This is a genomic window from Streptomyces sp. NPDC006283 (assembly GCF_040613325.1).
In the GTDB taxonomy this organism is placed as follows: domain Bacteria; phylum Actinomycetota; class Actinomycetes; order Streptomycetales; family Streptomycetaceae; genus Streptomyces.
The window spans coordinates 1-47,724 of sequence record NZ_JBEXRZ010000028.1 but is presented as its reverse complement, the minus strand read 5'-3'; the positions used below and the strand labels follow the sequence as shown (position 1 = coordinate 47,724).

Annotated in this window: 41 protein-coding genes and 1 riboswitch; of the genes, 32 read left to right on the top strand and 9 right to left on the bottom strand. The window is 71.7% G+C overall.

Annotated features, from left to right (window positions below; genetic code table 11):
- Window positions 1-661: 661 nt before the first annotated feature.
- A complete protein-coding gene (locus ABZ070_RS08980) occupies window positions 662-2,833 on the top strand; it encodes a primosomal protein N' (protein ID WP_356631524.1) in 2,172 nt (723 codons plus the stop codon).
- A 215-nt stretch (window positions 2,834-3,048) separates the two neighbouring features.
- On the opposite strand, the gene ABZ070_RS08975 is transcribed toward ABZ070_RS08980, so the two are convergent.
- Window positions 3,049-3,561 (bottom strand): hypothetical protein, encoded by a 513-nt coding sequence (locus ABZ070_RS08975; protein ID WP_356631522.1) that lies wholly within the window; start codon window positions 3,559-3,561, stop codon window positions 3,049-3,051.
- 231 nt (window positions 3,562-3,792) lie between these two features.
- On the opposite strand from ABZ070_RS08975, the gene fmt reads away from it, so the two are divergent.
- From fmt to ABZ070_RS08945, 6 genes are all read left to right on the top strand, one after another.
- Window positions 3,793-4,737: a methionyl-tRNA formyltransferase gene (fmt, locus tag ABZ070_RS08970; RefSeq protein WP_356631520.1), complete on the top strand. Its 945-nt coding sequence runs from the start codon at window positions 3,793-3,795 to the stop codon at window positions 4,735-4,737.
- Between the two features lie 34 nt (window positions 4,738-4,771).
- On the top strand, window positions 4,772-6,205 hold the full coding sequence (locus tag ABZ070_RS08965; RefSeq protein WP_356631518.1) for a transcription antitermination factor NusB: 1,434 nt from the start codon (window positions 4,772-4,774) through the stop codon (window positions 6,203-6,205).
- 440 nt (window positions 6,206-6,645) lie between these two features.
- Window positions 6,646-7,332: a ribulose-phosphate 3-epimerase gene (rpe, locus tag ABZ070_RS08960; RefSeq protein ID WP_356631516.1), complete on the top strand. Its 687-nt coding sequence runs from the start codon at window positions 6,646-6,648 to the stop codon at window positions 7,330-7,332.
- A 110-nt stretch (window positions 7,333-7,442) separates the two neighbouring features.
- A complete protein-coding gene (locus ABZ070_RS08955; RefSeq protein WP_356631514.1) occupies window positions 7,443-8,486 on the top strand; it encodes a sugar-binding domain-containing protein in 1,044 nt (347 codons plus the stop codon).
- 199 nt (window positions 8,487-8,685) lie between these two features.
- Complete coding sequence (locus ABZ070_RS08950; protein ID WP_356631512.1) at window positions 8,686-10,128, top strand: GuaB1 family IMP dehydrogenase-related protein; 1,443 nt, start codon at window positions 8,686-8,688, stop codon at window positions 10,126-10,128.
- 186 nt (window positions 10,129-10,314) lie between these two features.
- Window positions 10,315-11,145 carry an RNA polymerase sigma factor SigF gene (locus ABZ070_RS08945; RefSeq protein ID WP_356631510.1) on the top strand — a complete coding sequence of 277 codons (831 nt, stop codon included), beginning with the start codon at window positions 10,315-10,317 and terminating at the stop codon, window positions 11,143-11,145.
- Between the two features lie 157 nt (window positions 11,146-11,302).
- On the opposite strand, the gene ABZ070_RS08940 is transcribed toward ABZ070_RS08945, so the two are convergent.
- The gene (locus ABZ070_RS08940) at window positions 11,303-11,704 is read right to left on the bottom strand and encodes an ATP-binding protein (RefSeq protein WP_356631508.1); all 402 of its coding nucleotides are present in this window, start codon (window positions 11,702-11,704) and stop codon (window positions 11,303-11,305) included.
- A gap of 183 nt (window positions 11,705-11,887) precedes the next feature.
- Between ABZ070_RS08940 and ABZ070_RS08935 the strand changes: the two genes are divergently transcribed.
- The 6 genes from ABZ070_RS08935 to ABZ070_RS08910 all read left to right on the top strand — a co-directional run bounded on the left by ABZ070_RS08935 (window position 11,888) and on the right by ABZ070_RS08910 (window position 19,549).
- The gene (locus ABZ070_RS08935) at window positions 11,888-13,999 is read left to right on the top strand and encodes a nitrate- and nitrite sensing domain-containing protein (RefSeq protein WP_356631506.1); all 2,112 of its coding nucleotides are present in this window, start codon (window positions 11,888-11,890) and stop codon (window positions 13,997-13,999) included.
- Between the two features lie 3 nt (window positions 14,000-14,002).
- The gene (locus ABZ070_RS08930; RefSeq protein WP_356631504.1) at window positions 14,003-14,371 is read left to right on the top strand and encodes a DUF742 domain-containing protein; all 369 of its coding nucleotides are present in this window, start codon (window positions 14,003-14,005) and stop codon (window positions 14,369-14,371) included.
- Between the two features lie 247 nt (window positions 14,372-14,618).
- A complete protein-coding gene (locus ABZ070_RS08925) occupies window positions 14,619-16,073 on the top strand; it encodes an amino acid permease (protein WP_356631502.1) in 1,455 nt (484 codons plus the stop codon).
- 98 nt (window positions 16,074-16,171) lie between these two features.
- Window positions 16,172-16,624, top strand: a complete 453-nt coding sequence (locus tag ABZ070_RS08920; RefSeq protein ID WP_356631500.1) for an Lrp/AsnC family transcriptional regulator — start codon at window positions 16,172-16,174, stop codon at window positions 16,622-16,624.
- Window positions 16,625-17,002: 378 nt separating this feature from the next.
- On the top strand, window positions 17,003-17,797 hold the full coding sequence (locus tag ABZ070_RS08915; protein ID WP_356631498.1) for a carbon-nitrogen hydrolase family protein: 795 nt from the start codon (window positions 17,003-17,005) through the stop codon (window positions 17,795-17,797).
- 57 nt (window positions 17,798-17,854) lie between these two features.
- Window positions 17,855-19,549, top strand: a complete 1,695-nt coding sequence (locus ABZ070_RS08910) for an NAD(P)/FAD-dependent oxidoreductase (protein ID WP_356631496.1) — start codon at window positions 17,855-17,857, stop codon at window positions 19,547-19,549.
- Window positions 19,550-19,643: 94 nt separating this feature from the next.
- On the opposite strand, the gene ABZ070_RS08905 is transcribed toward ABZ070_RS08910, so the two are convergent.
- The 3 genes from ABZ070_RS08905 to ABZ070_RS08895 form a co-directional block, all read right to left on the bottom strand.
- Window positions 19,644-20,348, bottom strand: a complete 705-nt coding sequence (locus ABZ070_RS08905) for a DUF5995 family protein (RefSeq protein WP_356631494.1) — start codon at window positions 20,346-20,348, stop codon at window positions 19,644-19,646.
- Window positions 20,349-20,503: 155 nt separating this feature from the next.
- The gene (locus tag ABZ070_RS08900; protein ID WP_356631492.1) at window positions 20,504-21,958 is read right to left on the bottom strand and encodes a solute carrier family 23 protein; all 1,455 of its coding nucleotides are present in this window, start codon (window positions 21,956-21,958) and stop codon (window positions 20,504-20,506) included.
- A gap of 488 nt (window positions 21,959-22,446) precedes the next feature.
- Window positions 22,447-23,661, bottom strand: coding sequence for an MFS transporter (locus ABZ070_RS08895; RefSeq protein ID WP_356631490.1), 1,215 nt, complete (start codon window positions 23,659-23,661; stop codon window positions 22,447-22,449).
- Between the two features lie 107 nt (window positions 23,662-23,768).
- On the opposite strand from ABZ070_RS08895, the gene ABZ070_RS08890 reads away from it, so the two are divergent.
- From ABZ070_RS08890 to ABZ070_RS08840, 11 genes are all read left to right on the top strand, one after another.
- Window positions 23,769-24,941 carry an ROK family transcriptional regulator gene (locus tag ABZ070_RS08890; RefSeq protein ID WP_356631488.1) on the top strand — a complete coding sequence of 391 codons (1,173 nt, stop codon included), beginning with the start codon at window positions 23,769-23,771 and terminating at the stop codon, window positions 24,939-24,941.
- Window positions 24,942-25,189: 248 nt separating this feature from the next.
- Window positions 25,190-25,320, top strand: a riboswitch (FMN riboswitch).
- A 158-nt stretch (window positions 25,321-25,478) separates the two neighbouring features.
- A complete protein-coding gene (ribD, locus tag ABZ070_RS08885; protein ID WP_356631486.1) occupies window positions 25,479-26,573 on the top strand; it encodes a bifunctional diaminohydroxyphosphoribosylaminopyrimidine deaminase/5-amino-6-(5-phosphoribosylamino)uracil reductase RibD in 1,095 nt (364 codons plus the stop codon).
- The gene (locus tag ABZ070_RS08880; RefSeq protein WP_356631484.1) at window positions 26,574-27,182 is read left to right on the top strand and encodes a riboflavin synthase; all 609 of its coding nucleotides are present in this window, start codon (window positions 26,574-26,576) and stop codon (window positions 27,180-27,182) included.
- A complete protein-coding gene (locus ABZ070_RS08875; protein ID WP_356631482.1) occupies window positions 27,179-27,832 on the top strand; it encodes a nicotinamide mononucleotide transporter family protein in 654 nt (217 codons plus the stop codon). The genes ABZ070_RS08880 and ABZ070_RS08875 overlap by 4 nt, the downstream gene beginning before the upstream one ends.
- Complete coding sequence (locus ABZ070_RS08870; RefSeq protein WP_356631480.1) at window positions 27,829-29,166, top strand: bifunctional 3,4-dihydroxy-2-butanone-4-phosphate synthase/GTP cyclohydrolase II; 1,338 nt, start codon at window positions 27,829-27,831, stop codon at window positions 29,164-29,166. Before ABZ070_RS08875 ends, ABZ070_RS08870 begins: the two co-directional genes overlap by 4 nt.
- Window positions 29,167-29,255: 89 nt before the next feature.
- Window positions 29,256-29,741, top strand: coding sequence for a 6,7-dimethyl-8-ribityllumazine synthase (gene ribH, locus ABZ070_RS08865; protein WP_005319993.1), 486 nt, complete (start codon window positions 29,256-29,258; stop codon window positions 29,739-29,741).
- A 33-nt stretch (window positions 29,742-29,774) separates the two neighbouring features.
- Complete coding sequence (locus ABZ070_RS08860; RefSeq protein ID WP_356631478.1) at window positions 29,775-30,047, top strand: phosphoribosyl-ATP diphosphatase; 273 nt, start codon at window positions 29,775-29,777, stop codon at window positions 30,045-30,047.
- 52 nt (window positions 30,048-30,099) lie between these two features.
- A complete protein-coding gene (gene hisG, locus ABZ070_RS08855) occupies window positions 30,100-30,948 on the top strand; it encodes an ATP phosphoribosyltransferase (RefSeq protein ID WP_356631476.1) in 849 nt (282 codons plus the stop codon).
- A 12-nt stretch (window positions 30,949-30,960) separates the two neighbouring features.
- On the top strand, window positions 30,961-31,419 hold the full coding sequence (locus ABZ070_RS08850; RefSeq protein WP_356631474.1) for a PH domain-containing protein: 459 nt from the start codon (window positions 30,961-30,963) through the stop codon (window positions 31,417-31,419).
- Window positions 31,420-31,608: 189 nt separating this feature from the next.
- Window positions 31,609-32,961: a hemolysin family protein gene (locus tag ABZ070_RS08845; RefSeq protein ID WP_356631472.1), complete on the top strand. Its 1,353-nt coding sequence runs from the start codon at window positions 31,609-31,611 to the stop codon at window positions 32,959-32,961.
- Entirely contained in the window at window positions 32,958-34,076 is a 1,119-nt protein-coding gene (locus tag ABZ070_RS08840) for a hemolysin family protein (RefSeq protein ID WP_356631470.1), read from the top strand. The genes ABZ070_RS08845 and ABZ070_RS08840 overlap by 4 nt, the downstream gene beginning before the upstream one ends.
- Window positions 34,077-34,089: 13 nt before the next feature.
- Here the strand turns inward: ABZ070_RS08840 and ABZ070_RS08835 are convergent, their stop codons facing one another.
- Both ABZ070_RS08835 and ABZ070_RS08830 read right to left on the bottom strand, forming a co-directional pair.
- The gene (locus ABZ070_RS08835) at window positions 34,090-35,985 is read right to left on the bottom strand and encodes an AAA family ATPase (RefSeq protein WP_356631468.1); all 1,896 of its coding nucleotides are present in this window, start codon (window positions 35,983-35,985) and stop codon (window positions 34,090-34,092) included.
- A gap of 401 nt (window positions 35,986-36,386) precedes the next feature.
- Entirely contained in the window at window positions 36,387-37,019 is a 633-nt protein-coding gene (locus ABZ070_RS08830) for a hypothetical protein (RefSeq protein WP_356631466.1), read from the bottom strand.
- A 187-nt stretch (window positions 37,020-37,206) separates the two neighbouring features.
- Here ABZ070_RS08830 and ABZ070_RS08825 point away from each other — a divergent pair, with 187 nt between their 5' ends.
- The 3 genes from ABZ070_RS08825 (at window position 37,207) to ABZ070_RS08815 (ending at window position 39,625) form a co-directional block, all read left to right on the top strand.
- The gene (locus ABZ070_RS08825; RefSeq protein WP_356631464.1) at window positions 37,207-38,589 is read left to right on the top strand and encodes a peptidase C39 family protein; all 1,383 of its coding nucleotides are present in this window, start codon (window positions 37,207-37,209) and stop codon (window positions 38,587-38,589) included.
- Window positions 38,590-38,705: 116 nt separating this feature from the next.
- Window positions 38,706-38,855: an SCO1431 family membrane protein gene (locus ABZ070_RS08820; RefSeq protein WP_356631462.1), complete on the top strand. Its 150-nt coding sequence runs from the start codon at window positions 38,706-38,708 to the stop codon at window positions 38,853-38,855.
- A gap of 113 nt (window positions 38,856-38,968) precedes the next feature.
- Complete coding sequence (locus ABZ070_RS08815) at window positions 38,969-39,625, top strand: TetR/AcrR family transcriptional regulator (RefSeq protein ID WP_356631460.1); 657 nt, start codon at window positions 38,969-38,971, stop codon at window positions 39,623-39,625.
- 53 nt (window positions 39,626-39,678) lie between these two features.
- Here ABZ070_RS08815 and ABZ070_RS08810 read toward each other — a convergent pair whose 3' ends face one another.
- Window positions 39,679-40,932, bottom strand: coding sequence for a glycoside hydrolase family 18 protein (locus ABZ070_RS08810; RefSeq protein WP_356631458.1), 1,254 nt, complete (start codon window positions 40,930-40,932; stop codon window positions 39,679-39,681).
- 347 nt (window positions 40,933-41,279) lie between these two features.
- On the opposite strand from ABZ070_RS08810, the gene ABZ070_RS08805 reads away from it, so the two are divergent.
- On the top strand, window positions 41,280-42,452 hold the full coding sequence (locus ABZ070_RS08805) for an acyl-CoA dehydrogenase family protein (RefSeq protein WP_356631526.1): 1,173 nt from the start codon (window positions 41,280-41,282) through the stop codon (window positions 42,450-42,452).
- 400 nt (window positions 42,453-42,852) lie between these two features.
- Here ABZ070_RS08805 and ABZ070_RS08800 read toward each other — a convergent pair whose 3' ends face one another.
- Window positions 42,853-43,272 carry a hypothetical protein gene (locus ABZ070_RS08800; RefSeq protein ID WP_356631456.1) on the bottom strand — a complete coding sequence of 140 codons (420 nt, stop codon included), beginning with the start codon at window positions 43,270-43,272 and terminating at the stop codon, window positions 42,853-42,855.
- 204 nt (window positions 43,273-43,476) lie between these two features.
- Between ABZ070_RS08800 and ABZ070_RS08795 the strand changes: the two genes are divergently transcribed.
- The 4 genes from ABZ070_RS08795 (at window position 43,477) to fxsA (ending at window position 47,530) form a co-directional block, all read left to right on the top strand.
- On the top strand, window positions 43,477-43,917 hold the full coding sequence (locus ABZ070_RS08795) for an Lrp/AsnC family transcriptional regulator (protein WP_356631454.1): 441 nt from the start codon (window positions 43,477-43,479) through the stop codon (window positions 43,915-43,917).
- Between the two features lie 10 nt (window positions 43,918-43,927).
- Window positions 43,928-45,571, top strand: coding sequence for an amidohydrolase (locus ABZ070_RS08790; protein ID WP_356631452.1), 1,644 nt, complete (start codon window positions 43,928-43,930; stop codon window positions 45,569-45,571).
- Between the two features lie 506 nt (window positions 45,572-46,077).
- Window positions 46,078-46,896, top strand: coding sequence for a polyprenol monophosphomannose synthase (locus ABZ070_RS08785; RefSeq protein ID WP_356631451.1), 819 nt, complete (start codon window positions 46,078-46,080; stop codon window positions 46,894-46,896).
- 46 nt (window positions 46,897-46,942) lie between these two features.
- On the top strand, window positions 46,943-47,530 hold the full coding sequence (gene fxsA, locus ABZ070_RS08780; RefSeq protein WP_356631449.1) for an FxsA family membrane protein: 588 nt from the start codon (window positions 46,943-46,945) through the stop codon (window positions 47,528-47,530).
- The last annotated feature ends 194 nt before the right edge of the window (window positions 47,531-47,724 follow it).

Below are 47,724 nucleotides of genomic sequence, written 5' to 3'. Positions count from 1 at the left end.
TTGCGCCGGGGGTGGGGCTGGGCCCCGACCGGTCCAGGGCCCTCGCCGTTGCCGTGCTCCGGCTCGTGGTGGTTGCCGGGGCGGCGTGTTGTGGCCGAGCGGCGCGCCCGCCCGGGCGCCGGTGGCCGTCGGGGCCTGTCTCGGCTTCTCAGGTGGGCGGGCTGGGGGTGCTGTAGGACCTGATCGGGGTCGAGTGGCCTGGGCTCGGGGCCCGGGCCGGGTGGGGCGGGCTGGGGGCCGTCTCGGCTTCCTCAGGTGGATTGGCTGGGGGCAGTCGGGCCCGGGTCGGGGGCTCCGTCGGGCGGGACGTTGGGGCCTGGCTTGAGCACGGGGTCCTCACGCCGGGTGGGTGGGGCTGGTTGGCTGCCTTCGGATTCGGGTCGGGGTCGAGTGGGCTTGGGGCTGGCCTGTGCTCGGGGCAGCCGGGTCGGGCGGGGGTGGTGGGGCCCGTCTCGGCTTCTCAGGCGGGCGGGGCTGGGGGCTGCCTTCGGATTCGGTCGGGTCGGAGGCTCCGGCAGGGCGGGGCGTTGGGGCCTGCCCCGGCCCGGGCCCCCGAGGTGGGAGGGGCTGCCGGAGACGACTTCGCGGCGACCCACGTCCCCGGCCCGGCCCGCGAGGCCGGGCAGGCCGGGCTGTCAGTGGTCTCTGGCAGGATTTGGCTGTGAGCAGCGAAGACAGGCAGCCCTCAGAGCCCGCCACCGACGGGCCCGAGCAGCTTGCGCTCATCCGGGAGACCGTCCGCAGCGCCAAAGTGCCGAAGGCCAAGCCGCGCACCTGGCGCGGGGCGGCGCTCGCCAAGGAGCTGCCCGTCGCACGCGTCGTGGTCAACAAGGGCGTGCTCCACCTCGACCAGTTCTTCGACTACGCCGTGCCCGAGGAGCTCGACGCCGACGCCCAGCCGGGCGTGCGCGTGCGCGTGCGCTTCGGGGCCGGCGCGCACCGGGTGCGCGACGGACGCCGCGAAGGCGGCGGCCTCATCGACGGGTTCCTCATAGAGCGGCGTGCCGAGTCCGACTACAACGGCGCCCTCGCCGCCCTCGCCTACGTCGTCTCGCCCGAACCGGTGCTCAGCCCCGAGATCCTCTCCCTCGCCCGCGCGGTCGCCGACCGGTACGCGGGCAGCCTCGCCGACGTGCTCCAGCTCGCCGTGCCGCCGAGGAACGGTCGCGCGGAGGCCAATCCCTCACCGGACCCCCTGCCGCCGCCGGTCGCGCCCGCAGCAGGCACCTGGGAGCGGTACGGGCGGGGACCGGCCTTCATCGAGTCGCTCGCGGCCGGCGGAGCGCCGCGTGCCGTCTGGACCGCGCTCCCCGGTGCGCACTGGCCCGAGGAGCTGGCACGCGCCGTGGCGGCGACCCTCGCGTCGGGGCGGGGCGCCCTCGTCGTCGTGCCCGACGGCCGGCGCGCCTCGCGCGTCGACGCCGCGCTCACCGCGCTGCTCGGCGAAGGACATCACACCCTGCTGACCGCCGAATCCGGGCCCGAGAAGCGGTACCGGCAGTGGCTCGCCGTCCGGCGGGGCTCCGTCCGCGCGGTGGTGGGGACCCGGGCCGCGATGTTCGCACCCGTACGGGACCTGGGGCTGGTCGTCATCTGGGACGACGGGGACTCCAGCCACAGCGACGACAACGCCCCGTTTCCCCATGTGCGCGAGGTCCTCGAACTGCGCGCCGGGCACGACAAGTGCGCCTTCCTGCTCGGCAGCACGGCCTGCACCGTCGAGGCGGCCCAGCTCGTGGAGAGCGGCTGGGCCGCACCACTGGTCGCCGACCGGTCGCAGGTACGGGCCGTCGCGCCCCTGGTGCGCACCGTCGGGGACCAGGACCTGGCGCGCGACGAGGCCGCCCGCGCCGCCCGGCTGCCGAGCATCGCATGGCAGACCGTCAGGGACGGGCTCGCGAACGGCCCCGTCCTCGTCCAAGTGCCCCGGCGCGGCTACGTCCCGAGGCTTGCGTGCGAACGGTGCCGTACGCCGGCCCGCTGCCGGCACTGCGCCGGCCCCCTCGAGGCGCCCGCCGAGCACGACCTGCGGTGCGGCTGGTGCGGGCGCGGCGAGCCGGAATGGCACTGCACCGAATGCGGGGCGTTCCGCCTGCGGGCGCAGATTGTCGGGGCGCGGCGCACGGCGGAGGAGCTCGGTCGTGCGTTTCCGGCGGTGCCGGTGCGGACCTCCGGCCGCGACCACATCCTCGACACGGTCCCGGCCCGGCCCGCGCTCGTCGTCTCCACGCCCGGTGCGGAGCCGGTGCCCGAAGGCGACGGTTACGCGGCCGCGTTGCTCCTCGACGGCTGGGCCATGCTCGGCCGCCCCGACCTCCGCGCCGGCGAGGAGGCGCTGCGCCGCTGGATCGGCGCGGCTTCGCTGGTGCGGCCGCAGTCGGAGGGCGGCACCGTCGTCGTGGTCGCCGAACCGACACTGCGTCCGGTCCAGGCGCTGGTGCGCTGGGACCCGGTGGGGCACGCGCTGCGGGAGCTTGCGGAGCGGGCCGAGCTCGGGTTCCCTCCGGTGTCCCGGATGGCGGAGGTCGTCGGGAGCGCGTCCGCCGTGTCGGCGTTCGTGGCCGGGGCGGAACTGCCCGCCGAGGCGGAGGTGCTCGGGCCGGTGCCGCTGCCGGAGGCCCCCGGGCGGGCGCGGAGGCCGGGGGATGCTCCGCCACCCTCCGGCAGGGGGCAGGGCCCGGCGGGGGAGCGGTTGGAGCGGGCATTGCTGCGGGTGCCGCCGGGGAAGGGGGCGGCGCTGGCAGCGGCGCTCAAGTCGGCACAGGTGTCACGCTTGGCGCGATCGACTCCGGCGCAGATCCGGATCAGGGTGGACCCTCCGTCGATCGGGTGAGAGATCGCCACCGGGCGAGCCCTGACAGTCGGGTGAAGAGCGAGCGGGAGTTTCTCCGCATTCCGGAACACGCTTGCCCCACGAGGGCGGGAAGCCGCCACCGCACTCCGATGACGGAGGGCGGCGTGGACGACATCCGCGGCAAGCTCTGCAAGATCGCTTGACACCCTGCCCGCTCGGAGCGGCCTCGGCATCTCCGGGCGGGCAGGGTCGTGTCAGCCGTTGCGGGGGCCGGGGAAGGCATTCGGGCGGGAGTCCGTCGGCTGGGGCGGCATCGAGCGGGCCGCCGGGACCGCAGGGACGGCGGACAGCCCCGAAGGCGCCGGCAGTGTGCGCGTCGCGGCTGCCCCCTCCGCCTCCGTGGCGGACGCCGCGGTCGCCTGGCGCCGGGCGCCGTAACGGCGGTGGACGGCCTGCTTGGTGACACCGAGGGCCGAGCCGACCGCGTCCCAGGAGAAGCCGAGGGAGCGGTCGAAGTCCACGGCCGCGGTCACGAGCGTCTCGACGCTGTCCCGCAGCTCCTGTGCGAGGCGGACGGTCGGCGCCGGGGCCCGGCCGTAGACGACGAAGCCCGTGGAGGGGCCGGAGCGGCGCGGGCGGTAGACATTCCCCAGCTGGGCGGTGAGCGTGCGCAATGCGTCCACCTGCCGGCGGACCCGCTCGATGTCCCGCACCAACAGGTGCAGACTGGCCCGGGCTTGGGCGTCGTGGGTTGCGTGGTCGGCCATTGACAAGCCTCTCGAACCGGCGATGAAGAAGGGTTCGGGCCGCATCCGGGGCGGCCCGCTTGGGTCAATCTCTCTTGACCAACGCGTCGGCGGGCGATCTGGTCACGCTTCGGGGCGTATGTGCATATGCGCGGGGCGCACGCTCCTCCGTACGCCCCCTGCCGAGAGGGCTCATAGACTGGTGTGCTGCTCGTCACCGCGTACACCAGCCTGAGAGGCAGTCAGCCACCGATGAAGCTCGTCTTCGCAGGTACCCCCGAGGTCGCCGTCCCCGCACTGGACGCTCTCATCGCCTCCGACCGCCACGAGGTCGCCGCCGTGGTGACCCGGCCGGACGCCCCCGCGGGCCGGGGCCGGCGGCTGGTCGCCAGCCCCGTCGCCGAGCGCGCCGCCGACGCCGGGATCGAGGTGCTCAAGCCGGTGCGGCCGCGCGACGAGGAATTCCTGGCGCGGCTGCGGGAGATCGCACCGGACTGCTGCCCGGTCGTCGCCTACGGTGCGCTGCTGCCCAAGGTGGCCCTCGACGTGCCGGCCCGCGGCTGGGTGAACCTGCACTTCTCGCTGCTGCCCGCCTGGCGGGGCGCCGCCCCCGTGCAGCACGCGATCCTGGCCGGGGACGAGATGACCGGCGCCTCGACGTTCCAGATCGAGGAAGGGCTCGACTCCGGCCCGGTCTACGGGGTGATCACCGAGCCCGTGCGCCAGACCGACACCAGCGGCGACCTGCTGACCCGGCTGGCCTTCGCCGGTGCGGGGCTGCTCGCGGCGACCATGGACGGCATCGAGGACGGCACCCTGCAGGCCGTGCCGCAGCCCGCGGAGGGAGTCACCCTCGCACCGAAGATCAGCGTCGAGAACGCCCACATCGACTGGAGGGCCCCGGCGCTGCGTGTCGACCGGGTCGTGCGGGGGTGCACGCCGGCGCCGGGCGCGTGGACGGTCTTCCGGGGCGAACGCCTCAAGCTGATCCAGGTGGGGCTTCTGGCGGACCGCAAGGATCTCGGCGCGGGCGAGCTGGACGCGGGCAAGAACCACGTGCACGTCGGCACCGGGTCCCATGCGGTCGAGCTCCTGTGGGTGCAGCCGCAGGGCAAGAAGCCGATGCGGGCCGCCGACTGGGCGCGCGGCGTGCGGATCGCCCCGGGGGAGCGGGTCGGCGCGGCGGACGTAGGCTGAGAGGGATCAGCCCTCTTCGAACGCGGAGCACCTTTTGAGCGAGCAGTCCCGTCGCCGTCCCCCCAGGCCCCACCGCCGCCCCAAGAAGGATCCCGTGCGGATTCTGGCCTTCGAGGCGCTGCGGGCGGTCGACGAGAGGGACGCGTACGCCAACCTCGTCCTGCCGCCGCTGCTGAAGAAGGCGCGCGAGAAGGACGACTTCGACGGGCGTGACGCGGCGCTGGCGACGGAGCTGGTGTACGGAACGCTGCGCCACCAGGGCACGTACGACGCGATCATCGCGGCCTGCATCGACCGGCCGCTGCGTGAGGTCGACCCGCCCGTGCTGGACGTGCTCGCGCTCGGTGCGCACCAGTTGCTGGGCACCCGTATCCCGACGCACGCGGCGGTGTCGGCGAGTGTGGAGCTGGCGCGAGTGGTGCTCGGCGACGGGCGCGCGAAGTTCGTGAACGCCGTGCTGCGCAAGATCTCGCAGGACGATCTGAACGCCTGGCTGGAGCGGGTCGCGCCGCCCTACGACGAAGACGCGGAGGACCACCTCGCGGTCGTCCATTCCCACCCCCGGTGGGTCGTCTCTGCGCTGTGGGACTCGCTCGGCGGCGGGCGCGCCGGCATCGAGGACCTGCTGGAAGCCGACAACGAGCGGCCCGAGGTGACACTGGTCGCCCGGCCGGGCCGTTCGACCACGGCCGAGCTGCTGGACGTGCTGGGCGAGGACTCCGCGCTGCCCGGGCGGTGGTCGCCCTACGCCGTCCGTCTCGCCGAGGGCGGCGAGCCCGGCGCGATCGGCGCCGTACGCGAGGGACGGGCCGGCGTCCAGGACGAGGGCAGCCAGCTCGTGGCGATCGCCCTGGCGAACGCACCCCTGGAGGGCGCCGACCGGCGCTGGCTCGACGGCTGCGCCGGGCCCGGCGGCAAAGCGGCGCTGCTCGGCGCCCTCGCCGCCGAGCGGGGCGCGTCGCTGCTGGCTTCGGAGAAGCAGCCGCACCGCGCCCGGCTGGTCGAGCGGGCGCTGACCGGCAACCCCGGTGCGTACCAGGTGATCACGGCCGACGGCACGCGCCCGCCCTGGCGGGAGGGCGTCTTCGACCGGGTGCTCGTCGACGTGCCGTGCTCGGGCCTCGGCGCGCTGAGGCGGCGCCCGGAGGCGCGCTGGCGCCGGCGCCCGGAGGACCTCGAGGGGTTCGCGCCGCTGCAACGGAGCCTGTTGCGGGAGGCGTTGAAAGCTGTTCGTGTCGGCGGCGTGGTGGGGTACGCGACCTGCTCGCCGCATCTCGCGGAGACACGGGTCGTCGTGGACGACGTCCTGCGCGGGCGGGGCGGCCCGGCCGCGCAGGCGGAATGGGTGGACGCCCGCCCGCTGATGCCGGGCGTGCCCGGGCTGGGCGACGGACCCGACGTACAGCTGTGGCCGCATCTGCACGGCACGGACGCGATGTATCTGGCGCTGCTGCGGCGGACTGCTTAAGGCCCTGTCCGGGCGATCTTTGTGGATCGGCCCGCGGCGTCGGATGCATGGGCCTCCCCCGGCCCGCCACGGCCGAGGGGGCGCATCGCAAGGCGGAGGATCGACCTCGTACGCCTGGGGCCCCTCCCAGCCGCCAGGCCGGGGGAGTGCGTGGGCGACGGGCGACAACACAGCGAGGTGCCGGCGTCGCGGGCCCGAGAAGACCGCCCGGACATGGCCTGGCCGGCGGGCCGGTAGCGAGCCGCGCCGGCGCGTGCCGTGCCGTCGAGGTGATCACGACGGCGGTCGCCTCGACGTATCGCTCCTGGTCCCGTCCGGTGCAGATCGCAGACCGAATCATCCGGGATTGCGGTGGACTGGCCCGGTCCGGCGCGTCCTTGGTCCGTACCGAGTGCGGTCCCGGGGAGGGGAACTGCCCGAGGACGTGGCAGGCTTGGCCCATGGCCGTTCAGATCAATCCCAGCATCCTCTCCGCGGACTTCTCCCGCCTGGCTGAAGAGGCGAAGGCCGTCGAGGGCGCCGACTGGCTCCACGTCGACGTGATGGACAACCACTTCGTGCCCAACCTCACCCTGGGCGTGCCGATCGTGGAGTCGCTGGCGAAGGCGACGGACACCCCGCTGGACTGTCATCTCATGATCGAGAACCCCGACCGCTGGGCTCCCCAGTACGTCGAGGCCGGCGCCGGTTCCGTCACGTTCCACGTCGAGGCCGCAGCGGCTCCCGTGCGTCTGGCGCGTGAGATCCGGGCCAAGGGTGCGCGGGCGTCGATGGCGCTCAAGCCGGCCACGCCCATCGAGCCGTACGAGGATCTGCTCTCCGAGCTCGACATGCTCCTGATCATGACGGTGGAGCCGGGCTTCGGCGGGCAGGCCTTCCTCGACATCATGCTGCCGAAGATCCGCCGTACCCGTGAGCTCATCTCCAAGCACGGCCTCCAGCTGTGGCTGCAGATCGACGGCGGAGTGTCGGCGTCCACCATCGAGCAGTGCGCCGAAGCCGGCGCCGATGTCTTCGTGGCGGGCTCCGCGGTCTACAACGCGGACGATCCGGCCGCGGCGGTCCGGATGCTCCGGGAGCAGGCGACGACGGCGACGGCCTCCGCGGCCTGGGCGTGCGGCCACTGAACCACGGCCGCGCTTGTTCAACCGATGTTGTCCCAGCGGGGCTGATCAAGGACCGACGGATCTGACAGGATGGCGGATCCGGAGTGTGTACAGCATTGCGTGTGTACGGCATGAACAGCAGTGAGGAGATCGCGGTGTCTGCTAGGTCGGCGGGACGGTCTGCCCTGCGGATGGGACCCGCCGAGCTTGTGCAGGCGGCGGCCATGGCCCGCCGCTTCTACCTCGAGGGCAAGTCCAAGATCCAGATCGCTGAGGAGTTCGGCGTCAGTCGCTTCAAGGTCGCGAGGGTCCTCGAGACGGCGCTCGAGCGTGATCTCGTACGCATCGAGATCCGTGTCCCCGCGGAGCTGGACGCCGAGCGCTCCGACGCGTTGCGCGCCCGTTTCGGACTGCGGCACGCGGTTGTCGTCGAGTCCCCGGCCGAGGCCGCGGACGAGTCGCCCGACCCGGAGAACCTGGGCGAGGTCGCGGCCGACCTGCTGGGCGAGCTGGTGGCGGAGGGGGATGTGCTGGGTCTGGCCTGGGGCCGGTCCACCATCCACATGGCTGCCGCCCTCGACCGGCTGCCGCCCTGCACGGTCGTCCAGCTCACCGGTGTGTACGACGCGGGCACCGCGGAGCGGGGCTCCGTCGAGGCCGTACGAAGAGCGGCGCAGGTCTCCGGCGGCGAGGCGCACCCCATCTACGCCCCGATGCTGCTGCCCGACCCCGCGACCGCCGCGGCGCTGCGTCATCAGACGGGCATCGCGCGGGCCTTCGAGTACTTCGACAAGGTCACCGTCGCCTGCGTGTCGATCGGCTCCTGGGAGCCCGGCATCTCGACCGTCCACGACATGCTCTCCGACGAGGAGCGTGCCCACTACGCATCGCTGGGTGTGGCCGCCGAGATGTCGGCCCACCTGTTCGACACCCAGGGCCGCCGGGTCGGCCGTGACCTCGGGGAGCGCTGCATCACCGTCGAGGCCGACCGGCTGCGCCGTATCCCGGAGGTCGTGGCCATCGCGGGCGGCGCCCGCAAGGCGGAGGCGATCGGGGCGGTGCTCCGTTCCGGTCTGGTCACCAGCCTGGTGACGGACACGGCCGCGGCCGACCTGCTGCTCAGCGAGGCCCCCGGGCCCCGTCCGGCTCTGGAGCGCGCGGACCCGGACGACTGACGGGCCCTGGAGCGCGGGGACCCGGACACGAGACCGGCCCTCCGTGTCCTGTTCGGATGATCGCACCAGGCCACCCCCTCTGACCTGGACGATTGTCCCGGGCCGGTCCGGGGTATCGGCATGGGAGAATGAAGTACGTGCGTTTTCCTCCGGCTGTATCGCCGGGGGGCCAACTCCGATCGACTGGGATGTTCAGCACGTGCGTTTCCTCAATGACATCAAGCCGCCGTACGACCTGACGTACGACGATGTGTTCATGGTCCCGAGCCGCTCGGCCGTCGGTTCGCGGCAGGGCGTGGACCTTTCCTCCCCGGACGGGACCGGCACGACCGTGCCGCTGGTCGTCGCCAACATGACCGCCATCGCCGGCCGCCGGATGGCCGAGACCGTCGCGCGACGCGGTGGGCTCGTCGTCATCCCGCAGGACATCCCGATCGAGGTCGTCACCGACGTCATCTCCTGGGTCAAGACCCGGCACCACGTGCTGGACACCCCGATCATCCTGGAGCCCCACCAGACCGTCGCCGACGCGCTGTCCCTGCTGCCCAAGCGGGCGCACGGCGCCGGTGTCGTCGTGGACGAGGACCGCAGGCCGGTCGGCATCGTCACCGACCACGACCTGGCCGGCGTCGACCGCTTCACCCAGCTGTCCGAGGTCATGTCCAAGGACCTCCTGCTGCTCGACGCGGACATCGACCCGCGCGAGGCGTTCAACACCCTCGATGCCGCCAACCGGCGCTACGCCCCCGCCGTGGACGGCGACGGCAGGCTGGCCGGTGTGCTGACCCGCAAGGGCGCGCTGCGCGCGACCCTGTACACGCCCGCCGTCGACGCCCACGGCAAGCTGCGCATCGCCGCGGCGGTCGGCATCAACGGCGATGTGGCGGGCAAGGCGAAGCAGCTGCTCGCCGCGGGCGTCGACACGCTCGTCGTCGACACCGCGCACGGCCACCAGGAGTCGATGATCAGTGCGGTCAAGGCCGTTCGGGCGCTCGACCCGCAGGTCCCGATCGTCGCGGGCAACGTCGTCGCCGCCGAGGGCGTCCGTGACCTGATCGAGGCCGGCGCCGACGTCGTCAAGGTCGGCGTGGGCCCCGGCGCCATGTGCACCACGCGCATGATGACCGGCGTCGGCCGGCCGCAGTTCTCGGCCGTCCTCGAATGTGCCGCGGAGGCCAAGAAGTTCGGCAAGCACGTCTGGGCCGACGGCGGTGTCCGCCACCCGCGTGATGTGGCGATGGCCCTGGCCGCGGGCGCGTCCAACGTCATGATCGGCTCGTGGTTCGCCGGGACGTACGAGTCCCCGGGCGACCTCCAGCAGGCCCCCGACGGCCGGTTCTACAAGGAGTCCTTCGGCATGGCGTCCGCGCGCGCCGTGCGGAACCGCACCAGCGAGGAGTCCGCGTACGACCGGGCGCGCAAGGGCGTGTTCGAGGAGGGGATCTCGCACTCGCGGATGTACCTCGACCCGAGCCGGCCGGGCGTCGAGGACCTGATCGACTCGATCATCGCGGGCGTCCGCTCCTCGTGCACGTACGCCGGCGCGGGCTCGCTCGAGGAGTTCGCGGAGAAGGCGATCGTCGGCATCCAGAGCGCCGCCGGTTACGCGGAGGGCAAGCCGCTGCACGCCAGTTGGAGCTGACACTCGGTCAAGTTGCGTCCGGTCCCCGCGCACAGCGGGGGCCGGACGAACTGTTTCAAGCCAACTCGATTTGGAGGGAGTGCGTCCCGGCAACGGGGGTAGGCGCGTTTCCGTACTGACATCGGAGCAGGGGAGGACGAAGTGTCCGCGGCGAGCACGGTCCCAACCGAATTCACGAAGCCTGGAGTGCAGAGCCCTGATGTGGCGCAGCTGGACCTTCCGGTCGTGGAGAACCCGGGAGAGGTCGCGCCGAAGGATGCCCGCGAGATTTCCAAGGTCTTTTTCGTCCGGCTCGCCGAGCTGGAGGAAGGCACGCACGAGTACCAGTACGTGCGCAACACCCTCATCGAGCTCAACCTGGCGCTGGTGAAGTACGCCGCCGGCCGCTTCCGTAACCGGGCCGAGCAGATGGAGGACATCGTCCAGGTCGGCACCATCGGCCTGATCAAGGCGATCGACCGGTTCGAGCTGAGCCGCGAGGTGGAGTTCGCGACCTTCGCCGTCCCGTACATCGTCGGCGAGATCAAGCGGTTCTTCCGCGACACCAGCTGGGCCGTGCACGTTCCGCGCCGCCTCCAGGAACTGCGGATCGATCTCGCCAAGGCGGTCGACGAGCTCTCGCAGAAGCTGGACCACGCTCCGACCACCGCGGAACTCGCCGAGCACCTCGGGATGGACGAGGAGGAGATCATCGAGGGCGTTGTCGCGAGCAACGGCTACACGGCCGGCTCGATCGACATGCCCATGGACGACGCCTCCGACCACGCCTCGGTGCCGCTGTCCGACCGCCTGGGCGCGCCGGACGCCGACCTGGAGACGGCGGAGAACGTCCAGGCGCTCAAGCCGCTGATCGAGGAACTCGACGCGCGCGACCGGCGGATCCTGCAGATGCGGTTCGGCGAGGAGATGACTCAGTCGGAGATCGGCGCGGAGCTCGGCGTCTCCCAGATGCACGTCTCGAGGCTGCTGGCCCGTATCACCGGCCGGCTGCGTGAGGGGCTGCTCGCCGTCGAGTGAGCGCGGCGGCGCAACGGGTGGCCGGCGTGGTCGGCCACCCGTCCTGATACCGATTCCCCCCACGGCAGAAGCGGCGTTCCGGGCAACCGGGACGCCGCTTCTGGGTGCACGGTCATGTCTGCCATGTCTGCGCGCCGGGTCGGTCCGGGCTGCCGGTTCAGCAGGCGGTGGTCGCCGGGCGCGTCCACGTCGCCTCGACCCGTTTGCCGTAGGGGAGTTGACGGACCTCGACCCGCCCCGCGAGCTGCTGCACCATGTGCCACCCGAACCCTCCGCCACCGGTGAAGTCCGGCTTCCTGGCGACCGGCGGCTGTGGGCTCGAGTCGTCCATCCGGACCACCAGAGCGTCGTGCCCGGCCGTCAGGTGCAGCCGCCACCAGCCGGCGGTGTGCCGGACCGCGTTGGCGACGAGCTCGGTCACGACGAGCAGCACCGCGTCGGCGTCGACCCACGGGCAGTGCTGCAGCAGGAACTCCGCGGTGGCCGTACGGGCGCCCGCGCTGTGCCTGCTCTCCTGCTGCGGCGATTCCTCGATCACCACATGCGGCTGTGCGTTCATCACCGGTTCGCCTACCCAGAAGTCGCGGAAGTATCAACCCCGAGAACCGCCCGCTCGGGTTACTTCCGGAAACATTGCGCTGGGCATGCCAAGTCCCGTAGCTTGACGACCCCTACCGGGGGGTAACCACGGTCGGGCCGTCACTTTTCCGCCCGCGTTGTTCCAGGTGCCCCGGGGGACCATATGCGCCGACGACTCCGCCGCCCGACGATCCGCGGCCGGATCGTGACGCTCACCGTCGTGCCGGTCGCCGCCCTCATGCTCCTCTGGTCCTTCGCCATGGTGTCGGTGTCCGGTGACCTACGGGCGCTGATCAAGGTGCAAGGGGTGTACGAGTCGTTCGGTACGCCCATCGACACCGCCGTGGGCCAGATCCAGATCGAACGGCGTCTCGCCGCCGCCTACCTCGGCACAGGGCAGGCAGGCGACCGGGACGCCCTCGCCGCACTGCTGAGGCAGCAGCGCCAGACCGACCGGACGGTCACCGCCATGCGGGAGGCGATCGGGGACGGCGAACGGCGTGACGACCTCACCGGACTGCAGCGGCAGTCGGTCGACGCGATGGCCGGAGCGGCCGACGGTCTGGAGGGGCTGCGCGCGCGAGTGCTGGCCAGAAAGGTCGCCTGGGACGTGGCGATCTCCGAGTACACGACGTTCGTCGAGCCGGCGTTCGACGTCCAGTCCTCACTCACCGCGCTCCAGGCCGGCCGCCTCGCCCGGGAGGGTCAGGTCGTGATCGAGCTGGTGCGCGTGCGGGAGTTCCTGTCGCGCGAGGACGCCTTCGTCGCCGGGGCCCGCGCGGCGGGGGCTCTGACCGACCGGCAGTACGACGCGCTCACCGCGACCGTTGAGGACCGGCGGGTCTTCCACCGCACCTACGTCCCCGACCTGCCGGACGACTCCCGGCGGCTGTTCACCGATTTCGAGCGCGGGAACGAGTACCGCGCCCTCACCGTCGGCGAGGACGCCCTCCTGCGGGCGGGCGCGGACCGGGCGGTCGAGGCCATGGCCGCCGATTCCTGGCGCACCACCACGGACCGTGCTGTCGAGCGGTACATGCTGCTCTGCACCGAGGCTGCCCTGAACGCGGCGGACCGCGGACGGGCGTACGCCTACCGGGAGATGGTCAAGACCGCGGGCGTCGGCCTGGTCGGGCTCGTCGCAGTCGGCCTGTCGATCCGGCTCTCCATGGTCAGTGGGCGGCGTATCTCCCGGCGTCTCGAAGAGCTGCGCGACGCCGCCGACGTCCTGGCCACCCAGCGGCTCCCCGACGTGATGCGGCGGCTCGCGGCGGGCGAGCAGGTGGACGCGGCCGACGCCGCTCCGCCGCTCGACTTCGGCGAAGCGGCCGACGGACGTGCGGAGGCCGACGAGATCGCCCAGGTGGGCCATGCGCTCAACGCGGCGCGGCTGGCCGCCGTCGAGGCAGCCGTCAGACAGGCGACGCTGCGACGGGGCGTCTTCGCCGTGCTGCTCAACATCGCCCGGCGCAACCAGGCGCTGGTGCACCGGCAGTCCACACTCGTCGACACCCTGGAACGGCGCACCGACGACCCGGACGTGCTGGAGGACCTGTTCAAGATCGACCACCTGACGACCAGGATGCGCCGCCATGCCGAAGGTCTCATCATCCTGGCCGGCGGCGCTCCAGGGCGCCGCTGGCGCCGGCCGGTACCGGTGGTGGACGTCGTCGCCGCGGCGGTCGGTGAGATCGAGGACTACACGCGGGTCGTCGTGCCGCCGATGCCGGCGGTCGGCGTCGGTGCGGAGGCGGTCGCCGACGTCGTGCACCTGATCGCCGAGCTCATCGAGAACGCCACCGCCTTCTCCCCGCCCTTCACCCAGGTCACGATGCGGATGGCAGAGGTCTCCGGCGGCTTCGTCCTGGAGATCGACGACCGCGGGCTCGGCATGGACGCGGCGGAGCTGGAGCGGGCCCACGCGGTGCTGGCCAGGCCGGGCGACTTCGACCCGGCGCAGGACGAGCGGCTCGGCCTCTACGTGGTCGGCCGCCTCGCCGGGCGCCACGGCATCAAGGTGACGCTCACGAGATCACCGTACGGAGGCACGACGGCGGTCGTGATGCTGCCCACGGCGGTCCTGGCCCCCGCTGACCCGCTCGCCCCGCCCGTCACGGGCACCTGGTCCCCGGACGGTCCGGGGAGCGAGGACCCGGCGGATCCGGGGGCGCCCCAACGGATACGGCAGGCGTCGAGCGACAGGCCGCCCCCGACGGAGCACCCGGACAGGGATGCCGGCGGAGGCGGCGCGGAGGCGCCCGCGCGGGACGAGTAGCCCGTGGACGACCACTGGTACGAGGACGAGACGGGCTCGCTGGTACGGCCCTACACCGTCACGCGCGGCCGGACGCGCCCCGACGCCGGCATCCGCCTCGATCTGATGTCCCAGGTCGGCGCGGTGCCCGGTGCCGCATCCCGGCCGGGCCTCGACCACGCCCGTGCCTGTCTGCTGGACCTGGTGCGCGCTGAGCCCCGCCCTGTCGCCGAAGTGGCGGCGGACGCCGACCTGCCCCTCACCGTCGTACGGGTCCTGCTGGCCGACCTCGTCGCGCAGGGGCTGATCGAGGTGCGCCCGCAGGCCCGCTCCGCGGCCGTCGCCGATCCCGGGCTGCTCCGCGAGGTCGCGGAGCGACTGAAGCACTTGTGACACTCTCCTTCGCCCCGGCGCAATGTTTCCCCGTGCCGCCCGTCAGCGCGCAATGATCGTCCGCCGATGCGCAACAACGATGCATTACGGCCGTGAGCAGCGGACTCGTAGGCTCGACCCCCGTACCAGGAGTGGCGGCGACCGTCTGCTCGGCGGTCCCTTCACCCATGCATGGGCTTCTTCAGGCATGCTCGCGGGCCGCCGCGGGCCCGCCCCCGCCGATCCGCAGCGATGAAGGAGCCCCGACGTGCAGGACCTCGGCGCAGCGCCACCCGCGACCGACCCGTCGCCCGACAGGAGCCCGCGACCGGGCGCCCGGCTGATGCGGCGCAAGCCCGTCGAGCGCCTCGTGGCGGAAGGCGGGCAGGGAGAGGGCGGCGCGCTGCGCCGTTCACTGTCCATGTGGCAGCTGACCATGATCAGCATCGGTGCCACGCTCGGTACGGGCATTTTCGTCGTACTCGGCGAAGCGGTTCCCAAGGCCGGCCCCGCCGTCACCGTCGCGTTCGTGATCGCCGGGCTGACCGCGCTGTTCTCGGCCCTGTCGTACGCCGAGCTGGCCGGCACCATCCCCGTCGCCGGCTCCTCCTACTCGTACGCCTACGCGACGATGGGCGAACTCGTCGCCTGGGTCTGCGGCTGGTGCCTGATCCTCGAGTACGGGGTCTCGGTCGCCGCCGTCGCGGTCGGCTGGGGCGAGTACCTCAACGAACTCCTCGACGGCACCCTCGGCGTCACCATCCCCGAGGCCGTGTCCGCGCCGCCGGGCGACGGCGGCTTCTTCAATCTGCCCGCGCTGATCGTCGTGCTGCTGGCCATGGTCTTCCTGCTCGGCGGTGCCCGTGAGAGCGCCCGGGCCAACACCGTCATGGTGATCGTGAAGATCGCGGCCCTGGTGCTCTTCTGCGCCGTGGGTGTCCAGGGCTTCCGCAGCGGCAACTACGAGAACTTCATGCCGCTCGGTATGGCCGGCGTCAGCGCGGCCGGAGCGTCGCTGTTCTTCTCGTACATCGGCTTCGACGCCGCCTCCACAGCGGGCGAGGAGGCGAAGAACCCGCAGCGGGACCTGCCGCGCGCCATCATGCTCTCGCTGCTGATCGTCACCGCGCTCTACGTCCTGGTCGCGGCCGTCGCCGTAGGAGCCCGCCCGTGGAAGGGCTTCGGCGAGTCCGAGGCCGCGCTGGCCGGGATCATGGAGGACGTCACCGGCCAGAGCTTCTGGGCCGTGCTGCTCGCCGCCGGAGCGGTCATCGCCATCGCCAGCGTCGTCCTGACCGTGCTGTACGGGCAGACCCGCATCCTGTTCGCCATGTCGCGCGACGGCCTGGTGCCCAAGGTGTTCTCCCGGGTGCACACGAAGACCGGCGCGCCCCGCGCCAACACGATCATCGTCTCGCTCTTCTGCGGAGGCCTGGCGGCCGCCGTCCCCCTCGGACGGCTGGCCGACGCCACCAGCATCGGCACCCTGTTCGCGTTCGCTCTCGTCAACGTGGCGGTCGTGGTGCTCCGCCGGACCCGCCCGGAGATGAAGCGGACCTTCCGGGTGCCGCTTTCGCCGCTGTTCCCGGCGATCGGCTTCGCGTTCTGCGTGTGGATGATGTTCAGCCTCGACACCATCACCTGGATCGTGTTCGGCGTCTGGATGGCGGTGGGACTCGCGGTCTACTTCGGCTACGGCATGCGCAGGTCGGCCCTGCGCTGAGGGCCGGCGAGGGACCATGTCCCCCATGTCCCTGATGGATACTTCTCCTGACCGGGAAGCCCTCGCTTCCCGGCAGGGACCGAGCATGGTGTGAGAAGTTGCTGAACGACCTCGACGAGCGCATCGTCCACGCCCTGGCGGAGGACGCCCGCCGCTCCTACGCCGACATCGGCGCCATGGTGGGGCTCTCCGCCCCCGCGGTGAAACGGCGGGTCGACCGGTTGCGCGCCGAAGGGGCCATCACCGGCTTCACCGTACGGGTCGACCCGAAGGCGCTCGGATGGGCCACCGAGGGGTTCATCGAGATTTACTGCAGCCGCAACACGTCGCCGGAGGCGATCGAGCGCGGCCTCAAGCGCTACCCGGAGATCGCGTCCGCCTCCACCGTCACCGGTGAGGCGGACGCGATCGTCCAGGTCTTCGCCTCCGACATGCGCCACTTCGAGCGGGTACTCGAACGCATCGCGGGTGAACCGTTCGTGGAGCGCACCAAGTCGGTCCTGGTGCTCTCCCCGCTGCTGCGGCGGTTCTCCTCGGGCGCGCCCGCGTAACGCCCGCGAACAGGCCCTCCCGCGGACGGGCCCTGGAAGGCCGGCTTCCGAGGTGTGTTCCATGGAGCCCCCTCGGCAGGTTCTCGGACGCGGCCGACACTTGCGCCCCAGCCGTCGCGGCACATCGGACCGCGGGCGGGAGCCGTCCCGCCCGCGCGGCGGGCGGCGTGCTGCCCGGGGGACGACCTCGGTCGGACGGTCCTGCCTGACCACCTGCGTGACCAGGCACGACGGGGCGCGCAACGAATCGCCGCCCTACCGGCACACGACGCAACGGATCGACCGGCCGCGCGCAACGGTCGCGCCTTGTCCGGGCCGAGCGCCGGACCGTACCTTTTAGTCGTCTCCCGTTCACCTGCCCCATGCCCGAGGTCACCCATGCCCCTGCGCACCGCCCTGCTCCAGAGTTCCGGCCGTCCGGGCTCGGTCGCGGAGAACCTGAAGGTGCTGGACGAGGCAGCGGGGCGTGCCGCCGCGGCGGGCGCGGGGTTGCTCGTCTGCCCCGAGATGTTCCTCACCGGCTACGCGATCGGTGACGACGTGTCGAAGCTGGCCGAACCCGCCGACGGGCCAGGCGCCGCCGCTGTCGCCGAGATCGCCGCCCGCCACGACATCGCCGTGCTGTACGGCTATCCCGAACGGGCGGGCGGGGTGATCCACAACTCCGCCCAGCTGATCGACGCGTCCGGCGCGCGCCTCGCGAACTACCGCAAGACGCACCTGTTCGGCTGCTTCGAGCAGAAGTGGTTCACCCCCGGCGACCGGCCCGTCGTCCAGGCGGAACTCGACGGCATCCGCATCGGCCTGCTCATCTGCTACGACGTGGAGTTCCCGGAGAACGTCCGGGCGCATGCGCTCGCCGGTACCGACCTGCTGCTGGTGCCCACCGCGCAGATGCATCCCTTCCAGTTCGTCGCCGAGTCCCTCGTCCCGGTCCGTGCCTTCGAGAGTCAGATGTACGTCGCGTACGTCAACAGGACCGGCCAGGAAGGGGAGTTCGAGTTCGTCGGGCTGAGCTGCCTCGCGAGCCCCGACGGCGCCGTACGCACCCGCGCCGGCCGAGGCGAGGAGCTCGTGATCGGTGACGTCGACCCCGAGCTGCTGATCTCCTCGCGCGAGAACAACCCGTATCTGCGCGACCGGCGTCCCGGCCTGTACGGCTCCCTGATCTGACGCCCTCCCGCCCCACCGCCCCACCGCTTCACTTTCCCCGCAAGGAGTCCGCACCCCATGACGTCCACGGTGCCCACCACCGCCGTCCAGCACAGCGACGCGTCGCCGCCGATCACCATGTTCGGTCCGGACTTCCCGTACGCCTACGACGACTTCCTGGCCCACCCCGCGGGCATCGGCCAGATACCCGCGACCGAGCACGGCGCCGAGGTCGCGGTCATCGGCGGCGGCCTCTCCGGCATCGTCGCCGCGTACGAGCTGATGAAGATGGGGCTCAAGCCGGTCGTCTACGAGGCGGACCGGATCGGAGGCCGGCTCCGTACGGTCGGCTTCGACGGCTGCGACCCGGAGCTCTCCGCCGAGATGGGCGCGATGCGCTTCCCGCCGTCGTCCACGGCGCTGCAGCACTACATCGACCTGGTGGGTCTGACCACCCAGCCGTTCCCCAACCCGCTCGCCCCCTCCACGCCGTCGACCGTCGTGGACCTCAAGGGCGAGTCGCACTACGCGGAGACCATCGAGGACCTGCCGCAGGTCTACCGCGACGTGATGGACGCGTGGAACGCCTGCCTGGAGGAGGGCGCCGACTTCTCCGACATGAACCAGGCCATGCGCGAGCGCGACGTCCCGCGCATCCGCGAGATCTGGGCCAAGCTCGTCGAGAAGTTCGACAACCAGACGTTCTACGGCTTTCTCTGCGACTCCGAGGCGTTCAAGTCGTTCCGGCACCGCGAGATCTTCGGACAGGTCGGCTTCGGCACCGGCGGCTGGGACACCGACTTCCCCAACTCCATCCTGGAGATCCTGCGGGTCGTCTACTCGGAGGCCGACGACCACCACCGTGGCATCGTCGAGGGCAGCCAGCAGCTGCCGCTGCGCCTGTGGGAGCGCGAGCCCGCCAAGATCGTGCACTGGCCGACCGGCACGTCGCTGTCCACCCTGCACGACGGCGACCCGCGCCCGGCCGTCACCCGGCTCAACCGGACCGCCGGCAACCGCATCACCGTCACGGACGCGTCCGGCGACATCCGCACGTACCGGGCAGCGATCTTCACGGCCCAGTCGTGGATGCTGCTGTCCAAGATCGCCTGTGACGACTCGCTCTTCCCCATCGACCACTGGACGGCGATGGAGCGGACCCACTACATGGAGTCCTCCAAGCTGTTCGTGCCGGTCGACCGGCCGTTCTGGCTGGACAAGGACGAGACCACCGGGCGCGACACCATGTCGATGACGCTCACCGACCGGATGACCCGCGGCACGTATCTGCTGGACAACGGTCCCGACAAGCCGGCCGTCATCTGCCTCTCCTACACCTGGTGCGACGACAGCTTGAAGTGGCTGCCCCTGTCCGCGAACGAGCGGATGGAGGTCATGCTCAAGTCGCTCGGCGAGATCTACCCGAACGTCGACATCCGCAGCCACATCATCGGCAACCCGGTCACGGTGTCATGGGAGAACGAGCCGTTCTTCATGGGCGCCTTCAAGGCCAACCTGCCCGGCCACTACCGCTACCAGCGGCGCCTGTTCACCCACTTCATGCAGGACCGGCTCCCCGAGGACAAGCGCGGCATCTTCCTCGCAGGTGACGACATCTCATGGACGGCCGGCTGGGCGGAGGGCGCCGTGCAGACGGCGCTCAACGCGGTGTGGGGCGTGATGAACCACTTCGGCGGTACGACCGACCCGTCGAACCCCGGCCCGGGCGACCTCTACGACGAGATCGCGCCGGTCGAACTGCCCGAGGACTGACGGTGGGGCGCCCTGGTCGCCGGCGCCTCAGGGGCCGGCGACCAGGGCGTCAGCGGTGGCACGGCTCAGCGATGGGGCGTCCCGCTCGCACCGTTCAGCGCCAGGGGGTCAGCAGGCAGCGCCCGACCAGGCCGACGCCCGCGTCAAGACGCTCGGTGAACTCGCCGGCGAGGTCCGGCAGCTCCCGCAGCCCCCACAGCAGCCGCGCCGCCGACCAGGCGCCGTCACGGGCCCGCTCGAGGCTCCAGGCGCCCACAAGATGCGTCAGCGGGTCGGCGATCTCGAGCAGATCGGGGCCGGGCATCAGATCCTCCCGGATCCGTTCCTCGAGCAGGACGAGGATGTCGCCGACGCGGTCGAACTCGCCTTCCAGATCTGCGGGTTCGCAGCCGAGCGCATGGCAGGTGTCCACCACGGCGAGCGCGAGGTCGTGCCCGATGTGCGCGTTGATCCCCGCGAGGGCGAACTGCAGGGGCCGCACGCCGGGGTGGCGGCGGTACTGGAACAGCGGTCGCCAGCAGGCGGGCGGACGCAGGCCCTCGGTGGCCGCGTCCACGGCCGTCAGGTAGCGGCGGGCGAACAGCACGTCGAGGGTGACGGCGGCTCGCCGGTCCGGGAACCGGCCGGCATCGACGTGCCGGACGATCTCCTCGGTGACCGCCAGATAGACCCGGTTGAACACGGCGACCCCGTCGCTCGCCGGCCACGCGGTGCCGAACGCGAGCATCCGCTCCACCACGGGGTCGACCGCCGCCGGAGCGCACTGAGGCCGCACCGCGAACTGTTCCGTCTGCGCCATGGGGGCAGCGTCCCAGCCCCCGGCCCGCGGGCGCGGTGACGGGCCGGAGCTTCCCCGAAAAGAGGGACGTTTCGCCACCGGGCCCCGGGCCCCGAGCCCCGAGCCCCGCGGCCCGAGCCCCGCCGCCCGGGTCCCGAGCTCCACGGCTCGACGCCTCAGCGGTGCGTTCCGCCCGCGTCCGTTCCGCCCGCGTCGGTGCCACCCGCGTCCAGGGATGTACTGCCGGACTCGGCGTCGTAGGAGGAGGTGCCGGAGTCCAGCAGGGGCTCCTCCTCCTTCATCCGCTCCTTCATGTGGGCGGGGGCGAAGGCGCGCAGTACGTGGTAACCGGTGATGACGACGATGGTTCCGAGTGCGATGCCGCCCAGCTCGAAGTTGTCGGTGATCTTCAGGCTCACGCCGCCGACGCCGATGATGATGCCCGCCGCGGCCGACACCAGGTTCAGCGGGTTGCGCAGATCCACCTTCGCGTTGATCCAGATCTGCGCTCCGAGCAGTCCGATCATGCCGTAGAGGATCACCGTGATGCCGCCGAGCACTCCGCCGGGGATGGCGGCGACGACCGCTCCGAACTTCGGGCAGAGGCCGAAGAGCAGAGCGAAGCCCGCAGCGGCCCAGTAGGCGGCCGTGGAGTAGACGCGGGTCGCGGCCATGACGCCGATGTTCTCGGAGTAGGTGGTGTTCGGCGGGCCGCCGACGGCGGTGGAGAGCATGGAGGCGGCGCCGTCGGCGGCGATCGCGGTGCCCAGCTTGTCGTCGAGAGGGTCGCCGGTCATCTCGCCGACCGCCTTGACGTGGCCTGCGTTCTCGGCGATGAGCGCGATCACGACGGGCAGGGCGACCAGGATCGCCGACCACTCGAAGCTCGGCGCGTGGAACGAGGGCAGCCCGAGCCAGTCGGCGTCGGCGACGGCGGACAGGTCGAGCCGCCAGTGGTCCACGGCCTCCGCGCCGCCGGCGGGGGAGTGGATCTGCCCGAAGACCAGGTCCAGTGCCCAGGACAGGGCATAGCCGAAGATCAGGCCGAGGAAGATCGCGATACGGGAGAAGAAGCCCCGCAGGCACACCACGGCGAGGCCGGTGAAGAGCATCACCAGCAACGCGGTCCACTGGTCCTGCGGCCAGTACGTCGAGGCGGTCACCGGCGCGAGGTTGAAACCGATGAGCATGACGACAGCGCCGGTGACGATCGGCGGCATCGCGGCGTGGATGATCCGCGCACCGAAGCGCTGCACGGCGAGACCGGCGACGAAGAGCGCGGCGCCGACGACCAGCACCGCGCCGGTCACGGTGGCGCTGTCGCCGCCGGAGGCCCGGATCGCCGCCGCCACGCCGACGAAGGAGAGCGAGCAGCCGAGATAGCTGGGCACCTTGCCGCGGGTCGCCAGCAGGAAGATCACGGTCGCGACGCCCGACATCATGATCGCCAGGTTCGGATCCAGCCCCATGAGGACCGGCGCCACGAAGCTCGCACCGAACATCGCCACCACGTGCTGGGCGCCCAGGCCCGCCGTGCGGGGCCAGGACAGTCGCTCGTCGGGTCGTACGACGGCGCCTGGAGCGGGGGTCCGCCCGTCGCCGTGCAGGGTCCAGCGCACGCCGAGGTTCACGGGCCGCTCCACTTCTTCGGTCGTCGATGATCGGCGCAATGCTAACGGCCATGGCCGGATCGGCTTCCATCCGTGAATCACGCCCGCGGCGTGATCACCGCCACCAGGTCACCCTGCGTTCGCGCGGTTTTGTACATGAATATGGTTCATGCAGATGGAGATTAGGTGGGTGGGCCGGCTCGTCGGCATCTGCTGCCGATCGCCACCGACGCTGCTTCCTGGCCGCAGCCCGGGTCCGGGTTCCACCGGTACGCGGGGATGCCATCGTCCATGCCGCGGCCGACGCGGGGGACCGCAGGCCCAAGGCCGCGGTTCCGCTGCTGCTGGAGACGCCGTCCGGAGGCGACCGCTGGGCGCTGCCGCCGGGGAGCAGTTCGACTCGGTCGTCGGCCGAGTCGACAGGCGCCGCCGGCCCGGCCGGCGGCGCCTGGAGGACGAGGGGTCGCTGGCGCGGGCACCGTGCGGTACACGCCGCGTGGGCGGGCGGTTCAGGGCCGCCGGTCCTGAACCGCCTGCTCCACGGAGCCGGCCTTCACGCTCTCCCGCCCGGCCGAGCGCAGCACACCGGCACCGAGCACCAGACCGAACGCCAGAACAGTCACCAGACCGAACGACACGACCAGGCTCGTCGCGTCGGCGACCGCGCCGATCGCGGACGGGGCGATCAGGCCCGAGGTGTAGGTGATGGTGGCGACGCCGGCGATCGCCTGACTCGGATTCGGCCCGCTGCGGCCGGCCGCGGCGAAGGCGAGCGGTACGACCACGGCGACACCGAGACCGATGAGCGCGAATCCGCAGAGGGTGAGTGCCGGATGTGGCGCGAGCACCACCATCAGTCCGCCGATCGTCGCCAGCACACCGCCGACCCGCACGGTCCGCACCGAACCGAAACGGTCCACGATCCGGTCTCCGGCGAGCCGCGCCACCGCCATCGTCAGTGCGAATGCCGTGGTCGACGCCGCCGCGAGACCCGGTGACGTGTCCAGTACATCCCTCAGGTAGACCGCGGACCAGTCAAGGCTCGCCCCTTCCGCGAACACCGCGCAGAAACCGATCGCGCCGATGACCAGCGCCGACTTCGGAGGAAGGGCGAACCGGGGCGGCGGCTCCTCGTCGGCGGAGCTGCGCAGGTCCAGTACGCCCTGACAGGCGATCAGCCCGAGCGCGGTCAGCGTCAGGGCCGCCAGGGTGTGATGCAGCCGTGCGTCGCTGCCCAGATGGGCGGCGAGTGTGCCGCCCGCGGAGCCGATGAGCGCGCCCGCGCTCCACATGCCGTGCAGGCCGGACATGATCGAGCGGTCGAGACGGTTCTCGGTCTCCACGCCCAGGGCGTTCATCGCCACGTCGGACATCCCCGAGGTCGCGCCGTAGACGAACAGCGCGGCGCACAGGGCGAACAGGTTCGGTGCGAACGACGGCAGGACCAGGCTCATGGTCCACAGCGCGAGCAGCCCACGCAGTGCGGTGCGCGCGCCGAAGCGGTGGCTGATCGCCCCGGCCAGCGGCATCGCGACGGACGCGCCGATTGCCGGGAACGCGAGCGCGAGGCCGAGCTGACCGGCGCCGACCGCGGCATGGTCCTGGATCCACGGGATGCGCGTCGCGAAGCTGCCGGTCACGGCGCCGTGCACACAGAAGACGGCGGCTACGGCGAGGCGGGCGCGCCTCAGCTGCCGCAGCCCGACGACCGGCTCGCTCGACATGCGAATACCCCTCCCCGAGAACGTGGGAGGTAAACTATCAGGAACCTTGCCTGATAAATAGTGTTGCTGTCCGACAGGCCGATCCGCTCGTCTGGAAGGATTCCGGCATGCCCGCATCTCCGAGCACAGCCCGGGCCATCAACGACCGACACGCCCTGGAACTGCTCCAGCACGAGGGTCCGTTGACGGCAGGACAGCTGAAGACCATGACCGGCCTGTCCCGGCCCACCGTCGCCGATCTCGTCGACAGGCTCCAGGGATCGGGCCTCATCCAGGTGGTCGGCGAGGCGGGCGCGCAGCGGCGCGGACCGAACGCCAGGCTCTACGGAATCGTCGCCGACCGTGCGCACCTCGCCGCACTCGACGTGCGAACCCAGAGCGTGACCGTCGTTGTCACCGACCTCCTCGGCGCCCGGCTCGCCGAGGCCTCCTTGCCCATCGGTGGCGACGTGGACCCCGGGCCCACGGTCGACCGGGCCGCCGCCCTGGTGGAAAGAACGGCGGCCGGCGCCGGCGCCACCCGTCTGCACAGCGTCTGCATCGGCGCGCCCGGCCTCGTCGACCCCACCGACGGCGAACTCCGCACCACCACCGGCCTCCCCGCCTGGCACCGCATGCTCGTCGCGGCCCTCCAGGACCGGCTGCCCGCCCGAGTGATCGTCGAGAACGAGACCAACCTCGCGGCCTTCGCCGAACAGCGCCTCGGCGCGGCGCGTGGCCGCGACACCTTCGCCTACCTCTGGCTCGGACACGGCATCGGCGCGGGCATCTTCCTCGACGGCCGGCTGCGCAGAGGGGCGTCCGGCGGCGCGGGCGAGATCGGCTTCCTGCCGGTGCCGGGAACGGCGGCCATGCCCTCCGCGGTCGACTGCGGAGGCGGCTTCCACTCGCTGGCCGGGTCGGCGGCGATCTGCGCGCTGGGGGAGGAGTACGGGATCGCCGGCGCCCCCAGGACACCGGAGCCGCCCGCCGCGGGCGTCGTCAGGGCGGCCGTGGCCGGGAGTCGTGACGACTTCCTCGACGCCCTCGCCCACCGCCTCGCCATCGGTGCGGCAGCGGTCGCCTCGGTGCTGGACCCGGGGTTCGTCGTCCTCGGTGGAGAGGTCGGGCATGCGGGGGGCGAGGCTCTGGCGTCGTGCGTGGAAGAGCGGTTGACGGAGATCTCACCGCTGCGCACGGATGTCCGGGCGGGGGCGCTGGGCGGAGAGGCGGTACTGAGCGGGGCGTTGCTGACGGCGGGGGAGGCGGCGCGGGGGGAACTGTTCGCGGCGACGGGGTGACGGGTGGGCGGGGCTGCGACGTGCGCTGTTGGCGCGCCCCGAACCCCGCGACTCCCATACCGTGGGGCCGGGGCGTGCGCACTTGCCGGCGCTCCGCCCCGAAGCCGGCGACTCGAACGCCGACGGGGCCGGGTGGGCCCGTCGGCGGCGCCTGGGCAGCCCCGGTCCGTATGTGCTTGTGAGCCAGTCCACAGCAATCACCCGCATGGCCCAGCGGGAGACGTGGCACACTGGCCCTGTATCAGCAGCAGCGCACTCCGGGGTCGGTGCAATTCCGAACCGGCGGTTACAGTCCGCGACCCGTCCGCAGCCAGCGGCCGGTTGACCAGGTGAAATTCCTGGACCGACGGTTAAAGTCCGGATGGGAGGCAGTGCGCGGCGGGTGACACCGGCAGGTGTTCGCCGGCCGTCTGTCGGTCGCCGTTTCCACGGGCGGCCGTCGCATTCGGCGTAGGCGTCCCTAACCCTGGTGTTCTTCCGCTCTCTGTCGTCATCGACAGGCCCCGGAGTCCGTGCCCGAAGAGGCAGGAGGATCCGGTGGCCACCGCAGCCGACACCGACGCGATGCGTCGAGCGATCACGCTCGCCGCCCGCGGACTCGGCTCCACCAGCCCCAACCCGGTCGTCGGGTGCGTCATCACCGATGCCTCGGGACACGTCGTCGGCGAGGGCTACCACCAGCGCGCCGGCGGACCGCACGCCGAGATCCACGCCCTCCGAGCAGCCGGCGGCCTCGCCCGTGCCGGCACCGCGTACGTCACCCTCGAGCCCTGCAACCACACCGGCCGCACCGGCCCCTGTGCCCAGGCCCTGATCGAGGCCGGTGTCGCCCGCGTCGTGTACGCGGTCGGCGACCCGAGCCCGCAGGCCACCGGCGGCGCGGACACGCTGCGCGCGGCCGGCGTCGAGGTCGGTCACGGTCTGCTGGAGGAAGAGGCCGAAGCCGGCAACATCGCCTGGCTCACCTCCGCGCGCCTCGGCCGCCCGTACGTCACCTGGAAGTACGCCGCCACCCTCGACGGCCGCATCGCGGCCGCGGACGGCAGCAGCCGCTGGATCAGCTCTCCCGAGTCCCGTGCCGACGTCCACCGGCTGCGCGCCGAGTCCGACGCGGTCGTGGTCGGCTCCGGCACGATGCGTTCCGACGACCCCCATCTCGCGGCCCGCGGCATCGAAGGCGCCGCCCAGCCGCTGCGCGTCGTCGTCGACACCGAGGCCGCCGCGGTGCGGCCCGGTGCCCGGGTCCTGGACGACGCGGCCGACACCGTGGTCGTCGTCGCCGACGACCTCGAGCCCGAGGAGTTCACCCGGACCGGAGCCCGCGAGGTGTGGACCCTGAAGCGCGGATCTCGCGGGATCGACGTCCCGGAGCTCCTCCGCGCCCTGCACGAGAGCGGAATCCGCTCCGTACTCCTCGAAGGCGGCCCGACCCTCGCCGGATCCTTCGTCGCCGCCGGCGCCGTCGACCGCGTCATCGGCTACATCGCCCCCGTACTCCTCGGCGCGGGCCCCGCCGCCCTCGCCGACGCCGGAATCACCACCATCACCGAAGCGTTGCGGCTCGACGTGACACAGACCGTCCGCATCGGCCCCGACCTGCGCGTCACCGCGACCGTCCCCAAGGGAGCTTGAGTGTTCACCGGAATCGTCGAAGAACTGGGTGAGGTCACCGCCGTCGAGGACCTCGGCGACTCGTCCCGCTTCCGCCTGCGCGGCCCGATCGTCACCGAGGACGCGAAGCACGGCGACTCCATCGCCGTCAACGGCGTGTGCCTGACCGTCGTCGAGTCCGGCGACGGCGAGTTCACCGCCGACGTGATGGCGGAGACGCTGAAGCGCTCCAGCCTCGGCGCGCTGCGGCCGGGCTCCCGGGTCAACCTCGAGCGCCCCACCGCCGTCGGCGCACGGCTCGGCGGCCACATCGTCCAGGGCCACGTCGACGGCACAGGCACCGTCATCGAGCGCACCCCCTCGGAGAACTGGGAGATCGTCAGGATCTCGCTGCCCTCCGGGCTCGCTCGATACGTTGTCGAGAAGGGCTCGATCACGGTTGACGGCGTCAGCCTTACCGTGGTCGAAGCGGGACCTGACTCCTTCACGATCAGCCTCATCCCCACCACGCTCGCGCTGACCACGCTCGGCATCAAGCAGCCCGGCGACCCGGTCAACCTCGAGGTGGACGTCATCGCCAAGTACGTCGAGCGGCTGCTCGGCGCGAACGCCGAGGAGAGTGCGAAGTGAGCGCCGTGTCCTGGCTCAACTCCGAGGCTTTCACCGCCTTCGACCAGCACATCAAGTGGTCCGACATGATCGGCAACATCGTCGGTCTGGTCGCCCTCGCGCTCGGCTGGCGGCGCTCCATATGGACCTGGCCCGCCCAGTTCGTCTCCGGCGTCATCCTCTTCGTCGCCTTCGCCTCGTCCCATCTGACGGGTAGCGCCGGCAAGCAGGTCGTCGTGATGGCCGTCGCGGCCTGGGGCTACTGGCAGTGGACCCGCGGCCGGCAGCAGGCGCAGGACGGCTCGATCGCCGTCAGGTTCGCGACCTGGCGCGAGCGCGGCTACCTGCTGGGCGGCGCCGTTGTCGGAACCCTCGCCGTCGGCGGCCTGTTCACCCTGTACCCGTCGCTGTCGTGGGACCCGTGGCCCGACGCGTACATCTTCGTCGGCACCCTCGTCGCCATGTTCGCCCAGGCGCGCGGCATGGTCGAGTTCTGGTTCGCCTGGCTGCTCGTCGACCTGGTCGGCGTCCCGCTCAACTTCGCCAACGGATTCGCCTTCTCCGGCTTCGTCTACGTCGTCTACGGCGCGCTCGTCCTGTGGGGCCTGCGCGACTGGTGGCTGCGCTCCCGGACGAGCGCCGAGCCCACCCTGGAAGGAGCGGCAGCATGACCGCCCGCCCGTCATCCCCCACCCTGCCCGAGGCGCTGCGCGCCGCCCCTGTGCATCAGACCTGGTACTCCACCGACAGCGTCGAGGACCTCTCGCTCGACCCCGTCGAGCAGGCCGTCCGTGACATCGCCGCCGGCCGGCCGGTCGTGGTCGTCGACGACGAGGACCGGGAGAACGAGGGCGACCTCGTCATCGCCGCGGAGAAGGCCACGCCCGAGGTCGTCGCGTTCATGATGAGCGAGTGCCGCGGCCTGATCTGCGCCCCCATGGAGAACGACGAGCTGGAGCGGCTCGAACTGCCCCAGATGGTCGGCCGCAACACCGAGTCGATGCAGACCGCCTTCACCGTCTCCGTCGACGCCGGACCCGCCTACGGCGTCACCACCGGCATCTCCGCCGCCGACCGCGCCACCACCCTCCAGTTGCTGGCCGGCGGCCGGACGGGCCCCGCCGACTTCGTACGGCCCGGCCACGTCTTCCCACTGCGCGCGAAGCCCGGCGGCGTTCTCACCCGCCCCGGACACACCGAGGCCGCCGTCGACCTCGCCCGCCTCGCGGGACTGCGCCCGGCCGGCGCGATCGTGGAGATCGCCGGCGAGGACGGCGTGATGCTGCGACTGCCCGAACTGGTCCCGTTCGCCCGCAAGCACGGTCTGACGATCATCTCCATCGAGGACCTGATCGCCTACCGCCGCAGCTCCGAGCCGACCGTCAAGCGCGAGGCCGAGGTCCACCTGCCCACCTCCGCCGGAGAGTTCACGGCCTTCGGATACCGCTCGACCGTCGACGGAATCGAGCATGTCGCGCTGGTTCACGGCGACATCGGCGACGGCGAGGACGTCCTGGTGCGCGTCCACTCCGAATGCCTCACCGGCGACATCTTCCACTCGCTGCGCTGCGACTGCGGCCCGCAGCTCAACGCCTCCATGGAGCGCATCGCGGAGGCCGGCCGCGGAATCGTCGTCTACCTGCGTGGCCACGAGGGCCGGGGCATCGGCCTGCTGTCCAAGCTGCGCGCGTACGAGCTCCAGGAGCGCGGCCGGGACACCCTCGACGCCAACCTCGAACTCGGCCTGCCCGCCGACGCCCGCGACTACGGCGCCGGCGCGCAGATTCTCGAGGACCTCGGGGTGCGCAGCGTGCGGCTGATGACCAACAACCCCGACAAGTCCGCCGCCCTCGTCAGGCACGGCATCACCGTCCTCGGACGCGAGTCGATGCCCGTCCAGGCCGGCGAACACAACCTCCGGTACCTGCGCACCAAGCGCGACCGGATGGGCCACGACCTGCCCTGGCTCGACGCGGCCACCGCGACGACCTGCGGCAACCAGTAGTTCCGCGGCAACCAGTAGTTCCGCGCGACCGGCAAGACGGGTTCCGCGCGGCCGGCAAGACACACACGGCTAGTACGGCTAGGAGAACCATGAGCGGCAAGGGTGCGCCCGAACTGTCCGTCCGCAACTGCGGCGACCTGCGGGTGGCGGTGATCGCGGCCCAGTGGCACGAGAAGGTCATGGACGGCCTCGTCGACGGCGCCCTGCGCGCACTGCACGAGCTCGGCATCGACGAGCCGACGCTGCTGCGCGTGCCCGGCAGTTTTGAGCTGCCCGTCGTCGCCAAGGTGCTGGCGGGCCGCGGCTACGACGCGATCGTCGCCCTCGGCGTCGTCATCCGCGGCGGCACACCCCACTTCGAGTACGTGTGCCAGGGCGTCACCCAGGGGCTGACCCAGGTCTCCGTCGACACCGGCGTCCCCATCGGCTTCGGCGTGCTGACCTGTGACACCGAGGAGCAGGCGCTCGACCGGGCCGGAATCGAGGGGTCGAACGAGGACAAGGGCCATGAGGCCGTCACGGCGGCCGTGGCCACGGCGACCATCCTGCGTTCAGTATCCGAACCCTGGCGCTGAACAGCGGCCACTTCCGCGTAGTCTGGGACCACCATGTCCAATAAGACGTTCGAGGAGCTCTTCGCCGAGCTCCAGCAGAAGGCCGCCGAAGGCGACCCCGCCACCTCCCGCACCGCCGAGCTGGTGGGCAAGGGTGTCCATGCCATCGGCAAGAAGGTCGTCGAAGAGGCCGCCGAGGTGTGGATGGCCGCCGAGTACGAGGGCAAGGACGCCGCCGCGGAGGAGATCTCCCAGCTGCTGTACCACGTCCAGGTGATGATGGTCGCGCGGGGCATCTCCCTCGACGACGTCTACGCCCACCTCTAGCCGCCCGCCTCTTCCGTAGTCACCCGTCACACGAACAAAGGAAGCCCGTCTCATGCTGCGCATCGCCGTCCCCAACAAGGGTTCACTGTCCGGACCTGCGTCGGCGATGCTCCATGAGGCCGGCTACCAGCAGCGCAAGGAGTCGAAGGAGCTCGTCCTCGTCGACCCCGAGAACGAGGTCGAGTTCTTCTACCTGCGCCCGCGTGACATCGCGATCTACGTGAGCTCCGGCAAGCTCGACATCGGCATCACCGGCCGCGACCTGCTGCTCGACTCCGGAGCGAACGCCGAGGAGATCCTCCAGCTCGGCTTCGCCCGCTCCACCTTCCGCTACGCCACCAAGCCCGGCACCGCGAAGGGCGTCGAGGAATTCGGCGGCATGACGATCGCCACCTCCTACGAGGGCATCGTCGCCAAGCACCTCGCCGACAACGGCATCGACGCCTCCGTCGTCCACCTCGACGGCGCCGTCGAGACGGCCATCGAGCTCGGCGTCGCCCAGGTCATCGCCGACGTCGTCGAGACCGGCACCAGCCTTCGCAACGCCGGCCTCGAGGTCATCGGCGAGCCGATCATGACCTCCGAGGCGGTCGTCATCCGGCGCACCGGCGCCGACCCCGAGCACGCCCAGGTGCAGCAGTTCCTGCGCCGCCTCCAGGGCGTCCTCGTCGCCCGCAGCTACGTGATGATGGACTACGACTGCCGCGTCGAGAACCTCGAGCAGGCCGTCGCCCTGACCCCGGGCCTCGAGTCCCCGACGATCTCACCCCTGCACCACGAGGGCTGGGTCGCGGTGCGTTCCATGGTCGCCGCCAAGGAGGCCCAGCGGATCATGGACGACCTGTACGCCCTCGGCGCGCGGGCCATCCTCACCACGGCCATCCACGCCTGCCGCCTCTGAGGACGCCCGACCATGTCCACCACCCCGCAGCCGCCTCCCGCCCTCCCCGTCACGTTCCGGCCGACCCGTACCCGGATCGTCCTGCTGACCGTGGGCGTCGCCATGTTCACCGTGGTCACCGCGATGTCCATGCTCCTCGACCGGCTCAGCCCGCCCGAGCGGATCAGCTTCGTCTTCACGGCGCTGCTCTTCTTCGGTGTGCTCGTGCTGCTGAGCCGGCCCAAAGTCGTCGCCGACGACGACGGGGTGACCGTCGTCAACCTCACCCGTACGCGCCGGCTGGCGTGGGCGCAGATCCTGCGGGTGAATCTGCGGTCCGGCGACCCATGGGTGTTCCTCGACCTCAGCGACGGCACGAGCCTGCCGGTGCTGGGCATCCAGCCGGGCATCGCCAAGGCCCGCGCGATCGACGACGCCCGCTCGCTGCGTGCCCTCGCGGAGGCGCGTGGCACCCGCCCGGACGCACCCTGACCGGCATTGCCCCTGCCTCCCCGGCCGTGGCTTGATTACTCTGGTGCGCGGCGGCGCCGAGTGCGCCCCGCCCCGCACCACGCGGCCCCGAGGCCGGCGGGGGACCCTGCGACCCGAGGAGTGACTCCCTCCAGCAATGGACGGATCGTCCGGTAGTACCTGCGCCGCCCTCTCCCAGGAGGCGGCGGCATGATCATCCCGCTTCTGCTGCTCGCCGCAGCGTTTCTTCTCATCCTGGCCAACGGCTTCTTCGTAGCCGCCGAGTTCGGGCTCGTCACGGTGGAGCGCCCGGACGCCGAGCGCGCCGCGGCCGAGGGCGACCGCCACGCCCGACGCGTCGTCACGGCGCTGCGCGAGCTGTCCTTCCAGCTCTCCGGCACGCAACTCGGCATCACCATCACCTCGCTCGTCGTGGGCATGCTCGCGCAGCCCGCTCTCGCCGGTCTGCTCGACGGGCCGCTGGCCGCGACCGGGCTGCCCGAAGGGGCTGTGCCCGGGGTCGCGGTGGCCATCGGCATGCTGCTGGCCTCGGCCGTCCAGATGGTGATCGGCGAACTGGTCCCCAAGAACTGGGCGGTGTCCAGGCCGCTCCAGGTGGCCCGCTTCGTCGCCGGCCCGCAGACCGCCTTCTCGGCCGTCTTCCGCCCGGTCATCACCCTGTTGAACGCGGCCGCCAACCGTCTCGTACGGCTGACCGGCATCGAGCCCGCGGAGGAGCTGGCGTCCGCCCGCACCCCCGGCGAGCTGGTGGCACTGGCCCGCCACTCGGCGCGGGCCGGTGCGCTGGAACAGGACACCGCCGACCTGTTCGTGCGGACCCTGGCCCTCGGGCATCTGGCCGCGCAGCATGTGATGACCCCTCGGGTGAAGGTGAGTGCCCTGCAGACGGGCGCCACCGCGGCCGACGTCCTCAACCTCACCCGCGCCACGGGGCTGTCCCGCTTCCCCGTCTACCGGGAGCGCATCGACGAGATCGTCGGGATGGTGCATCTGAAAGACGCACTCGCCGTTCGCTCACAGGAGCGCAGCAGGGTCCGCGTCGAACAGATCGCCGTCGCCCCGCTCCTGGTGCCGGAGACCCTTCCGGTCCAGCAGCTGCTGGAGCGGCTGCGCAGCGAACAGCCCATAGCCGTCGTCGTCGACGAGTACGGGGGCACGGCCGGTGTCGTCACCCTCGAGGACATCGTCGAGGAAATCGTCGGCGAGGTCCGCGACGAGCACGACGCGGAGGCGGACGCCCGGCCCGAGCTGGCACCTGTCGGCTCCGAGGACGGACGGCCCGCGTGGGAGGCCGACGGCAGCTGCCGTGTGCTGACCCTGCGCCGCATAGGCCTCGATGTGCCGGACGGACCGTACGAGACGGTCGCCGGCCTCGTCGCCGATCTGCTCGGACGCATCCCCGCCCCCGGCGACCGCGCCGAACTGCCCGGCTGGCGGCTGTCGGTGCGCCAGGTGGGCCGCTACCGTGCCGAGCGGGTGCGCCTGGTGCGCACCGCCGACGTCCCGGTGCTGACGGGCCCGGTCGCGGGGACGGTCCGATGAGCGCCCTGCAACTGCTGTTCGCCCTTCTGCTGGTCCTGGCGAACGGTTTCTTCGTCGGCGCCGAGTTCGCCCTCGTGTCGGTACGCCGCAGCCAGATCGAACCGCTCGCGGCACAGGGCTCGTCGCGGGCCCGCCGGGTGCTGCACGGTCTGGAGAACCTGCCGCAGATGATGGCGGCCGCCCAGTTCGGCATCACCGTCTGCTCCCTCACCCTCGGTGCGGTCGCCGAACCGACCGTGGCCCGCCTGCTGGAGCCCGTCTTCCACGCGGCCCACGTGCCGGAGGGGCTCGTCCATCCGCTGGGCTATGTGATCGCCCTGGCCGTCGTCGTCTTCCTGCACCTCGTCGTCGGCGAGATGCTGCCGAAGAACCTGGCCATGGCGGCGCCGGAGCGGACCGCCTTGTGGCTCAGCCCCGCACTGGTCGGCTTCGCCCGGCTCTGCCGGCCCGTCACCACCGGCCTCGGCGCCTGCGCCCGGCTGGTGCTGCGCGCCTTCGGGGTGGAACCGAAGGACGAGGTGGAGGCCGTCTTCACCAGCGTGCAGCTGGGCCGGCTGGTGGAGGACGCGGGCCAGGCGGGGCTGCTGGAGCCCGCCGAGCAGGAGCGGCTCGAGGACGCACTCGAGCTGGGCAGCCGCCCGGTCACCGACGTCCTGATCCCGCGCTCGGCGCTGGTCACCGTCGCTCCGTCGGTCACCCCGCGACAGATCGAGGAGTGCACGGTCCGCACCGGCTACTCCCGCTTCCCGGTCTGCGCCGAGGGCGGCGGCCCGTTCATGGGGTACCTGCATGTGAAGGACGTGCTGGACCTCGAGGACGGGGAGCGCGCCGTGCCCCAGCACGTCTGGCGCCCGATGGCGACCCTGCGCGCCGAACTGCCGCTGGACGACGCGCTCGCCGTCATGCGCCGGGCGGCGACCCATCTGGCGCAGGTCGCCGACGCGTCGGGCCGGGTGCTCGGCCTGGTCGCGCTGGAGGACGTACTGGAGTTGCTGGTCGGCGAGGTGCGCGATCCGGCCCACCGGGTCGGCGTGCCGAGGACGCCGCGCCCCGTTCCCGCCGCCGAGCCCGTCCTCGCCGACCCGGCTTCCTCCGAGGCGCTCGTGAACGGCTGACCGCTCGCAGGGATCAGCCGAGGGGAGGATCCGTCGGGCCCCGGCCCACCGGACCGCGGCCCGACAGGACCTCCCCGTACGCCTGCATCAGGTCGGGCAGCCGCAGGGTGGCGAGGTCCTCGCGGGTCGGCGGGCCCGGGTAACCGGTCAGCCGCAGATCACGGTAGGCGCAGCTCTTCTCGTACAGCGTGCGCAGGAAGCGTCCGTTGCCCAGCTCGTCGATCCACCCCTGGTCGACCACATGCGCGCTGATCGAGCGGAGCTCGTCCCGCGCCTCCTCGTCCCACACGTCGCCGTTGTCCGCCGCCAGCACCCCGCCGATGGCGGTCAGCTCGAGCGGCCGGTAGGAGGGGAAGTCGACGCGTGTGGTGAAGCGGGAGGACAGTCCCGGGTTCGTGGCGAGCAGCCGGTCCATGCCCTCCGGGTAGCCGGCCAGGATGACGACCAGATGGTCGCGGTTGTCCTCGGCGCGCTTGAGCAGCACCTGCAGCGCCTCGTCGCCGTACGCGTCGCCCTTGCTGTAGCCGGAGTTGGAGAGGCTGTAGGCCTCGTCCACGAAGAGCACCCCGCCCAGCGCCGAGTCGATCAGCTCATTGGCCTTCACCGCCGTCTGACCGAGGAACTCACCGACCAGGTCGGACCGTTGGGCCTCCACCAGATGATCGCCGCCGAGCAGCCCCAGGGCGTAGAACACCCGCCCGAGGATGCGGGCGACGGTTGTCTTGCCCGTGCCGGAGGGTCCCGAGAAGACGAAGTGGCGCTTCGGCGGCTGTACGGGCAGCCCCTGCCCCGCCCGCAGCCGCGCCATCTCCAGCTGCGCGGACAGGGCCTTCACCTGCCGCTTCACCGGCTCGAGCCCCACCATCCGCTCCAGCTCCGCCAGTGCTCCGGCCAGCAGCACCGGATCGGTGGGCCCGGCGGGGAACGGCGGGGGAGCGGACCGCTCCGGGACGGCCGGCTTGCGCCGTCGTCCCTCGGCCGGCGCCGTCGGTGCGCCCCCCGGCAGCTGCCCGCCAAGATCACCTCCGAGGCGAGGCTCCGGGAGCGGCGGCGGGTCCTTGTCCAGCTGGGAGTCGGCGGTGTCGCCGGCGAACCCGCCGAGGGCCACGGCGGCCAGGCCCATCGAGTCGTCGTAGCCGTCGATCCCGTCGTACTCGGCGATGGCCGCCAGCCGCGCGGACGTGTCCATGAAAGCCGGGTCGATACGGTGCACCGCGCGGTACAGCGGCAGTGCCGCCGCGCTGCGGCCGGTGCCCTCGTGCGCCCGCGCCAGCCAGTACCGCAGCTCCTTGCGCTGCGGCTGCTCGCTGCGGCAGCGCATCAGGGCGGCGGACAGCAGCGGTTCCGCCTGCCCGTACATCTCCAGCCGCACCCGCGCCATGCCGCCGAAGAGCCCGGCCTCGACACCCAGCAGCGGATCGTCGACCAGCGGCTCCGTGTGGCGTACGAGCTGCTCCCAGTCCTTGACCAGGTAGGCCCGGCAGGCGTGCAGGAACCGTACCTGCGGATCGGTGTCGACGGGCGGCAGCGCGGCGAGCGCCCGGTCGAGCTCGGGCACATGCCGGCCGTCGAGCCAGTGGGAGGCGTGCGCGAGCAGCAGGTCGCGCGGGCTCTCCAGCACGGGCTGCACCCACCACCCCAGCCAGTACCAGGAGTTGAGGGTGCGGCGGTGCCGGGTCCGCTGCTCGCCGAAGCGGTCGCGATTGCGGTACATGTGCAGCAGGGCGGTGGCCGTGTCGACGCGCAGGGCGTGCAGGCCCAGCCAGCCGTCCGCCATGCCGGGGTCGAGCCCGACGGCCGTGCGGAACTCCTCCTCGGCCTGCGGGTACGCGCCCATCGTGCAGGCGTCCACGCCACGCACCCAGGCGAGGTCCGCCGGCGTCCGTACGCCCTGCGTGCCGATGTCCATAGGGTCCCCCCACTTCCCCCCACAAACGGTGCACCAGTGATGTCGCGCCGGTGGACGCCGCGATCGCGGCCGGAACGGCCTTGCCACGGAAGGGAATTGACCCTCCCCCTACGACCTGACGGTCATGGGGGGTGCCCACAGGGGTGCATCGTACCTGCGCTGGGGGCGGCGTTTAAGAGCGCCGTGACGCCCCGGCAACGGTGACCCAGGGTGAGGGAAAAGGCGTCGCGAAGGGGCCGGCGACGAGGAAAAGGGGCAGAACGAAGCCCCCGATCACGGGGGAACAACCGGGGGCTTCGCGTCTGCGGCGGCTTCGGAAAGCCGCACATTGAGAACGTAAGACCTGTCCGCCCCGTCGGTCAAGCAGGGTTGAGGCACTCTTGAGCCAGAATTCCGACTGTTCAGTATGCCGGGGGAGAGCCCTCACCGTGAGTGATTGAGTGGTGTGAACGTGCAGTCTCTGAGGGCTTCGGGAGCCACTTGTATCCCTCGGGGCACTCACGTATCAGTGCATCCGCGAACGGGCGGGACGGATCAGCCGAGAAATGGCGTGTCTCCGCCGCCGTCCACCCGTCCCAGAAGGCGGAGAGCGCCGCGCCGTCGCGTGCCCTGCCCCGGGCCCAGGACTCCTGTGCGCCCCGGTCCATCCACAGCAGCGCCGCAAGATACGGGCGCAGCGCGCGCCGTCCGGCGCCGACTCCCTCGACCAGTACGACGGGCGCCGCGGTCAGCCCGCGCGGGGGGAGGAAGCGCCGCAGATTCCAGTCGTACGGGTGATACTCCGCGTCCCGGCCGGCCGTCAGCGGACCGATCACCTGGCTCAACGCCCGCTCCGTCCAGCCGAACAGCTCCTCGTGGGAGGCCAGATCGTCGAGATGCAGCACCGGTACGTTGCCGCCGAGCGCCTCGGCGAGCCGGCCCGTGAACGTGCTCTTGCCCGAACCCGCGTGGCCGTCCACGGCGACCAGTCGCACCGGGCCGCAGGAGGGCGCCAGCGCGCGCAGCCCGGCTGCCCGCCGGTCGAGGTCGTCCATGGGGCCACCCTAAGGGGCCGCCGGACGGCGGCGCAGGCCCGGCCCGCGTCCGGCCCTGTGCGGCGCCGCAGGTCATGCCACTGGACCAGACCAATATTGGCCCGGCGACGCGAGGCGAATCGCTGGCAGAAGCGCGTTCCGCTCCGGGATAGTTGGCCCACTGCCGCGCATCCGACTTGGGGGTCACATGGCCAGACCTGCTTCGCGCAGAACCGTACTGGGCGCCGCGATCGCGGCGGCCGCCACCGCGGGGACGCTGTCCTCCGCGGCCGGACCGGCCGCGGCGGCGAGCTGCGCGGCCGCGGACTGCGAGACCGCTCCCCGGGCCCGGCGCTCCGGGACGTTCGTCGACAACCGCTTCTGGTCCTCCTACACGGACTGGCGGTGCGGCGAGCGGGCCGGCACCACCGCCGTCGCCGGTCGCCGCCCCGGCGTTGCCATCGCGACGCCCGCCGGGACCACGGACTACACGGACCCGCACACCGGAGCGACCTCGCGCTGGGAGTACGCCACCTGGACCTCCCCGGTGCACCGCCCGAGCGTCCCCGCCACCGAGGTGATCGCTTCCTGGAACGCGCAGACGCCCGCGGGCACCTGGATTCAGGTCGAGCTGCACGGCGAGTACTCCGACGGCAGCGCCACCCCGTGGTTCGTCATGGGCCGCTGGGCGGCCGGCGACAAGGACATCCGCCGCACCTCGGTGGACGACCAGGGCGACGGCAGGGCGAGCATCTGGACCGACACGTTCTCCGTCGACGACGCCGCGAGCGGACTGCGCCTGGCCGCATACCGCCTGCGGCTCACTCTGTACCGCAGGCCGGGGACCCGGCTCACGCCCACGGTGTGGCGGCTCGGCGCCATGGCCTCCGACGTCCCGGACCGCTTCGGCGTCACCCCGTCCGCCCCGGGCCTGGCGCGTGAGCTGCCCGTGCCGCGGTACTCCCAGAACACGCACGTGGGCCAGTACCCGGAGTACGACAACGGCGGCGAGGCGTGGTGCAGCCCCACGTCGTCGCAGATGATCATCGAGTACTGGGGGCGCAAGCCCTCCGCCGGCGATCTGGCCTGGGTGAACCCCGACTTCGACGATCCGCAGGTCTGCCATGCGGCCCGCCACACCTTCGACTACCAGTACGAGGGCTGCGGCAACTGGCCGTTCAACGCCGCCTACGCCGCGACCTACCGCGACATGAGCGCCGTCGTCACCCGGCTCTCCTCGCTGACCGACCTGGAGACGCTGGTTGCGGCCGGAATCCCGGCCATAACGTCCCAGTCGTTCCTCAAGGAAGAGCTCACGGGGGCCGGCTACGGCACATCGGGCCATCTGATGACGGTGATCGGCTTCACCGCGGACGGCGACGTGATCGCGAACGATCCGGCGTCCCCCAGCAACGAGGCCGTGCGCCGCGTCTACCAGCGCGCCGAGTGGGAGAAGATCTGGCTGCGCACGAAGCGCTACAACGCGAGCGGGAAAGTGGTCTCGGGCACAGGAGGCGTCTGCTACCTGTACTGGCCCGCCTTCCCGACGTCCGCCCAGCGCAAGGCCCTCGCGGCGGTCGGCGTCCTCTGACGCGACCGGCGGCCCCGGGGGCAGTGACCAACGTCTCTACCCCCGGGGCCGGAACTGCTGGCACTGTGGTGTGGTCACGGGGGAGCCACCTGCCAGACGACCGAGCGAGACGCACCATGACTTCGACCGCAGCCACGGCCGACCGAGTCCGGCCCACGACCCGCACCGGCGGCCCGGACGACGAGTCCGACATCCTCGAGCACATCCTCGGCTGGACGCTCGTCGTCGTCCTCGCCATGCTGATCACCCAGGTCGGCCTCTTCTAGCCTCTTGCCTCCGGCCCCACGACAGTGGGGCAGCGGCGACTGCGGCGTGATCCACCTCTGAGATACTGCGAAGATCCGGCACGGTCCTCCGGCACTCGAGACCAGGGATCACCTTGAGCAGCAGTCACCAGCGCGGCGCGACCGAGCGGGCGCAGATCCGGCGATCCGAACTCATCGCGATCGGCCGGAAGTTGTTCGCCGACACCTCGTACGACGCCCTGTCCGTCGACGACATCGCCCAGCACGCCGGCATCGCCAAAGGGCTGATCTACTACTACTTCAAGAGCAAACGCGGCTACTACCTGGCCGTCATCGAGGAGTCGGTGGCCGAGCTCGTCACCCGGGCCGCCGGCGAGCGGCAGCTGCCGCGCGCCGAACGCGTACACCGCACTGTCGACGGCTATCTGTGCTACGCCGAGCACCACCAGGCGGCCTTCCGCACCATCGTCACAGGTGGTGTCGGTTTCGACACCGAGGTGCAGGCGATCCGGGACGCGGTGCGCGAAGAGCTGATCGCGACCATCGCGGAAGGCGCGTACGGACGGCGGGAGATCCCGCTGATGGCCAGGCTCGCTCTGCTGGGCTGGCTCAGCGGCGTCGAACAGATCACCCTCGACTGGCTGGCCCGCCGGCGGCCGGATCGTGAGGCGGTCTGCGCGCTGCTCGTGCGTCTGCTGCGCGCCACGTTGCGCACGATCGCGGAGTTCGAGCCCACTTGCCCGGAGCCGCCGCCCGCCGCCGAACCGGCCGCTGTGCCGCTGACCGTATGAACGAGGGGCGGGCGCCCGTCGGCTGCCCGCCCCTGATTGCCTCTCGGTAGAGATCAGTTGATCGCCTTGATCAGCTCTCCGTCCGAAGTGTCACCGCTGAGCTCCCAGAAGAAGGTGCCGCCCAGGCCCTGTTCGTTCTTGTAGTTCATCTTCCCGGCGATGGCGGCCGGAGTGTCGTAGCTCCACCACTGGTTGCCGCAGTGCGCGTACGCGGTGCCGGCCACCGTCCCGTTTGCCGGGCACCTGGACTTGAGCTCCTTGTAGTCGTCGATGCCCTGCTCGTGCCTGCCCGGCGCCGGCCCGGTCGCCGTGCCGCCGGGCTCCTTCTGCGTCACCCCGGTCCAGCCGCGCCCGTAGAAGCCGATCCCGAGCAGCAGCTTCGACGAAGGGATGCCGAGGCCCTTGAGCTTGGTGATCGCGGCGTCGCTGTGGAAGCCCTCCTGAGGAATGCCGGAGTACGAGGTCAGCGGCGAGTGCGGGGCGGTCGGCCCCTGAGCTGCCCAGGCGCCGAAGAAGTCGTACGTCATGGGGTTGTACCAGTCGATGTACTGGGCGGCTCCCGCGTAGTCCGTCGCGTCGATCTTGCCGCCGTCGGTGGCGTCGGCGGTGATCGCCGCCGTCACGAGATTGGAGTCGCCGAACTTGGCCCGCAGCGCGGACATCAGGTTCTTGAAGGCGTCACGCCCGCTGGTGTCGCAGCTCGCTCCGCAGGCGTTGGGGTACTCCCAGTCGATGTCGATGCCGTCGAAGACGTCCGCCCAGCGGGGGTCCTCGACCAGGTCGTAGCAGGACTGGGCGAAGGCGGCCGGGTTACGCGCCGCCTCGCCGAAGCCGCCGGACCAGGTCCAGCCGCCGAACGACCACAGCACCTTGAGGTCGGGGTGGAGCTTCTTCAGCTTCCGCAGCTGGTTGAAACTGCCGCGCAGCGGCTGGTCCCAGGTGTCCGCGACGCCGTCGACGCTCTGGCCGGCGGTGTAGGACTTCTCGTAGTCGGCGAAGGCGTCGCCGACGGCGCACTTGCCGCCGGTCACGTTGCCGAAGGCGTAGTTGATGTGGGTGAGCTTGTCGGCGGACCCGGAGGTCTCGATGTTCTTGACGTGGTAGTTGCGGTCGTACACGCCCCATTCGGTGAAGTAGCCGATCACCTTGTCGCCGGCGGCGGGGGCTGTCGCCGGCCGGGCGGCGGGGGAGGGTGCCTGGGCGGACGCGGTTCCCGCGCCGGTGAGCAGGGTCGCGCCGAGGACCGCGGTACACGTGGTGGCGAGAAACGCCCTGAACCGGGCACGGCGGTGGTGTGCTCCGAGCATGGTGTCTCCTCGTGGGGGAGGGAGAACGGGTGGGGGGACGAGCGGTCGGCAGACCGCAGTGTTTGGCATGGACGCGTCCATGCGCTCGCGATGCGTAGACGGTAGGAGGACTAGACCAGTTGGTCAATGGTTCGGACCAAGTGCGACGAGTTCTGGATCACGTTCACGGCCTGCGGGCGACCTGGTGACGGGACCCGCCGAATCGGGCATACTCAACGCGCCACAAGCCGCTGTCCAGCGTCTTTCGTGATCCGGAAGGCAGCATCGGCATGGCAGTACGACCGGCGGCACGCCCACACCCTTCGTGCGTGACCGTCGCAGCGCCCGACAGGGAGGAGAGCGCCGCAATGCCCGACCGCGCCCCGCAGCCGGTGGACCGTCAGCTGCCCACCGAGGAGGCCAGGGATCTGATCACCCTGGTCCGCGACATCGTCCAGCGGGAGATCGCCCCCCGCGCGGCCGAGGAGGAGGACGCCGGGCACTTCCCCCGCGAGGTCTTCTCGCTCCTGTCCGACTCCGGACTGCTCGGCCTTCCCTACGACTCCGAGTTCGGCGGCGGGGACCAGCCCTACGAGGTCTACCTCCAGGTCCTGGAGGAGCTCGCCGCGGCCCGCCTCACCGTCGGTCTCGGCGTGAGCGTCCACTCCCTCGCCTGTCATGCGCTGGCCGGCTACGGCACCAAGGAGCAGCAGGCCGAGCATCTGCCGACGATGCTCGGCGGCGGCCTGCTCGGTGCCTACTGCCTCTCCGAGCCCGCCTCCGGCTCCGACGCCGCCTCCCTGCGTACGAAGGCGGTGCGCGACGGCGACGACTGGGTGATCACCGGTACCAAGGCCTGGATCACCCACGGCGGGGTCGCCGACTTCTACACGGTCCTGGCCCGCACCGGCGTCGACGGCCCGCGCGGCATCACGGCCTTCCTGGTTCCGGGCGACGCGCAGGGTCTGAACGCCGCGGCGCCCGAGAAGAAGATGGGCATGAAGGGCTCGCCCACCGCCCAGCTCCACTTCGACGGGGTGCGGATCGCGGACTCCCGCCGTCTCGGCGAGGAGGGGCAGGGCTTCGCCATCGCGCTCTCCGCCCTCGACTCCGGCCGGCTCGGCATCGCCGCCTGCGCCATCGGCGTCGCCCAGGCCTCCCTGGACGCTGCGCTCGAATACGCCACGGGACGCAGGCAGTTCGGTCGCCCCATCGCCGACTTCCAGGGACTGCGCTTCATGCTCGCCGACATGGCCACCCGGATCGAGGCGGGACGGGCGCTGTATCTCGCCGCGGCCCGGTTGAGGGACGCCGGCAAGCCGTTCTCGCAGCAGGCCGCCATGGCGAAACTGTTCTGCACGGACACGGCGATGAGCGTCGCCATCGACGCGGTTCAGGTCCTCGGCGGCTACGGCTACACCCAGGACTTCCCCGTCGAGCGCTTCATGCGCGAGGCCAAGGTGCTGCAGATCGTGGAAGGCACCAACCAGATCCAGCGGATGGTCATCGCACGGCACCTGGCCGGGCCTGAGACGCGCTGACCCGCCCGCTCGTGACCGGAGGCGCCGCGAGTCTGATCCATTCGGTATCGCGGCGTCCCGGCAGGGTTCTGCCCCGGCTCGCCCAGAGCTGGAGGAGCTCACGGTAGATGGGTGGGTCGGCCGGTCGCGGAACCGATTCTTCATAGGCGGGCACAACAAGGCGCCGCCGACTACGCGTGGTCGCGGAGTGCAGGCTCATGCCCCGCCAACGCGCGGCGCACGGAAGCGGTTACCGGTTGAACTATTCGAGCGCCAGTGCACGGACTACACGGTCCGCGGCCCGGTCCTGATGGCCGGGCGCGACGCGGCGGTCCCCACGCCACGGCGCACTCCGGCTCGCCGACCCCGTCACGAAGATCCGGATGTCCGAAGACGCGGGTCTGCCAGGGAAACGGGCCTGTCAGGCGGCGCGCCGCATCGGCGGCACCTTCAGCGGCCGCGACCCCGGGCCGCCGACGTGCGAGAAGGGCTGAGTGCGCCAGTCCAGTCCCTGAGGGAGCGTCAACAGCAGTGCGGTGTCCTGCTCCTGCAGTTCCAGGGAATCGTCGGCCGGGCGGGCCGAGGAGGCGTCCCGGCCGGTCCCGGAGCACACCGTCAGCCCGAACGGGTTCCACGGAGTGGGGCACAGCGCGTGCTCCGGCAGGACGGCCTCGTCCGCCAGCAGCGCGATCGGCTGCGCACAGTCCGGGCAGATCACCCGGTACATCTCGAAGGTGTCGTACGCCTCCAGATCGTCCGTCTCCGCCAGATCGGCCGGATCAACAGGCTCCGGTTCGGTACGTCCGCCGTTCTTGGACGGCACAGTCTTGGCGCTCTGCATGGAGAATCTCCCCCTCGGATGGGCCGTCAGGCACTTGCGGCCTCGACCACAGCAAGCAATGCCCATCGCGCCGGACAGGTAACCGTGGGGTCACGGCACAGCCGCCGGGCAAACCTGTGGCGTTCGTCACATGGTCTGTGCAGGTGCCCTTCCGGGCCGTCGCGGACTGTGCCGGAAGCCACCTGGGGCAATAGGTTGATCCGCATGGAGGAGCTGGATCGTCAGATCGTGGATTTGCTCGTCAAGGACGGGCGGATGAGCTACACCGACCTGGGCAAGGCCACCGGCCTGTCCACCTCGGCGGTGCATCAGCGCGTTCGCCGTCTCGAGCAGCGGGGCGTGATCCGCGGTTACGCCGCGGTCGTCGATCCCGAGGCGGTCGGGCTGCCGCTCACCGCGTTCATCTCGGTGAAGCCGTTCGACCCCAGTGCCCCCGACGACATCGCGGACCGGCTCGCCGGCGTCCCCGAGATCGAGGCGTGCCACAGCGTCGCGGGCGACGAGAACTACATCCTCAAGGTGCGCGTCGGCACCCCGCTGGAGCTGGAGGACCTGCTCACCCGCATCCGCTCCCTGTCCGGTGTCTCCACCCGCACCACGGTCGTCCTCTCCACCCCGTACGAAGCACGCCCGCCGCGTATCTAGTCTTGGTCCCATGACCGAGAGCACCGCCCCCCAGAGCGAACATCGCACCGTGCTGCTGCGCGGTGGAGAAGTCCACAGCCCCGCCGACCCCTTCGCCACCGCGATGGTCGTCGAGAAGGGGCACGTCGCCTGGGTGGGCTCCGAGGGCGCCGCTGACGCATTCGCCTCCGGTGTCGACGAGGTGATCGACCTCGAAGGGGCCCTGGTCACCCCGGCGTTCACCGACGCGCACGTCCACACCACGTCGACCGGACTCGCCCTCACCGGCCTCGATCTCTCCCGCGCCGCCTCCCTGGCACAGGCCCTGCGTCTCGTGCGGGAGCACGGCGCCGCGCACCCCGCCGACCAGGTGCTCCTCGGCCACGGCTGGGACGCGACCCGCTGGCCCGAGCAGCGGCCCCCGAGCCGCGCGGAGCTCGACGAGGCGGCCGGCGGCCGCGCCTTGTACCTGCCGCGCGTCGACGTCCACTCGGCGGTCGTCACCACCGCCCTGCTCGACCTCGTTCCCGGCGTCACCACTCTCGCCGGTTACCACCCCGACGCTCCCCTGACGGCCGCCGCCCACCACGCCGTGCGGGCCGCCGCCCACGCGGCCGTCACCCCCGCGCAGCGGACGGCGGCCCAGCGTGCGGCACTGGCCCACGCCGCCTCCCTCGGCATCGGCACCGTCCACGAGTGCGGCGGCCCCCAGATCTCCGACGAGGACGACTTCACCTCCCTCCTGGCGCTCGCGGCGGCACAGCCCGGCCCTCGTGTCGTCGGCTACTGGGCCGAACAGGTCGCCGACGAGAAGGACGCCACACGCATCCGTGAACTCGGCGCCGCGGGCGCGGCGGGCGACCTGTTCGTCGACGGATCCCTCGGCTCGCACACCGCGTGTCTGCACGCCCCCTACACCGATGCACCCGGCACGAGCGGGAGCGCCCATCTCGACGCGGCGGCGGTCGCGGCCCATGTCGCCGCGTGCACGGAGGCGGGTCTTCAGGCCGGTTTCCACGCCATCGGCGATGCCGCCCTGAGCGCGGTCGTCGACGGCGTGCGCACAGCCGCCGAGCGGGTCGGCCTGGCCCGTGTCCGCGCTGCGAGGCACCGGATCGAGCACGCCGAGATGCTCACACCCGAGACGATCGCCGCCTTCGCCGAGTTCGGCCTCACCGCTTCCGTGCAGCCCGCCTTCGACGCGGCCTGGGGCGGTGACGACGGCATGTACGCCCAGCGCCTCGGTGCGGACCGGGCCCGCACCCTCAACCCGTACGCGACGCTGCTGCGCGCCGGTGTGCCGCTCGCCTTCGGCTCCGACAGCCCGGTGACACCTCTCGACCCGTGGGGCACCGTCCGGGCGGCCGCCTTCCACCGGACGCCCGAACACCGCATTTCCGCGCGTGCCGCCTTCACCGCCCACACGCGGGGCGGCTGGCGTGCCGTCGGCCGCGACGACGCGGGTGTGCTCGTGCCCGGCGCGCCGGCCGACTACGCGGTCTGGCGCACCGAGGAGTTGGTCGTCCAGGCCCCCGACGACCGGGTCGCGCGCTGGTCCACCGACCCCCGTTCCGGCACCCCTGGTCTGCCCGATCTCAGCCCGGGCAGGGAACTCCCCGTGTGCCTTGGGACCGTGGTCGCGGGACGGACCGTCTTCGCGGGACCGAACGGGTGACGTACGGACATTTCGCACCGCCGAAGGGTGCTCCCGCCGGTCGGCCACGACCTGCGGGTCTTCCCCTCTGACCTGGTAGTTCGGTTGATTGTCGCTGATCAGGCGACTGTTGACAGGCAGCGCCCACCGGCGGGTAGGTTCGGCCGGGTCCACCAAAGAACGTCCGATCGGCAACCTCCACGCAAGTCGTCGAACGCCGCTGGGTCATGGGGTGGTGTGCCGCACCGGCGCACCACCGCTGGGAGCCAGGTTCAGCGCCCGCGCCTCGGGGGCAAGGGAAGGAATCCGCCGGTCGGCAGGTGCGACCCGGGTGGGGCCCGGCGTTCAGTAGACAACGGCTCTCGGTCGACCCGCAGCCAGCGGGCCCCAGGTCGGCCCGAAGGACGCCGGGCCCGATCCGCTGCACCCGTCCGGCTGCCCCCGGTCCCGGATGGTCCGTGCCGCCGCAACGGCGCTCGTGTCTGTCGCTATGGTTGGGCTCTGCGTACGGACTTTAAGGGGCAGCAGTGAACGACGGTGGTGCGGTTCCCCAAGGCGGAGGGGCCCAGGGGAGGCGGTACGGTCCGCTCGGCAGAGCCTTGGTGATCATCCCGACCTACAACGAGGCCGAGAACATCCGGCCGATCGTCTCCCGGGTGCGCGCCGCCGTACCCGAGGCGCACGTCCTCGTCGCCGACGACAACAGCCCCGACGGCACCGGGAAGTTCGCCGACGAGATCGCCGCGCAGGACGAGCACGTTCACGTGCTGCACCGCAAGGGCAAGGAAGGCCTCGGCGCCGCCTACCTCGCGGGCTTCGAGTGGGGCATCGAGCACCACTACGGCGTGCTGGTCGAGATGGACGCCGACGGCTCCCACCAGCCGGAGGAACTGCCCCGACTGCTGACCGCCCTCAAGGGCGCCGACCTCGTACTCGGCTCCCGCTGGGTACCCGGCGGGCGGGTGGTCAACTGGCCGAAGCATCGCGAGTTCCTCTCCCGCGGAGGCAGCACGTACTCGCGGATGCTGCTCGGCGTACCGCTGCGGGACGTCACCGGAGGGTTCCGCGCCTTCCGCGCCGAGACCCTCCAGGGCCTCGGCCTCGGCGACGTCGCCTCCCAGGGCTACTGCTTCCAGGTCGACCTCGCCCGGCGGGCCGTGGCCGCCGGCTTCAACGTGGTCGAGGTCCCCATCACCTTCGTCGAGCGCGAACACGGCGACTCGAAGATGAGCAGGGACATCGTCGTCGAGGCGCTCTGGCGCGTCACCGCGTGGGGCGTGGGGGAGCGGGTGGGCCGCCTCACCGGCCGCAGGACGCCCCCGCCGAGCACTCACCGTTCTTCCTGACAACCCCTGTACGCCGCTCCGACAAACGCCCAGGCACACTGGGAGCATGACGACCGGCGCCCCGCCCCCCATCGCCCGTAAGCGCTCACGCGCACGCACGTTTCTCCCGCTGGGCATCGCCGCCTGGTTGATCCTGGAGATCTGGCTGCTGACCGTGGTGGCGTCCGAGGCCGGCGGTCTCGCCGTCCTCGGACTGCTGGTCGGCGCCGGGGTCCTGGGAGCCGTGGTGATCAAGCGCGCCGGGCGCCGGGCCTTCACGAACCTCCGGGAGACGCTCCAGCAGCAGCAGACGGGTCAGGGCGCGGCGCCCGCCGCCTCCCCGGCGCGGGGCGAGGGCAACGGCCTGCTGATGCTCGGCGGGCTCCTGCTGATGCTGCCGGGCCTGATCTCCGACGTGGCCGGGCTGCTGCTCCTGCTTCCGCCCGTGCGCACCCGGATCGGCCGGTTTGCCGAGCGCTCGCTGGAGCGGCAGATGAACGCCGCGATGGCCGGCGGCCTCGGCGACGCCTTCCAGCAGGCCCGGATGCGACACCCCGACGGCAAGGTCGTCCAGGGCGAGGTCGTCCACGAGGGCGGCGCGCAGCGTCGCGACGACAACCGGGACGACCGGCCCCGGCCGCCGTTGACGCCCTGACGCGGCGGCCGGCCCGTACGGGGGCCGGTTCCGGACCCTCCTCGTGCCGTTCGACGTTCAACGTCAGGCGGCACAGCAATCGCGGGGTTCGCGGCAACGCCCCGAACATGAGGCCTCGCCCGGGACGTGCGTCGAGAACCGTGTGCGCCGGAACATGACGAGAGCCGCGGGTCGGCCCACATCGAATGTGGGCC

Bases quoted from the DNA above. Each gene is read 5' to 3' on its own strand.
- ABZ070_RS08975 (WP_356631522.1), bottom strand. From the start codon at position 3,561: ATGGCCGACCACGCAACCCACGACGCCCAAGCCCGGGCCAGTCTGCAC.
- fmt (WP_356631520.1), top strand. From the start codon at position 3,793: ATGAAGCTCGTCTTCGCAGGTACCCCCGAGGTCGCCGTCCCCGCACTG.
- rpe (WP_356631516.1), top strand. From the start codon at position 6,646: ATGGCCGTTCAGATCAATCCCAGCATCCTCTCCGCGGACTTCTCCCGC.
- ABZ070_RS08955 (WP_356631514.1), top strand. From the start codon at position 7,443: ATGAACAGCAGTGAGGAGATCGCGGTGTCTGCTAGGTCGGCGGGACGG.
- ABZ070_RS08940 (WP_356631508.1), bottom strand. From the start codon at position 11,704: ATGAACGCACAGCCGCATGTGGTGATCGAGGAATCGCCGCAGCAGGAG.
- ABZ070_RS08935 (WP_356631506.1), top strand. From the start codon at position 11,888: ATGCGCCGACGACTCCGCCGCCCGACGATCCGCGGCCGGATCGTGACG.
- ABZ070_RS08915 (WP_356631498.1), top strand. From the start codon at position 17,003: ATGCCCCTGCGCACCGCCCTGCTCCAGAGTTCCGGCCGTCCGGGCTCG.
- ABZ070_RS08910 (WP_356631496.1), top strand. From the start codon at position 17,855: ATGACGTCCACGGTGCCCACCACCGCCGTCCAGCACAGCGACGCGTCG.
- ABZ070_RS08905 (WP_356631494.1), bottom strand. From the start codon at position 20,348: ATGGCGCAGACGGAACAGTTCGCGGTGCGGCCTCAGTGCGCTCCGGCG.
- ABZ070_RS08895 (WP_356631490.1), bottom strand. From the start codon at position 23,661: ATGTCGAGCGAGCCGGTCGTCGGGCTGCGGCAGCTGAGGCGCGCCCGC.
- ABZ070_RS08890 (WP_356631488.1), top strand. From the start codon at position 23,769: ATGCCCGCATCTCCGAGCACAGCCCGGGCCATCAACGACCGACACGCC.
- ABZ070_RS08870 (WP_356631480.1), top strand. From the start codon at position 27,829: ATGACCGCCCGCCCGTCATCCCCCACCCTGCCCGAGGCGCTGCGCGCC.
- ribH (WP_005319993.1), top strand. From the start codon at position 29,256: ATGAGCGGCAAGGGTGCGCCCGAACTGTCCGTCCGCAACTGCGGCGAC.
- ABZ070_RS08860 (WP_356631478.1), top strand. From the start codon at position 29,775: ATGTCCAATAAGACGTTCGAGGAGCTCTTCGCCGAGCTCCAGCAGAAG.
- hisG (WP_356631476.1), top strand. From the start codon at position 30,100: ATGCTGCGCATCGCCGTCCCCAACAAGGGTTCACTGTCCGGACCTGCG.
- ABZ070_RS08850 (WP_356631474.1), top strand. From the start codon at position 30,961: ATGTCCACCACCCCGCAGCCGCCTCCCGCCCTCCCCGTCACGTTCCGG.
- ABZ070_RS08845 (WP_356631472.1), top strand. From the start codon at position 31,609: ATGATCATCCCGCTTCTGCTGCTCGCCGCAGCGTTTCTTCTCATCCTG.
- ABZ070_RS08840 (WP_356631470.1), top strand. From the start codon at position 32,958: ATGAGCGCCCTGCAACTGCTGTTCGCCCTTCTGCTGGTCCTGGCGAAC.
- ABZ070_RS08835 (WP_356631468.1), bottom strand. From the start codon at position 35,985: ATGGACATCGGCACGCAGGGCGTACGGACGCCGGCGGACCTCGCCTGG.
- ABZ070_RS08830 (WP_356631466.1), bottom strand. From the start codon at position 37,019: ATGGACGACCTCGACCGGCGGGCAGCCGGGCTGCGCGCGCTGGCGCCC.
- ABZ070_RS08825 (WP_356631464.1), top strand. From the start codon at position 37,207: ATGGCCAGACCTGCTTCGCGCAGAACCGTACTGGGCGCCGCGATCGCG.
- ABZ070_RS08820 (WP_356631462.1), top strand. From the start codon at position 38,706: ATGACTTCGACCGCAGCCACGGCCGACCGAGTCCGGCCCACGACCCGC.
- ABZ070_RS08810 (WP_356631458.1), bottom strand. From the start codon at position 40,932: ATGCTCGGAGCACACCACCGCCGTGCCCGGTTCAGGGCGTTTCTCGCC.
- ABZ070_RS08805 (WP_356631526.1), top strand. From the start codon at position 41,280: ATGCCCGACCGCGCCCCGCAGCCGGTGGACCGTCAGCTGCCCACCGAG.
- ABZ070_RS08800 (WP_356631456.1), bottom strand. From the start codon at position 43,272: ATGCAGAGCGCCAAGACTGTGCCGTCCAAGAACGGCGGACGTACCGAA.
- ABZ070_RS08795 (WP_356631454.1), top strand. From the start codon at position 43,477: ATGGAGGAGCTGGATCGTCAGATCGTGGATTTGCTCGTCAAGGACGGG.
- ABZ070_RS08790 (WP_356631452.1), top strand. From the start codon at position 43,928: ATGACCGAGAGCACCGCCCCCCAGAGCGAACATCGCACCGTGCTGCTG.
- fxsA (WP_356631449.1), top strand. From the start codon at position 46,943: ATGACGACCGGCGCCCCGCCCCCCATCGCCCGTAAGCGCTCACGCGCA.